Below are 48,104 nucleotides of genomic sequence, written 5' to 3' on the forward strand. Positions count from 1 at the left end.
TCGACCACGTCGGCCTCGGCCCCGACTTCGTCCGCGAAGTCATCCACGACACCACCCCACCCTGCTGCGAGGACACCGCCCCCGACGGACTCGACATCACCGCCGCCATCCCCGGCCTGGCGGGACCCTCCGGTTTGCCTCTGGTGACAGAAACCCTGCTCAAACATGGATTCTCGGACGAAGAGATCGTCAAGATCCTCGGCGACAATGTCCTGCGGTTGTTCCGATCCGAACTGGGAAGGCCCGCATGAACCTCGATCTGATGCTCGACGACCTGGAGGAACTCGTCGTCTGCGAATCCTTCTCCGCCGACCACGAGGCGCTGGCCCGCAGTGCCGCCGTGGTCGCGGACCAGGGGTTCAGAAGGCTCGGCGCGCGCCCCGAGACGATCGTGATCGGCGGTGTCCCCCACCTGCGCTGGACCTTCGGCACGCCCAGGGTCCTGCTGGTCGGCCACCACGACACCGTCTGGCCGATCGGCACGCTGCGTGAGCACCCGTGGTCGCTCGACGACGGGATCGCCCGGGGTCCGGGTGTCTTCGACATGAAGGCCGGACTGGTGCAGACCTTCCACGCCCTGGCCTCCCTGCCCTCACCCGAGGGGGTGTGCGTGCTGGTGACCGGGGACGAGGAGGTCGGTTCGCAGACCTCGCGCGAACTGATCGAGGAGTCGGCGCGCGGGTGCGCCGCGGCCTTCGTCCTTGAGGCGAGCGCGGACGGCGGCGCGCTCAAGACCGCGCGTAAGGGCACCTCCGACTACCGGATCACCGTGCACGGCAGGGCCGCCCACGCGGGTCTCGAACCGGAGAAGGGGGTCAACGCCGGACTTGAGCTGGCTCATCAGATCCTGGCGCTCGGCACGATGGGCGATGGGCCGACGACGGTGACCCCGACCATGCTGTCCGGCGGGACCACGGTCAACACGGTGCCCGCGACCGCGGGGGTCTCCGTGGACGTACGGGTGCCGAGCATCGCCGAGCAGGAACGCGTCGACCGGCTGGTCCGTGAGCTGCTCCCCCGGGTTCCCGGGGCGCGGATCGAGGTGAGCGGGGGGCCGAACCGTCCTCCGCTTGAGGAGACGTCCTCGGCGCGGCTGTTCGAGCTGGCCTGCGCGATCGCCGCGGATCTCGGCATGGAGCCGCTGCGCGGGGCCGCGGTCGGCGGCGCCTCGGACGGCAACTTCACCGCCGGGGTCGGCTGCCCGACGCTCGACGGGCTCGGCGCGGTCGGCGGCGGCGCGCACGCGCCGCACGAGCACGTGATCGTCGGGGAGATGCCCGCGCGGACGAGACTGCTGGCCGGGCTGATCACCTCCGTGCTGAAGAACGAGACCGCCTGACGGACCGGCCGCCCCCGAGCCCCTAGCCGCCGCGCCGGGCCGTCCCCCACGGCCCTCCGCGCGGATCAACACTCCGCAATGGAAGGGGTTCGGAACTTTGCCCCTCCTTGGCCATGAATAGCCAGGAAATGGCAATTAGTCCGCCTAGGAAGATCGTCGGACCTCGGGGGAAGCTGGCGTGGTCACCAAGGGCTCCTGGTCGGTGCGGACCCGGTTGACGCTGATCGCCGTCACCGTGGCCGCCCTGTCCGGACTCGCCCTCGCCCTGGTCGCCACCTTCTCCCTGTACGGCCTGGCCGGCAGTTTCCGAGCCCAGGAGATCACCAACGCCGCCCTGGAGACCATCAATCTGACCGTCCGGGAGCAGCTGCCCGCCGGGCTGCCCCAGGGGGCTCTGGACGGCGTCCAGGTGCTCGATCCGTCGGGCCAGGTCCTGTCCTCGACGCCCAACCTGCGCGGAAAGCCGCGGATGGCGGACTTCGTCCCCCCGCCGGGAGAGGTCAGCGCGGACAGGCAGGTGTGCGACAGCCCCGAATTTCCCGGCAGGTGCATGGTCGTCGTGGCCTTCCGGGTCCACCAGGCGGGCGGCGACTGGATCATTTACGCCGCCGACGACGTCGTTCCCTGGTACGTCCATCCCGGCCTGTTCGCCGGCATCGTCGGGGTCAGCGTGACGCTGGTGCTGCTGGCCGGGGTCGGCGCCTACCAGACGGTCAACAGGGCGCTGGCGCCGGTGGACTCGATCAGAGGCGAGCTGGCGGAGATCACCGCGACCGACCTCGGCCGCCGGGTGCCCGTCCCGTCCGACTCGGGGGAGATCAAACAGCTGGCCATCACGATCAACCAGACGCTCGACCGGCTTGAGGCCGCGGCCGAACAGCAGCGCAGGTTCGCCTCGGACGCCTCGCACGACCTGCGCAGCCCGTTGACCGCGATGCGGGCGCAGGTGGAGGAGGCGCTGCACTACCCGGAGGACACCGACTGGAAGGCGAAGGCCGGGGAGATGCTCGCCAGCCTGGACCGGCTCCAGGCCATCGTCTCCGACCTGCTGATGCTGGCCAGGCTCGACTCCGGCGCGCCCATGGCCCGCCAGTCGATCGACCTGGGCGAGCTGTGCCGGGAGGAGATGGCCCACCGCAGGCGCGGCGTCGAGATGACCTGCCACGCGGAGTCCGGCGTCGTGGTGCAGGGCAGCCGCCTGCGGCTGGTGCGGCTGCTGACGAACCTGCTGGACAACGCGGAACGGCACGCGGCCTCGCAGGTCACGGTGACCGTGGCCGCCCGGGGGGACACGGCCGTGCTGGAGGTCCTCGACGACGGCGCGGGGATCGCCCGCGACCAGTGGGAGGTGGTCTTCCGCCGCTTCGCCCGGCTCGACGCCTCACGCAACAGGGACGCCGGGGGCACCGGGCTGGGGCTGCCCATCGCCAGGGAGGTCGCCGAGGCGCACGGCGGGACCCTGGTGATCGAGGAGAGCGAGCGGGGCGCCCGTTTCGTCCTACGCCTTCCCCTCAGCCGTTAACGGGCCCGGCGGGGCACCAGGACCAGGAGCATGGCCAGGGCGATCAGGCCTCCGCCGACCAGGACGGTCCAGGTGAGGCGTTCGCCGTACAGGGTGATGGCCAGGGCGGTGACCCAGAGGGGCTGGGCGGACAGGATCACCGCGGCGGGCGCGGCGGGCACGTGGACCTGGCCGAAAGAGCGCGCCAGGAACCCCAGGGCACAGGCCACGACCGACAGGTGGGCCATGGCGGCCCAATCGGCGGCGGTCCGGGGCAGGGTGAGGCCGTCGGGTACGGCCAGCACCCCGGTCATGAGCGCGATGACGCCGAGCTGGATCACCGCGAGGGCGTAGGCGTCGCGCCCGGCGCCCTCGAAGTCGCCGAGCACGAGGGTGTGTCCCGCGTACAGCACGGCCGACAGCAGCGTGACGGCCAGGGCGAGCAGCGGTACCGACCCGCCCTCCGTCCCCCTGAGCAGGGTGAAGATCGTCATCGCGGCGGTGGCCAGCGCGACCGCGACCCAGGTACGGAAGGGGACCTCCGCGCCGAGCAGGATCAGCCCGAGGACCGGGGTGATCACCACGTAGGAGCCGACGGTGAATCCGGAGACCGACGAGGGCAGGTCGTGCAGCGCGATGGCCTGCGCCGTCTGGCCCACGCCGAACATCAGACCGAGCAGGACGCCGGTCAGCCAGGTCCTCTCCGACAGGCCGCGCAGACAGCGTGGCCGCAGGGCGAGCAGGGCGATCGCGGCGACGGCGTAACGCTCGGTGAGCAGGTCCGCGACGGGTACGCGGGCCATGAGGTCCTTCATCAGCGGGAAGGCCGACCCCCAGGCGGCGCTGACGAACAACAGAAGCACGGCTCCCATGAGGGGGCGGGGAGCGGAGACCGCTGCCATGCCAGCAGCATTCCATTACGCCCAGCTACCGGAGGGACGCGTAGTCCGTGGTGGAGTGGCCCGAATACCACGTTGAGTGAATGACCTCACCCCGCAGTAAGGGTCCTGTCACCCTCGACCCCCGGCCGCCCCTCGGCCGCCTCTCGGCGCGGAGAACGTTGAACGCGGCCCGTCCGGTCACGGGGGTACCGAGCCGGAGGGCCGCCGGAGTCGCCGGGGGTTTCCCGGAACGCGAATCCACTGGACACGGGCACGGGCCGTCCCGGCGCTCCACACGGGTCCGGGGTCGTTGGACGGCGCGGTCACGGGGGACAGGCCGTGGCCCGTCGTGGCCCAGCAGAGCCACCCCCAACTAACTATCAGGAAACTTTCTTAAAAGAAAGCATTGACGGACCTGGTGGGAGCGCATAGTTTCCAAAATCAACAACCCGTGGGGGGTCTCGGGGTTGGGGTAACTGCTGTGTTTCCTCATTCGGAGGTAGCTCTCCCATGTCCTCACGCTTACGCGCGGGCCTCGCGGCGGCCGGTGCGTCGTTCGCCCTGATCGCCTGCGCGCTCGCAGGCACGGCCACCGCCGCGGCCGACGACACGTCGTGCCGCCCCGACGGTCTCTACACCACCCCGGGCCTCGACGTGCCCTACTGCCAGGTCTACGACGAGTCGGGCCGGGAGAAGATGGGCGCGGACCACCCGCGCCGCATCATCGGCTACTTCACGAGCTGGCGGACCGGCAAGAACGGCCAGCCGTCCTACCTGGCCAAGAACATCCCCTGGGACAAGGTCACCCACATCAACTACGCGTTCGCGCACGTGGGCGCGGACAACAAGATCTCGGTCGGCGGTGACGGGGCCGACAACCCCTCCATCGGCATGGAGTGGCCGGGGATCGACACCATGGACCCGGCGCTGCCCTACAAGGGGCACTTCAACCTGCTGAACAAGTACAAGAAGGCCAACCCGAACGTCAAAACGCTGATCAGCGTCGGCGGCTGGGCGGAGACCGGCGGATACATCGACGACACGGGCGAGCGCAAGCCGTCGGGTGGCTTCTACACGATGACCACCAACGCCGACGGCTCGGCCAACACGGCCGGGATCAACGCCTTCGCCGACTCCTCGGTCGCCTTCATCAGGAAGTACGGCTTCAACGGCGTCGACATCGACTACGAGTACCCGACGTCGATGAAGGACGCGGGCAACCCGCTCGACTGGCAGGTCGGCAACGCCCGCCGCGCCTCGCTGATGAAGAACTACGCGGTGCTGATGAAGACGCTGCGTGACAAGCTCAACGCGGCCTCGGCCGCCGACGGCAAGTACTACCTGCTCTCGGTCGCCGCGCCCTCCTCCGGCTACCTACTGCGCGGCATGGAGACCTTCCAGGTCACCCAGTACCTGGACTACGTCAACATCATGTCCTACGACCTGCACGGCGCCTGGAACGAGTTCGTCGGCCCGAACGCGGCCCTCTACGACGACGGCAAGGACGCCGAGCTGGCCAAGTGGAACGTCTACAACACCGAGGCGTACGGCGGCATCGGCTACCTCAACACCGACTGGGCCTACCACTACTTCCGCGGTGCGATGCAGGCGGGCCGGATCAACATCGGCGTGCCGTACTACACCCGGGGATGGCGCAACGTCACCGGTGGCACCAACGGCCTGTGGGGCATCTCCAAGAGCACCAGCGGCTGCCCGACCGGCCTGACCACCTGTGGTGACGGCGCGCGCGGCATCGACAACCTCTGGCACGACCTGGAGAACAACAGCGAGGTCGGCGGCGGCGGCAACCCGCTCTGGCACGCCAAGAACCTGCTGGACGGCCGCGCCGGATCGTACGGCCCCGCCTACGGTCTCGACCCCAACAAGGCCGACGACAAGCTGACCGGCACCTACACCCGCAACTACAACCCGACCCTGGTCGCGCCCTGGCTGTGGAACGACAGCAAGAAGGTCTTCCTGTCCATGGAGGACGACCAGTCCATCGGCGTCAAGGCCAACTACGTCAAGGACAAGGGCATCGGCGGCCTGATGATCTGGGAGCTGGCCGGCGACTACGCCTGGGACTCCGCCAAGAGCGAGTGGTTCATGGGCAACACGCTCACCAACCAGGTCTACGACACCTTCAAGACCGCCACGCCGTACGGCGCGACCCGGGCGAAGGTCAGCATCCCCAACGAGAAGCTCGACGTGAGCGTGGACATCAGCGGGTTCCCCTCCGGCGACAGCAACTACCCGATCACCGGCAAGCTGAAGGTCACCAACAACTCCAAGACCACGATTCCCGGCGGCGCCGAGTTCCAGTGGGACTACGCCAGCTCCGCTCCGAAGACGGCCAAGGACCAGTCCGGCTACGGCCTGACCGTGATCAGCAGCGAGCACGGCGGCGGCAACAACATCGGCGGCCTGAAGGGCGACTTCAACCGGATCTCCTTCAAGCTGAAGGCCAACGAGTCGCTGGCGCCCGGCGCGTCGCTGAGCATGGACTACGTCTACTACCTGCCCGCCCCGGCCCCGGCCAACTTCACCGTGAGCTTCGGCGGCAAGACCTACGGCCTGACCGGTGATTACGCCCGCGGCGGTGTGGTGGTCAACCCGACGCCGACGCCGACCGGCACCGGCGGCCCCGGCGGCGACTGCTCCGCTCCCCCGTGGTCGGCCGGTGAGGTCTACAACGGCGGCGCCAAGGTCTCGCACAAGGGTCACCTGTGGCAGGCCAAGTGGTGGACCCAGAACAACGAGCCCGGCACCAACTCCGTCTGGACCGACCTCGGCGTCTGCGCGACCCCCACTCCGACCGTCACGCCCACGGTGACCCCGACCGTCACCCCGACGGTCACGCCCACGGTGACGCCGACCGTGACCCCGACGGTCACCCCGACCGTGACGCCGACGGTGACCCCGACCGTCACGCCCACCGTGACGCCCACTGTCACCCCGACCGTCACCCCGACCGGGAACTACCCGGCCTGGAAGGCGGGGACGTCCTACAGCTCCGGCACCCGGGTCACCTTCTCGGGCGTCAGCTACGAGTGCCGCCAGGCGCACACCTCCGCCGTGGGATGGGAGCCCACGAACGTGCCCGCGCTCTGGCAGCGCCTGAACTAGCCACCTCTCCCATCGGCGCCCGGCGATCCATTCCTGCCACGGATCGCCGGGCGCCCCCGTCTTTTCCGCCGCCTGCGGCTGTTCCGTGGCCGATTCCCGCCCCCGCCCACCAAGATGGGAGCATTACCGGAACACGACGAACCCACAGGAAGGCCACGATCGGTGAGGCGGCTACTGACTGTCCTGCTGCTCACGGGCACCGTGCTCCTGAGCGTGGTCACCCCGGCGCGGGCCCACAACATATTGGTCGGCAGCGACCCCGAGGACGGCGCCTCGCTGGCCACAGCCCCCGGGCGGATCACCCTGACCTTCGACCAGCCGGTACGGCAGGGCTTCGCGCAGATCAGCGTGACCGGCCCCGGCGAGACCCGCTGGGAGGAGGGCAAGACCGCCGTCTCCGGCGCGAAGGTGAGCGTCGGGGTCAGGCCGCTCGGCCCCGCCGGGCAGTACGTGGTGGGCTACCGCATCCTGTCCTCCGACGGCCACCCGGTCTCGGACAAGGTGACCTTCACCCTGACCGCGGCCGGCACCGGCTCCCCCGCGCAGGCCGCCCCAGGCGCCCCTGAGGCCTCCGGCGCCCCGGCCCAGGAGCTCGACCTGAGCGCCCAGGCCGCCGAGGCCGCGCAGAACGGCGGCGCCGGGATGGCCGTGCTGTGGATCGTGGCCGCCCTCGTCCTGCTCGGCGGTGCGACCGTCGTCGCGATGCGCCGCAGCGGAGGACGGGAGGAGACCCGGTGACCGTGACGCTGGAGCGCCCCTCGGAGACCGGATCGGTCAGGAGGCTGGTGGCCGGTGGCCTCGTCTCCGGCGCGCTGCTGGCCGTACTGGCGGCGACGACGCTGACCGCGGAGAAGGCCGTGCCGGGCATCGCCGTGCCCGGCCCGGTCGTCGAGTACGGCCTGCCCGTGCTGCGGGTGCTGCTCGACCTGGCGGCGGTGGCGGTCGTCGGGCTCAGCGTGCTGCCGAGGATCCTCGGTTTCGACGACCCCGAGCGCACCGAGCCGGTGATGCGCAGGGCCAGACCGGCCGCCGTGACGTTCGCCTGGGCGTGGGCGGTGCTGGCGCTGGTCGTCATCGTCTTCCAGACGGCCCAGCTCAACCCGGGGGCCGTCCCCACCCCGGAGATGGTCGCCGCGTACGTCGGCGATTTCGGCGCGGGCCAGGGGATGCTCTTCAGCGCCGCCTGCGCCCTCGCCTACGCGGGCATCGGGCTGCTGGCCGTACGGTTCGGGGAGAAGGTTCCCGCCGAGCTGCGGATCGTGATCGCCTTCTTCGGGCTACTGCCGATCCCCGTCACCGGGCACGCGGTGAACTCGATATGGCACGACCCGATCATGATCTCGATGGAGCTGCACGTGATGGGCTCCGCCGCGTGGACCGGCGGGCTGCTGGTCATCATGCTGCTGGTCGCGCGGGACCGTGAGCTGCTGGCCGGGGTCCTGCCCAAGTTCTCCAGGCTGGCGACGCTGGCCCTGGTGCTGGTGAGCGTCTCCGGGCTGGTCAACGGCCTGGGCTCGATGGCCCTGACCCAGGGGGTCGAGTTGCCCGGGGCACTGCTCGACGGGCCCTACGGGCTGCTGGTGATCGTCAAGGCCGTGTGCGTGGGGCTGCTGATCCCGTTCGCCGCCCACATCAGGTTCCGCCTGCTGCCGCGCATCGCCGCGCGGCAGGGGACGGCCGTCGTCGCGTGGGCGGCGGCGGAACTCACCGTGATGGGCCTGGCCTACGGGTTCGCGGTCGCCCTGACCACGGCCTCCATGTCCTGAGCCCGGAGCCTGAAGCGGGTCAGCGCCCACTCGGCGCCCAGCCAGAGCACCGCCAGCAGGACCCCGCCCGCCGCCAGGACCATCGGTGAGACCAGCGGCGGGGTGAGGTAGGCGGCGCTCTGCAGGCGCAGCGCCTGGCTCACCACGACGGTGACCGCGAGCGATCCGGCCAGCGCCCGCAGCACCGGGTTCCTGATCAGGAACGCCAGGTCGACCATGAGCGCCCCGGCGATCAGGAAGACGGGCACCGCGGAGCGCGGGAAGCCCGTCACGGCGAGCAGCGGCCAGATGACGGCGCGGTAGGCGACGTAGGAGGCGGCGACGGCGGTCGCGGTGAGGACGCGTCCCGTCATCGCGCGGGCGACGATCAGGACGATCATGGCCGCGGCCACCCCGTAGATCGGGTAGAGCTCGTCCGGCACCGGGAGCGAGAACTTGACCACCATGTCCCGGTCCACGCCGCGGCCCATCTGGTCGGCGGCGAACTGCAGCAGGATGGGTTCGGCCTCGGGCCGGCCCCGGTCCCAGGCGGCGATGCCGAACACGCCGTACTCCTGGTGCTGGGCCGGGAACCAGACGTTCTCCAGCAGGAAGACGCCCAGGGCGCCCAGGACCAGTGTGCGGGTGCGCCCGGGGGGCGCCCCCATGAACCATCCCCTGGTCACACCGGAGACCATCAGCAGCGTGCCGATGTAGAGCATCATGTGCGACGGGCTCCACGAGGTGATGTCGAGCCCGTTGATGCGGTGGTTGATCAGGTCCAGCGGGACGGCGATGAGGAAGACCGCGGTTCCCCAGCCGATGAGCCGCTGCGCGGTCCTGTCCACGCCGTAACCGGTGTAGAGGTGGATGATCGTGAGCGTGAGCGCGATGGCGGTGCCGACGCTGTTGAGCAGGTGCGGCGGCGCCAGGTCGTCACGGAGCCACTTGAAGTGCCAGGAGACGTCCCAGGAGGCACCGAGGACCTTGAAGGAGAAGGCGACCAGCCAGCCGAAATAGAGCACCCGAAACAGGTCCTCCGGGGTCTGCCTGCCCGCTTTTCCCCTGGTCCAGTAGGGCAGGGCCCACTGGATGGCCTGTGTGGCGCTTCGTTTTGGACTCACGACGAACTTCACGCGCGAAATGATGCCCGTCCTTTACCTTGGTCCGCAATCAGGAACATCCCTGAGAGATCGGCAGGGGTTAGTCCCATACGAAGATGCTTGCACCCTTCAGCGACTTTTGTCGCCACTTGTCCCCTATGTTCTCACTGTCGGACCGTCTCAGGTCGCTCTCAGGCTGTCCTCAGTAAGCTCGCCGCATGAAGCTCGCGGGCAAGCCTGTCGCCGGAATCACGCTGGTCACCGTACTGGTGGCCGCCGTGATCACCTGGATCCTGTGGCCGTCGGCCCAGGAGACACACCCCCGGGAACAGAGCGTCACGGTGCTCGACGGTCCCCGTGACGACCAACAGGTCACGCTGGACGCCACGTTCTTCCCGCCCGCCGGAGGCGGCAGGGCCCCCGCGGTGCTGCTGGCCCACGGTTTCGGCGGCAGCAAGGAGAGCGTGCGCGAGGCGGCCGTACGGCTGGCCGGGGAGGGCTACGCCGTACTGACCTGGTCCGCCCGCGGCTTCGGCCGCTCGACGGGGCAGATCGCGCTCAACTCCCCCGACTACGAGGTCAAGGACGTGCGGCAGCTCGTCGACTGGCTGGCCAGGCGGCCCGAGGTCAGTCTCGACGCGGCCGGAGACCCGAAGGTCGGCGTCGCGGGAGGCTCCTACGGCGGCGCCATCGCGCTGATGGCCGCCGCCTACGACGACCGGATCGACGCGATCGTCCCCCAGATCACCTGGCACGACCTGGCCGACGCGCTGTTCCCCGAGGCGGGTGGACGGGGCCCGCTGAACGGGGTGTTCAAGCGGATGTGGGCCGGACTGTTCTTCAGCAGGGGCGGCACCTCCCCCGCTCCCGGCCCGCTGCGGGGCGCCGCCCCCGTCGGCGAGGCGCCTCCGGCGAGCGCGCAGGAGGTCAGGTGCGGCCGGTTCCTGCCCGAGTTGTGCGACGTCTACCAGCGGATCGCCGAGACGGGCCGGGCGACGCCGGAGGCGATCGAGACCCTGCGCAGGTCGAGTCCCGTCTCCGTGCCCGGCAGGATCAAGATCCCCACGCTGTTGCTTCAGGGGACGCGTGACTCGCTCTTCCCCCTGGGCCAGGCCGACGCCAACGCCAGGGCCGTGGCCGCGACCGGCGCCCCGGTGGCCGTCGCCTGGTTCGACGGCGGCCACGACGGCGGCGACGGCGAGGCCGACTGGATCCACGAGCGGACCACCGCCTGGTTCGCCCGCCATCTGAAGGGGGATGCCGGACGGGCCACCGTCCCGTTCACCGTCACCCGCGACGGCGGGCGCGACCCGGGTACCCGCCGCCCCGTCCAGCTGCACGCCACCGCCCCCGCCTACCCCGGCCTGTACGGCGCCGCGACGACCCAGGTCGCGCTGACCGGGCCCGCCCAGCCGGTCGCCAACCCGCCGGGCGGCTCCCCCTCCTCGATCTCCTCCGTCCCCGGGTTCGGCGGCCTCGGCGGCTCGCCCGGGGTGAGCCTGTCCACCGATATGGCGGGCCAGAGCGCCCACTTCGACTCCGCCCCACTCGCCGCCCCGCTCCAGGTCACCGGCAGCTCGACGGTCCGGGTACGGGTGCGGGCCGAGGGCACCGGAGGCAAGGTCTCCGAGGAGGGCGTGACGCTGTTCGCCAAGCTCTACGACGCCGGCCCCGGTGGCCAGGCTCCGATCCTGCCCGACGGCCTGGTGGCCCCGGTGCGGGTCGCCCTCTCCCCGGACGGTACGGGCGAGGCCACCGTCACGCTGCCCGCCGTCGACCATCGCTTCGACGCCGGGCATCGGCTGCGGGTCGCCTTCACCACGACCGACCTCGGCTACAGCACCCCGGCCGCCCCGGCCGTCTACCAGGTGGAGCTGGCCGCGCCCACGCTGACCGTCCCGGTGGACGCCGCGCTGCGGACCCCGCAGAACGGCCCGACCTGGTGGACGTGGGCGCTGCCCGCCGCCGCCGTCGTGGCCGCCGCGGTCCTGCTGCTCACCGGGCGCAGGCGCCGCCGTACGGACCACGACCCGGCCCTGGCCGACGTCCCGCTGCGGATCGACGGCCTGACCAAGGCCTACCGCAACGGCGAACGGGCGGTCGACGACCTGTCCTTCACCGTGGAACGCGGCCAGGTGCTCGGCCTGCTCGGTCCCAACGGGGCGGGAAAGACAACGACCATGCGGATGATGATGGGCCTGATCCACCCCGACGCGGGCGAGATCAGGATCTTCGGCCACCGGATCTCCCCCGGCGCCGCCGTGCTGTCGCGGCTGGGGTCGTTCGTCGAGGGGCCCGGCTTCCTGCCGCACCTGACGGGACGGGCCAACCTGGAGCTCTACTGGAAGGCGACCGGCCGCCCGGAACACGACGCGCACTTCGCCGAGGCCCTGGAGATCGCCGGGCTCGGCGCCGCGCTGGACCGGGCGGTCCGGACCTACTCCCAGGGCATGCGCCAGCGCCTGGCCATCGCCCAGGCCATGCTCGGTCTGCCCGACCTGCTGGTGCTCGACGAACCGGCCAACGGCCTCGACCCGCCGCAGATCAGGGAGATGCGCGAGGTGCTGATCGCCTACGCGGCGCGGGGCCGTACGGTCATCGTCTCCAGCCACCTGCTGGCCGAGGTCGAGCAGACCTGCAGTCACGTGGTGGTCATGCGCCGGGGACGCCTGGTCACCGCGGGCCCGGTGCGCGACCTGCTGGGCGAGCACGCCTCTGGCGGCTCGAGCGGCGGCTCGGGCAGCCGCCTTGAGGACGTGTTCCTTGACCTGATCGGGGAGAAGGCATGAGCGAGATCCTGACGCGGACCGGTTCGCCGGTCGAGGAGGTCCCCGAGGGCCCCGGGCGGGGCGACGGCCAGGCGGCCGGTTACCTGCCCGGCCGTACGCTGCCGCTGTCGGTCGAGTTCGCCAGGCAGCTCAGGAGGCGCCGCACACTGGTGATGTTCGGCCTGCTGCTGGCGTTGCCGTGGATCCTGGTGGCCGCCTTCCAGCTCGGCGCCGGGTCCGGCCAGCCCTCCGGGGTGCCGCGCCTGTCCGACCTGGCGACCGAGGGCGGCCTGAACTTCGCGGCGTTCGCGCTGTCGGTCTCGGCGAGCTTCCTGCTGGCGGTGGCGGTCGCGCTGTTCTGCGGCGACACGGTGGCCAGTGAGGCGAGCTGGTCCTCGCTGCGTTACCTGCTGGCCGCCCCGGTCCCCCGCGACCGGCTGCTGCGGCAGAAGCTGGTGGTCGCCCTGACCTACTCGGCGGCGGCGGTCGTCTGCCTGCCGACGATGGCGTTGCTCGCCGGGACCCTGGTGTTCGGCTGGCACGACGTGCGGGTGCCGGGCACCGGTGAGACGGTCGCCGCCCTGGACGTGCTGCCCCGCTTCGGCGTCGTGGTCGGCTACGTGCTGATCAGCCAGTTCGTGGTCGCCGCGCTCGCCTTCCTGCTCTCGGTCGGCACGGACTCACCCCTGGGCGCCGTCGGCGGCGCGGTCGGCCTGGTGATCGTCAGCGGCATCCTGCAGGCGGTCGACGCCCTCGGCTCGCTGCGGGAGTTCCTGCCGACGTTCTGGAGCACGGCGTGGCTGGACGCCCTCGCGCCGCAACCCGACTACGGCGGCATGGTCAAGGGCGTGGCCGTCTCGGTCACCTACTCGGTGGTCCTGGTCGCCCTCGCCTTCCGCCGGTTCCGGCGCAAGGACGTGGTTTCGTGATCCTCGGCCGCCTTTACCAGTGGGGCGGCCGGTCCTCCAGAAGCCTGTCGTCGTCGCTGGGCTCACGCCAGGTGCCCCAGCCGATGTCGGTGTCGTCCCCTGTCTGGTCAGGCAGGATCGGCGGGCCGTCGTCGGAGAGATCGACGGGACGCAGATCGTCGGGATGCAGGTCGTCGGGCTCAAGCGAAGTCACGGGTCCATGCTAGCCAGCGTCGCGCCGACTCCTCCGCGCCACGAGCTGACGGATGGGGAAACTCCTGCCCGCTTCGCGGCCCCAGGGACAGCCGGCCGCCCGGACGGGTACGATTCGGATGGTCAGGTGTCAAGCTACCCCCCGTGAGGCGGCCATGGCAGCGCCATCAGGATGGCGGCGAGACGGCAATCTCCCGAACGAGCTCACCAGTTTCGTCGGGCGCACCAGACTCCTGACCATCCTGCGGCAACGGTTGCGCGAGCATCGCCTCGTCACCGTGACCGGCATCGGCGGGGTCGGCAAGTCGCGTACGGCGCTGCGCATCGCGCACCAGATGCGCGACCAGTTCAAGGACGGCGTCTGGTTCGCCGACATCGCCAGGCAGCGTGACCCGGGGATGCTCAGGCACACGATCAACTCGGCCCTGGGCATCGCCGACCAGTCGTCGCGCTCCGCCGAGGAGGCGCTGGTCGAGTGGCTGAACGACCGCGAGGTCCTGCTGGTCATCGACGCCTGCGAGCATGTCGACTCGGCCTGCGCCGAGCTCTTCGAGGAGCTGCTGACCCGCGCGAGCGGCCTGACCATCCTGGCGACCAGCCGCCACTCGCTCAACGCCAGGGGCGAGCACACGGTCACCGTCCCGCCGCTGACGGTGCCGGGCAGCGTGCCGGGCGAGAACGTCTTCACCAACGAGGCCCTGCTGCTGTTCGCCGCGCGGGCGAGCGCGGTGGTGCCCGGCTTCGAGCTCGACGAGCGCAATGTCGGCTCCGTCAGCGAGCTGTGCCGCCGCCTCGACGGCATCCCGCTGGCCATCGAGCTGGCGGCGGTGCGGCTGCGGGCGCTGTCCGTCGAGCAGATGCTCGACCTGCTGGCCGACCGGTTCAGCCTGCTGGCGGGCGCCAGCCGTACGGCGCTGCCCAGGCACCAGACGCTGCGGGCGGCGATCGGCTGGAGCCACGAGCTGTGCGAGCCCGCCGAACGACTGTTATGGGCGCGGCTTTCGGTGTTCGCGGGCGACTTCGAGCTGGACGCCGTCCACTACGTCTGCGCCGGGGACAACCTTCCCCACGAGACGATCGTGGACCTCATCAGCAGCCTGGTCGAGAAGTCGATCCTGCTGAGCGACGGCACCCCGTCCGGGCACCGCTACCGGCTGATCGACACGCTGCGCGACTACGGCGAGGAGTGGCTCAAGCACCTCGACGAGAGGGAGCGCATCAGGGAACGGCATCGTGACTACTACCTGCAGCTGGCCTACCGGAGCGAGGAGGCCTGGTCGGGTCCCCGCCAGGTCTACTGGTACGTCCGGATGCGTCACGAGCACGACAACATCAGGGTCGCCCTCGACTACTGCCTGAACACCCCGGGTCAGGTGCTCTCCGGGCTGAAGCTGCTGTCGTCGCTGTGGTTCATGTGGGTGGCCTGCGGGCTGGCGCGCGAGGGCAGGCTCTACCTTGAGAAGACCCTGGAGCTCTCGCCCGAGCCGAGTCCCGAGCGTTGTAAGGCGCTGTGGGTGCTCTCCTACATCCACAGTGCCCAGGGCGACATCACCGGCGCCATCGCGGCGGCCGAGCAGTGCAGCGCGGACGCGGTGCGCGTCGGCGACTCCGGCGCGGTGATCCTGGCCACCAAGATGCTCGGCACGGCCGCCTTCCTCCAGAACGACCTGCACAAGGCCAGCGCGCTGCTCGGCGTCGCCATCGAGTTCCACAAGAGCGGCCGGGAGCTGAACCCCGGTCTGCTGCCCTCGATCGTCGAGCTGTCGATGGTGCTGCTCATGCAGGGCGACCCCGGCGAGGCCGAGACGCTGCTGCGTGACTGCATCACCGTGTGCACCCAGCGCGGTGAGCTGTGGCTGCGTTCCTACGCCATCTACGCGCTGGCCAGCGTCCATCAGGCGATGGGCCAGACCACCGAGGCCATGACGAACGCGCGTGAGTCGCTGCGTCTCAAGCGTTACTTCCACGACGTCCTGGGCATCGGCCTGGCGATCGAGGTGGTCGCCAGACAGGCGCTCGAGGCCGGTCAGCCGGAGCTGGCCTCGCGTCTGATGGGCGGTGGCCAGGCGAACTGGCGCACATTCGGGATGCCCCAGCTCGGTTCGCCCTTCTTCAACGCCGAGCACGACCGCTGCGTCAAGGAGTGCAAGAGCCTGCTGGGCGAGCAGGCGCACGAGAAGGCCTTCGCCGCAGGCAAGAAGCTGGGCCTGGAGGAGCTGATCGAGCTCGCACTCGGAGAGCAGGAGAGCGACACCCGGCTCCCCCAGGACTGATCCGCTCGGCTCACTCCTCGGCGATCCGCTGTCGCCAGGCCAGCGTGTAGCGGGAGCTGGTCAGTGAGTAGTCGACGCTTCCGCTGATCCAGAACTCCAGGCCGCGCACGTACGCGTGCACCGCCTCCGAGCCGAGCGCCTCCAGCGTGGGGCGCCGCTCGATCATGTCGGTGATGGCCTTGTTGCGCATCATGCCGATCCGCTCCATCGCGGCCTGCCGGGAGACCCCTCCGTGTACGGCCAGCACGTTCACCAGGTTGTTCCTGGCGTTGCCGCCCTCGCTCTCCTTGGCGTAGGAGATGAGGTCGTTGTCCCACACGACGACGTCGTTGGCGCTCTCGGTGATCGCGCGCACGGCGGGGTGCCGCCACTCGGCGGGGGTCAGGCGATGGCCCGCGGCGATGTCGATCAGGGCGAAGACCGTGAGCATGGCACCGGTCCTGCGCCGCATGAACAGGTAGTCCTCGATGGAGGGGACCACCTCGTCCTCGCGGTTTGCCGCCTCCCAGACCTGCGCGAAGAGGTAGTCCTTCGTGACGGAGCACCAGCGGTCGAGCTGGTCGCCGTCGGCGTGCGCGGAGATCCTGTTCTTGATCTCCAGCAGCATCCTGGCGAACCTGTCGTCGACCTCGTATCCGCCGTCCAGTCCTTCGAGGACGGCGTAGAACTGGGGCAGCGCGCGGGCTATCTCGGCGGCTCTGCGGTCGGACTCGCAGAAGGCGTCGTCGAAGGCGAACAGCCACACGCACCAGTCGGTCACCAGCCGGAGCAGGTCGTGCTCCGCGTAGGGGTAGGTCCGGCCACCCAGCCAGCCGTACCTCGCCTGTCTGTAGCGCTCGACCGTTTCGGCGTCCTTGAGCATTCCCGAGGCGATGAGCCAATCCAGGGTCTCCCGGTCGACTCTCTCGACGTGGGGACTCACCTCACTCGGGAAGGGGCAGGGCAGCGGGGGGATGTGCAGACGCCGATCGGACTGAGGTGTAGTAGTAGTTCCCACCTGTCAAGGATCCCCGAACGCCACATGATTTCAATATGTCGCCATATAGGAGACATCACTAATCAGGGTAACGTTCGAACCATTTCAGATACTGCTCGTGGCCGAACATCCGGGCGGTCTCCCGCGCGGACGGGGTTCCCTGGTCCGGATCGGCTCCCGCGTCCAGAAGCGCCCTGACCACCTTGGGCTCCTTCTTGAAGACCGCTCCGGACAGCGGGGTCTGACCCCGGTCGTTCGCCCGGCCGGGATCGGCGCCGAGGGCGGTCAGCGCCCTGACGGTCTCGGCGTGGCCGTGGTAGGCGGCGAGCATCACCAGGGTGTCGCCCCTGTCGTTGGTCAGGTTGGCCGGCACCCCGGCCTCGACGTACGCGCGGAGTCTGTCGGTCTCACCAGCCCTGGCCAGGTCGAACAGGCGGGTGGCGAACTCCTCCAGCTCAGGGTCGGACTGCATGGGAACCATTCTGCCCCGGTAGGGTTCCCAGTGATCGCCGGGGTGCGTGGAATTCACCGGACGGCCCAGGGGTTCATGCTGTGGAGAGACGACCGACGAAAGGCTGGGAGACGGTGTTCGACCCGACGGATCTCTACCGGCTCAGCGGAGAGATCCCTGAACTGACCGATCCGGTGCTTCTCTACCACTTCGACGGGTTCGTAGACGCGGGCGGCGCCGGACGACTCGCCCTCGGTCACCTGCTGGGCGAGCTTGAGCACCGCGTCGTGGCCACGTTCGACGTGGACCGCCTGCTCGACTACCGGTCCCGGCGCCCGATCATGACCTTCGACACCGACCGCTGGGTGTCCGTGGAGAGCCACGAGCTCGCCCTGCATCTGGTCCACGACACGACGGGAACCCCGTTCCTGCTGCTCACCGGCCCCGAGCCGGATCGCGAGTGGGAGCTGTTCACCGAGGCCGTCGGCACGCTCGTCACCAGGCTCGGCATCGGCAGGCTGGTGACCCTGCACGGCATCCCGATGGCCGTGCCGCACACCCGCCCGCTCGGGATCACCGGCCACGCCAGCCGTCCCGAGCTGGTCTCCGGCCACAACAGCGCCTTCGGCAGGGTCCAGGTCCCCGGGAGCGCGGCCGCGCTGGTGGAGTTCCGGCTCGGCGCCCGGGGGCACGACACCCTGGGTTACGCCGTGCACGTCCCGCACTACCTCGCCCAGGCGGAGTACCCCGCGGCGGCCCTGACGGCGCTGGAGGCCGTCACCAGGAGCACCGGCCTGGTGTTCCCGCTGGACGGCCTGCGTGAGGCGGCGGCCAGGACCGACAGCGAGATCGCCGAGCAGATCAGCGCCTCCGAGGAGCTCTCGACGGCCATCACCGGCCTGGAGCAGCAGTACGACGCCTTCGCGGCGGGCGCGCAGCGCGAGAACCTGATGGCCGAGTCCTCCGAGATGCCGACCGGCGACGAGCTCGCCGCCCAGTTCGAGGCCTTCCTCGCCGAGCGTGACGAGCAGCGCGGTGACTGACCAGGCCCGGCGGGTGGCCGGCGATGGGTGAGACGGTGCCCGCCCTACGCGTCGGTCTCGCCGGGTACGGCGTCGCCGGGGCTCTCTTCCACGCCCCGCTGATCACCGCGACCCCCGGCCTGAGCCTGTCCGCCGTGGTGACGCGCTCTCCGGAACGGGCCGCCGAGGTCGCCAGGAGGTACGGCGCGCGGGCGGTCGGCGACGCCGAGGAGCTGTGGGGCGTCTCCGACCTGGTGGTGATCGCCTCCCCCAACCGCACCCACGTCCCGCTGGCCGAGGCGGCGCTGCGCGCGGGGGTGCCGGTCGTGGTCGACAAGCCTCTGGCGGCGACCGCGGCGCAGGCCCGGGGGCTGGCGGAGCTGGCGCGCGAGCGCGGTCTGATGCTGACCGTGTTCCAGAACCGTCGCTGGGACGGCGACTTCCTGACGATCCGGCGGCTGCTGTCGTCCGGGGAACTCGGCACGGTGAACCGCCTGGAGTCCCGGTTCGAGCGGTGGCGGCCCGTACCGAAGGGCGGCTGGCGTGAGTCGGGTGGCGCCGAGGAGGTGGGTGGCCTGCTGTACGACCTCGGCAGCCACCTGGTGGACCAGGCGCTGAGCCTGCTTGGCCCGGTGACGCACGTCTACGCCGAGTCCGACGCCCGGCGGCCCGGGGTCGCCGCCGACGACGACACCTTCGTCGCGCTGACGCACGTCTCGGGCGCCCGCTCCCATCTGTGGATGAGCGCGCTCTCGCCCATGCCCGGCCCGCGTTTCCTGGTCGCGGGCTCACGGGCCGGATATTCGAAGCACGGCCTCGACGTGCAGGAGGAACGGTTGCGTGCCGGGCTCTCCCCGAGCGTCCCCGGCTTCGGCGACGAGCCGCCGCAGCGGTGGGGCACGCTGGGGGCCGGTGAGGACCTTCATCCGGTCCGCACCGAACCCGGCGCCTACCTCGACTTCTACCGTGGTGTCGTGGCGAGCCTGCGCGAGGGGGCGCCCGCGCCGGTCGACCCCGAGGAGGCGGTCGAGACCCTCACCGTCCTTGAGGCCGCCCGCCGTTCCGCCACCGAGGGCCTGGTCGTCACGCTCTGACCCGCGGGTCGCGGGCGACCCCCGCCCGGGGCGGTCAGTAGGGGCGGCCGCCGGTCTCCGGCCAGAAGAGCGCGGAGCGGGCGCGGTCGATGTCCGCCTGACGGACGTGGAGGTCCAGCAACCGGTCGACCAGGTCGTCGGGGTGCCCCAGAGCCCTGTTCATCCGGCGGATCGTGTCGAGTTCCGTGGTGCGGACGGTGCCGTCCGCGGCGCACGCGCGGATCGCGTCACGAATGATGCAGCGGCTGGCGGCGACGATGATGTCGAAGCGGCTCACGACGTCCTCCACCCGCTCGTCGGCGGCGTAGTCGCGTAGCTCGGCGAGGTACTCCGCGGGGGTGCCCACGACGGCCGCGTACCCCAGGACCCAGTCGCGCTCCTGTTCGGCCAGCTCGCCGTCGCCGTTGACGCAGATCAGCAGCGCCTTGTAGTAGGTGATCATCTCGTCGGCGGAGGGGACGGCGTCGAAGCCGTACTCCTGTTTGAAGTACCACTCCTGGCCGCGTGAGTGCCAGTCCGGATCGGTGTTCGCGCTCATGCCGTCGGGAACCTCCCAGCGAGGCGGGTGCCGGGTGACCGGCCCATCGCTCAACGTAATCGCTGGGATGGAGGGCACAAGGGTGTGTTCGGCTATCCGGGATGTCTCATCGGGCTTCCCGCCGCGAAGGCACCGGCCTCCTGGCCGACGGCGGGAGACCCTTCGGCGAAGGGCCGTCGCGCGCCGCCGTCCGTCACGACCGGCCCGCCTGCCCTCAGTCCCGCAGGCGCGCGCGCAGGGCTCCGGTGTCGTCCTCGTTCCATCCCTGGGCGCCCAGCCAGGTCAGCGGGCCGCCGAACCGGTTGTCGAGCACGTCGAGGAACTGCTGGATGTACTCCGCGCGCGGCCGGTGGTCGGAGTTCGGGCGGGAGTCGAGGTCGGCACGGTAGGTGGGGCTGGAGCGCAGCCGCGCCAGGATGTGGTCGATGCGGTCGCCGGTGGCGACGTAGTCGGCGACGATCGCCTCCCGGGTCACCCCGGCGACCTCAAGGGCGAGGGCGCTGAGCACACCGGTGCGGTCCTTGCCCGCCGCGCAGTGCACGATGGCGGCGCCGTCGTCGTGGGCCAGGGCCCGCAGCGCGGCCACGACCGAGTCGGGGCGCTCGCGGAGGTAGCCGTAGTAGTAGCCGGTCACCCGCAGCTCGGCGAGGGTGTCCTCGTCCATCTCCTGCCAGGGAAGCACCCGGTCCGCGTTGATCCTGTCGGCGTCGACGTCGGTGTTCACGCCGCCCTCGGCGAAGAGGGTGAGATGGTGGATGCTCACCTCGGGGAAGCGGGTGAGCGGTCCAGGGCCCTCCAGGGTCACCTCGGCCATCGAACGCAGGTCGACGACGTGGCGGAGCCCGAGTTCGCCGACAAGCAGGCCGAGGTCGCGTTCCGTCAGCGCCTGCAGGTTGTCCGACCGGTACACCCGGCCGAAGCGTGTGGTCCCGCCGTCCTTCGTCGCGAGCCCGCCGAGGTCGCGCACGTTGACGGCACCTTCAAGATGAATCCATCGCGTCAGTTCGTTCATCACTGCTGAGCTTATACGTCAAGGTATGACCAAGCAGTGAACGTCCGGGGCAGATTGCCGCAAATGACACCCCCCATTGGGTGATGCCCTTTTCCGGGATACCGCCGCGCCGAATACCACCCTCAGGAGGTCGCCCGCCTCAGGCACTCCTGCGCCCTGCGGAGGAGTTCGAGCACCCGGCCCACGCCCCCCTGGTTGCCGAGGCTGCGGTAGATGTCCTGGGCCTGTTCGAGCAGGGGCAGAGCCGCCTCGCAGTCGTTCGCCTCCAGGTGTGCCTCGCCGAGGTAGCGCAGGCTCCTGGCCATCCACCAGCGGTCGCCCAGTTCCTCGAACTGCCGTACGGCCCGCGTCAGCGCCTGCTGCGCCTCCCCGGTACGGCCCAGCCTGCCGTGGGCGCGTCCCGCGGAAAGCTCGGCCCTGGCCACGCCCCAGGAGTCGCCGAGCGCGGTCAGCATCTCGGCGGCCCGCCGTACGTAGATCAGCTCGCGCAGTCCGTTGGCCGGGTTGCCCACCTCGCCGGCCGCGCGCAGGCACCTGGCCTCCTCCCACAGCTCTCCGCGCAGCCGGAACATCTCCGCGGCCCGGTCCAGGCTGAATCCGGCCCGGGTGAAGTTCTCCTCCGCGGCCTTGGCGTCTCCCTGGCTCTCCAGCGCCCGCGCGGTCGCGCCGAGCACCTCGCCGTAGACACGCAGGGTCTGCGCCTCCGAGTAGCGGTTACGGTCGTGCTGGAAGACCGCCAGGGCGTCCTCAAGCAGCTCTCCGGCCTCCTCCGGCCTGCGCTGGGCGAGCCTGAGCTCGGCCAGGTTGCGCTGGCTCCTGGCCGTCCACCAGCGGTCGTCCTCCGCCTTGAACGCGGCGATCGCCTCGTTCAGGTAGCCCTGGGCCCGGTCGAGGTTGCCGTCGTTGAACAGGGTCATGCCGACCGAGCGCATCGCCCGCGCCGCCCACCACGACTCTCCCAGCTCGGTGAAGATCTCCAGTGCCCTCTCGGCGTCCTGCCCGGCGCTGTCGCGGCCGCCCTGCCCTCCGGCGACCGCGGCCCGGTCCAGCAGCGCGATGCCCAGGGCTCTCCGGTCGTCCAGCCGGGTCGCGGCCTCGCAGACGATCTCGGCGACCGCCCGCCAGTCGGACCAGTAGGCCCGCAGCGAGTGGCACAGCGAGCAGAAGGCACGGCCCAGGCTCCAGGCCAGTTCCCACATCTCCAGGCTCTTCGCCTGGTGGATCATGGCGACCAGGGTGCGGCGCTCGGCGTTGAGCCAGTCGGCCGCCGAGACCTGGGTCAGCTCACCCGAGACGGCCAGGTCCGTCCGCCTGCCGCTGCGGCCCCAGTCCTGCGGCCACCGGGCCACCGCGGCCCCCTCGGCCCGGCGGCGGTAACCGGACAGCACCCGTTCGATGGCCGCCCTTCTCTGCACGTCGTCGTCGCGGGCGAAGGTCACCTCGCGGGCGAAGATCCGGACCAGGTCGTGCAGGCGGTAGCGCATCGCGCCGGAGAAGTCGACGCCGGCGGAGTCGGCGAGCTGGGCGTCGATGAGCGCCTCAAGCTGGTCGGCCCCCTCAAGCTCCGAGGCCGCCAGCAGCTCTCCGGGCACCCAGCCGGGCACGTCGGGGGCGGTGAGCAGGCTGAGCATGCGCAGCAGGCGGCGCTGGATGCCGGTGCAGTCGTCGTAACTGAGCTGGAGCGAGGCCCGCACGCTCCGGTCCTGCCCGCCGCGCAGTTCGAGCTGGTCCAGGCGGCGCCGTTCGTCCCTGAGGCGGTCGGCCAGCCGGCGCAGGGTCCAGTTCTCCCGGGTGGCCAGGCGCCCGCCGCAGATGCTGATGGCCAGCGGGAGGTGGTCGCACATCCGTACGATCTCGTCGGCCGCCTCCAGGTCGGCGGCGACCCGCTCGCCTCCGGCGAGTCTGGCCAGCAGTTCGACGCCCTGCGCCGAGCTGAACACCGACAGCTGTTTGTCGTAGGCGTTGAGCAGGAACAGCGGGTTCCTGGAGGTGACCATGACCACGCATCCGGGGTCGGCCGGGATCAGGTCCCTGACCTGGCTCGCCTCCTGGGCGTTGTCCAGGCCGATCAGGATGCGCTTGCCCTTGGTCCAGGTCAGCCAGAGCCTGCGCAGCTCGGTCAGGCCCCCGGGGTCGGTGGTCAGCCGCACGCCCAGCGCGCGCAGGAAGCCGATCAGCACCTCCTCCGGGCGGACCGGCGCCTCGATCGTGCCGCGCAGGTCGGCGTGGAGCCTCCCGTCGGGGAAGCGGTCGGCGATCTCCTGGCCGAACCTGGCGATGAGCGCGGACTTGCCCACGCCGCCTCTGCCGTACACCGAGATGACCAGCGGCGCGAGGGGCTCGGTGCGGGAGCGGTCGCGGTGGCGTTCGGTGAACACCTGGCGCAGCTCGGCCAGTGACTCCACGCGCCCGGTGAAGTGCGCCGGCCTCGGCGGCCACTGGTCGGGCGGACGCCAGAACGCCCCGTCGTCCGCGGCGGTCTCCTCCCGGCGCGGCCTTGAGGTCGCCCAGGCGATCGCCCCGGCCAGCATGCCGGAGACCATGACGATCGCGGTCTTCCACCACGGTGAGAGGGACACCACGTCCGGCAGCGCCGTCAGGACGCTGGCGCCGGTGGCGGCGATCGCCAGCGCCGCCGGGGCCGCCAGCGGTATCCGTCGCCTCGGCGAGGCGGTGTCACGACGAGCAGGCACCTTCGGCGGACCGGGCATTCACACCCTCCGGAGAGAAGCACACCACGGCGCGGCCCCCCGACTCAGCCGACGCGTCGTCTCTGCCTCGATTCAACCAGACACCCGGCGGACGGGGGCGCCCGTCGAGGCACTGATCATCCGATAGAGCGATATCTCGGAAAATTGATGATTTATCGCTGTACAGCAGGACACAGTGGCCTCCTCGCGAGAGCCCTCTCGCGAGGAGGCCGTGGAGTGTCAGGTCACAGGCCGACCACGTGACAGGTCGCCCTGGCGGTCTTTGACGGGTCGCTCTCCGAGGTCGCGGTCAGCGTGACCTTGGCCAGGCGCGAGCCGCCCGAGGCCCGCTGGGCGTTGACGGCCACGAGGGCCCGCTCGCCGAAGCCCGCGGTCGCGAGCTGGTTGGGCAGCGTGGCCGTCCAGCCCCTGCCCTCGACGCTCGCCGACAGACGGTAGACGTCCTCACCGAGGTAGGCGCTCACGTCCTCGGGGTGGCCCCCCTGGGCGGGAGCCTTCCTGCCGGTGTTGAACAGCGGGAAGCGGCAGGTGGACAGTCCCCGGTCCGTGGGCAGCCCGGCCGCGGGCAGCAGCCGTACCCCGCGCTTCTGGGGACCGGCGCCGTCCAGGGAGCGGATCGCCACCGTGTAGGACAGGATGCCCTTGCGGTCGCGCTCCACGTCGAGGACGTAGAAGTGGAGCCGGTTGGCCTGGTCCACGTACTCGAACTCGGAGCCCGAGTCGCTGCCCGCGTGGAACAGGGCGTCCGACAGCTGACGGTAGTCGCCGATCGTGATGGGTACGGCGGTGCCGTCCGGCAGGACGTAGTCGGTCATCCCGATGTCCTGCGGGTTGGCGTCCACGACCCACTCGAAGGGCGCGCTGTCCACGTTCTTGGTCTTGGCCAGCAGCACACCCGAGTCGGGGGTGAAGGAGTCGGCGCCCATCCGGTCGACGACCTCGACGGTGTAGTTGTCGTAGCCGCCTCCGTCGCAGAACGGGTCCTTCGTGACGTCGCAGGCGGGGCTCCGGTCACCGGTGCCGAAGGCGATGTTGACACCCGAAAGGTCACGCGGCCCGGGCTGTACGGCCCGCGCGGTCACCCTGGCCACGACGAGACCCGACTGGGCCAGGGCGTCGCGGGACAGGCGCAGCACGTTCCGCTCGTCGACCATCTCCAGCTTGATCTTGTTGCGGAGCATGTGCTGGGCGCCCATGGAGCCACCCGAGGTCGGCGGGATCAGCCAGCGGCTGTGCGGTCCGCCGGGGCCGTTGAAGCTGCCCCGGCTGAGCATCTCCCAGACACCGGTGTAGGCGCGGCGCGGCGGCACCCCGAACGGGTTGTTGTAGTTGTCGCCGATGCCGAGGATGTGGCTGAACTCGTGGGCGTAGACGCCCTGCCCCGAGCTCTCCGCCTGGGTCGAGGAGCCGCCTCCGGCGTTGGGCCAGATGGAGGAGGCCGACGCCCAGGAGGTCCAGTCCACGTAGCGGGTCCTCGCCCAGTTGGGCAGCGCGGCGTCGGGCGGGCCGAAGTCGTCGGTCACCGCCTCCTTGGTCGGGAACTTGATCGACCCGAACTCCTGCCAGGTGGCCGACTCGTCCTGACCGGCGCTCAGGTAGAAGACGAAGTCGAAGCCCGCGGGGACCTCCTGCCCCTCGGCCGAGGTCCAGGCGGCCCGCCCGTCGGTCCTGATGTTCTTGTTGCAGGTCGCCCCCGCCGGGCAGCCGGTGCCGCTCTGGAACTCCATGCCGTACTCGTACGACTTACCGGGCATCTCGTACGGGCCGAAGGCGGTCAGGTCGACGCCGTAGCGCCCACCGGAGTCCTCCATCCAGTATTCGTGGATGGTGTGTCCCCGGTTGAGCTGGTTCGGGGTGTTGAGGAAGTCCTTGTAGAACTGGGCGACCTTGTCACGAGGGATGTCGTGGGCCTCGGCGCTGGGGTTCCTGAAGACGGTCGAGCCCTTGGGCTGGGTGACCACGAACGGCTGGTTGGAGTAGTCGAGCAGGACGAGCGCGCCACGGAAGGTCCGCTTCGAGCCCTTGACCGAGGGGTCGGCCCACTTGGTCCCCGGCGGCTTGCGGTAGTCGGCCCACGTCATGTGGTCCGGGTTCTTCCAGTTCTGCGGGTCGATGGGCGGCGGTCCGGCGGGCCTGCCGCGCAGCGCGGCGGCACCGTCGGGTTCGTCCTGCTGCCACGGCTGGGTCTGGGGCCACTGGTCGAGGCGCCATGGGTGCTCGGGGTCGGCCGACGGATCGGCGGAGGCGGGGGCCGCGGCGAGTCCGATCGGGAGCAGCACGACGGCCGCGATCAACGCTTTCAGTAACCTGGGGGGACGAGTCACGACAAATGACGCTATAGATCGCTTTCGCGCCGATCAATCGACTTCTGTAGGAAGGTCGTCTGTCAGGTGTAGGAAGATAATCTCCCACGCTTCGTCGGCGCGGCCGTTTGAGATCATCAGGTCGCTAGACTTAATCTCTCTTAAAGGGACAAACACCCAGGAGTGCCTATGCCCACGCCCGCCGGCCATGTCGCCGGTGCGCGTGCGCTTCCGGCGGTCGCCATCCACACCGCGCCGCTCGTCCTGCCGCTCTGCCGACCCCCCGTGGAGGACGGCGCCGTCGTGGTCAGGGGAAACCGCGTGCTGCGGGCCGGGCCGCGCGGAGAGATCGAGAGCGCCTTCCCCGGCGTCGTCCCCACCCGCTGGCCGGGCATGATCGTCCCCGGTCTGGTCGACGCCCATCTCCGGCTCGACCGCGCCTACGGCCCCGCCTTCGCCCACGGCGTCACCGCCGTCGCCGGTGTCGCGAACGACCTGGACTCCGCCTCCGCCTTCGGCGCGACCGGCATGGGCGGCATCACCTACCTGGAGACGCACTGCCCGGACGAGGGCACCTGGGAGCGTGAGGGGCGCGACCGGCTGATCACCGCCATCCGCGAGGTCGACCACCCGGGGACCGTCGGCATCGCCGCCCACTCCCCCGACCCGGTCGTCATGGAGGACCTGGCCATCCTGTCGCGGACGTTCGGCCTGCGCCTGCACATCGAACTCGGCCGCCATCCGCTGATCTTCCTCGACGAGGTGGGGGCGCTGGGGCCCGGCTGCCATGTCGCGATCTCCATGCCGCTCGACGAGGCCGACCGCAAACTCCTGAGGGTCAGGGGTACGGCGGTGGCCATCTCCTCCCCCTTCGCCGCCGAGGGACTGCTCGGCGGCGACGAGGCGATCGCCTTCGGCACCAGGACCGGCGGCGACCCGCTGACCCCGGCCAGGACGCTGCTGCGCGAGGCCCCCATGTCCCGCCGGGAGGAGCTGGCCCGGATCCTCGTCGAGGCGGCGACCACGGGCGGGGCCAGGGCGCTCGGCATGGCCAACGGCCCGCACCGCATCGGCTGCCTCGACCAGGGGAGCCGCGCCGACTTCTCGGTCTTCGCGGTCGAGGCGAGCGCCCGTACGGCCTACACCGCCCTGCTCGGCCAGGGAGCGGGCCGCTGTGTGGCCGCCTTCGTCGGCGGCCGCCCTCGCTGGCGTCTCACCGAGGGTACGGAAGGCGCGGAGACCACGAGACGTCTGGCCTGATCCCGGGTTCGGGGCGTGCGCCCGCGTAGGGTTCCCCGTGTCAGGTTCCTCTTCCCCTACCGGGAGCGATCAACGTGCACCAGAACGGGCAGCGCTTCGACGACATGCTGGCTGAGGGCATCCGGTCCCTCTCCCTGCTGGAAGGCCTGGGAGACCCGGCGGAGAACACGCTTCAGGGCAGCGGCCAGGCGGCGGACGGCCAGGTGAGCGTCCTGGTCGGGCCGGACGGGCGGCTGGCCGCGCTGAATCTCAACCCGCGGGTCATGCGGATGGCGTCCGAGGACCTCGCGCGGGAGATCCTCACCGCGGTGAACGCGGCCCTCGACGACCTCCGCGCGAGCATTCCCGGCCTGGACCCCGCGGCGATCCCGGACCCCGGCAGGCTCGCGGAGAGCCTTGAGGGCGTCCACGCCGATGTGACGCGCCGCCTGGACGAGTTCGCCTCGGGGATCGAGTTCACCGTACGGCGCCTGGAGGAGCGATGACCGCGGACCACGGGGTGGACGTCTCGCACGCGGACCTCCGGAGCACGGGCACGGGGCTCTCCGGAACCGGCACGAGCCAGTTGGAGGAGGTCCGGGCCCTGCGGGCCTACCTTGAGGGAGAGGGCGACCCCTGGGGGGAGGACATGATGGGCAGCATGGTCGGCGCGGCCTATCACGCGGTGACCCGGCACGCGCTGGAGGTCTACGAGTCACTGGCGGAGCGTCACGTGACGACGGGTGACGGCGCCGAGTTCATGGCCGCGAGCTACCGGTCGGCGGAGCAGCGGAGCGCGGAGGAGGTCGACCGGATCACGCGGGCCGTCTGAACGCCTCGTGAACGCCGCGGCCGCCAGGCCGGGAGGGCGTCAACGACGCAGGTCGGCGGGGGGAAGTATCACTCCGGCAGGCCCCGAGGGATTGATCGCGACACCGACGTCCACCGGCAGCGACGCGACCAGGTCGCCGCCGCGGATCGGCTGCCAGCCCGTCGCGCCCTCCGGGAACTCACCGGGCAGGTGGGTGTGGGCCGTGTAGGCGAACACCGCCCGGCCCTCCCCCGTGTCGAACACCGGAATGCCTCCGTCGGGACCGGCGGCCACGATCACCTCGGCCTCCCGGAGCAGGGGGACGATCCTCTCCCCCGTCTCGTAGCCGGTCGCGCCGAGCTGGACGGCCGCGTCCAGGGGGTCGGACGGCTCGGGATAGCCGAGCGCCACCGGCGAGGGCCGGTAGTTCGGATTGCGGCGGAACTCCCCGGTGATCTCGCCGCGCTCGTCGGCCCGCCACGCGCCGACGACACCGTACGGTGGCACCTCGCCGCCGGGGTCGAAGAAGGGGTCGACCGCGTACAGCCACGTCCCGGGACTGCGCCGCGCCTGGGCCCTCAGCTCGTCGGTGAGCGGCGGGGGCGGCGGGACATCGTTCACTCAAATCCTCCTGATCATGCCTGAGAGTAGCCGGGATAGGGATCGAAGTGCGGATTGGGGATGAAGTTCTCCGGCGTCTTCGGCACCCCCTCCGGCCAGGCGCCGGAGACGTAGCGCCGGTGCACGCCGCCGGGAAAGGCGATCTCCTGCTCATGGTGCAGACGGGCGCTGCCCGTGGAGAAGGTGCGGTTGGCGTCGATCCCGCCGGGGGCGTCCACCTCGTAGGTGTAGCGGCGGGGCAGGACGTTGTCGATGTCCCGGCGCGTGCTGGTCCCCACGAAGGCGGAGTCGGCTCCTCTGTGCACGTAGCCGTCCAGGTCGGTCATGGACGGGTCCCGGGGGTGGAACCCCTGCTCGAACACCTCCTCCGGTGACCTGTTGTCGGCCCGGTAGAGCGGCTCGCGATCCCTGCGCCATATCGGATAGGGGGTGATCTTCTTGACGTCGACGCTCTTGTCGGCGGCGGCCTCCAGGTAGTTGTCCGGACCACGCGGAGGCGTGGGCGGGCGCTGCGGGTGCTTCGGCGGCAGAGGCGGCATGGCCCCTGCCCGCCCGGCGGGTTTCCGCAGGAGCGTGGAGGCCCGTTTGAAGAGGCGGAGCGCGCTCCGTTCAAGCAGTTCGACCACTTTACGAATGATCTGCCGTGCAACTTGGCGGGCGCCGCCCACGAGGGCGGGGACGGCCGTCAGGGAGACTCCGGCCGTGGGCCCTGAGGCCGCGGCGAGCCGGTACAGGTTCTGCGCGAGCCGTACGGCGACGGCGATCAGCGACACCTTCGTGGCGAGCACGGCCATGGCCGAGATCTGCTGGGCGGAGCCGATGAGCATGGCGGCGGCGATCGCGTCACCGGACCGGTCCGAGGTGTCCCGCCAGTCCTGGTCGAACGCCTCGATGTCGTCGCCGTCGTTGCGGAACGTGGTCCGGGCGACGTGCGCGTCGGCGGCCGACGAGTTACGGCTCGTCGTCGTCGCGAACGTGATCCACCGCTGTCCGGACGCGTAGAGCCTGTCCTCGTCGGCCACCGGCCAGGACCCGACAAGGTTGAGGACGGCGGCGAGTTCGGGCGGCGGTTGCAGTGCCACGGTGACCTACGAAACCGGCGACCGGCACACGTCGCTGACATGCCGCATGAGACCGGCCTCCTCGCCGAACGCCTTTTCTTGACCCCACCGATCCGGCGACGGGGTTTCCGGGCCGCGGGGCGGACGACTTCCTTGATCATATCCGGTGACGGCACCGGGCCACGGCCTCAGGCCGGACGGCTCTCCACCAGGCTCAGCAGCTCTCTGAGCTGCTCCTGCTGCTCAGGGGTGAGGACCGAGAACAACTCCTCCGCCGCCTGCCTGCGCGCCTCGCGGACCTGCTCGTGACGGGTTCTGCCCTCCGGCGTGAGCGTCAGGAGAGTCGATCTGCGGTTGGCCGGATCGACCTCGCGGCGCACCAGGCCCATCTCCTCGAGCGCGTCCACGACCGGGGTCACCGAGCGCGGCACGATCTTGAGTGTGTCGGCGAGCTGAACCATCCTGAGCGGCGGCTCGGCCTCGGCGATCACCCACAGCGCCCGCACCTGTCCCGGCGTCAGGCCCAGCGGGCCGAACCGCGCGCCGTACCCCCGGCGCAGCCGACGGCCGACTCCTCGCAGCAGCTCGGCCAGTTCCGTCTCCACCCCATGAACTTATCTCATTGTCCCCGATGGTGAATATGAGCTAACCTCTGTTTGAGCTAACATCAGAAAGAGGTTGCATGGCAGAACGAACCGGAACCCCCCTCGCCACCGAAGAATCCGACATGGCCGACGAACCCCGCGCGCCGCTGCGGCGCATCGTCACCCTGTTCCGCCCCTACCGGGGCCGCCTGGCCGTGGTCGGCGCCCTCATCGGCCTGTCCTCGGTCGTCTCGCTCGCCTCGCCGTTCATGCTGCGCGAGGTGCTCGACGACGCCATCCCCAACCACAGGACCGGCCTGCTGGCGCTGCTGGTGATCGGCATGATCACGGTCGCCGTCGTCACCAGCGTCCTCGACGTCGTGCAGACCCTGATGTCGAACACCGTCGGCCAGCGCGTCATGCACGACCTGCGCACCGGCGTCTACGCGCACCTGCAGCGCATGTCCCTGGCCTTCTTCACCAGGACCCGCACCGGCGAGGTGCAGTCGCGCATCGCCAACGACATCGGCGGCATGCAGTCGGTGGTCACCTCGACCACCGCCTCGATCGTCTCCAACCTGACCACCGTGATCGCGACGATCATCGCCATGGTCGCGCTCGACTGGCGGCTGACCCTCGTCTCGCTCCTGCTGATGCCGGTCTTCGTGTGGATCAGCCGCAAGGTCGGCCGGGAGCGCAGGAAGATCTCCTCGGAGCGGCAGCGCAAACTGGCCGCCCTCTCCTCGATGGTCCAGGAGTCGCTGTCGGTCAGCGGCATCCTGCTCGGCCGCACGATGGGCCAGTCCCCCGAGCTGACCGGCCGGTTCGCCACCGCCTCCGACGAACTGGCCACCCTGGGGGTCCGGTCCAGCATGGCCGGGCGCTGGCGGCAGTCGACCATCCAGATCGTCCTGTCGGCGATGCCCGCGGTGATCTACCTGGCGGCCGGGCTGGCCTCGACGGTCTCCATCGGCACGGTCGTCGCCTTCACCACCCTGCAGATGAGCCTGTTCCGGCCTGCCGTGTCACTGTTGCGGCTCGGCGTTGACGTGCAGAGCTCCCTGGCGCTGTTCGGCCGTGTCTTCGAGTATCTCGACCTGCCCGTGGACATCACCCCCGGGAGCGGGACGCTGAAGGACGTGCGCGGCGAGGTGCGCTTCGAGCACGTGGACTTCTCCTACGCCGCCCCCGACTCCGGCACCGGGACTGCGACCGGGGCCGCTCCGACGTTGTCGGACGTGGACCTCACCGTGCCCGCGGGCACGACCCTGGCCGTGGTCGGCGAGACCGGCTCGGGCAAGACGACGCTGAGCTACCTGCTGCCCCGGCTGTACGACGTGACCGGCGGCCGGGTGACCGTGGACGGCGTTGACGTGCGGGAACTGAGCTTCGAGACTCTGGCCGAGGTCGTCGGAGTGGTCTCCCAGGAGACCTATCTCTTCCACTCCTCGATCGCCGACAACCTCCGCTTCGCCAAGCCGTCGGCGACCGACGAGGAACTGGCCGAGGCGGCGCGCGCCGCCCGCATCCACGACCACATCATGTCGCTGCCCGACGGCTACGAGACGGTGGTCGGCGAGCGCGGTTACCGCTTCTCCGGAGGCGAGAAGCAGCGCCTGGCCATCGCCCGCACGCTGCTGCGCGACCCGCCCGTGCTGATCCTCGACGAGGCGACCAGCGCCCTGGACACCCGCACCGAGCGCGCCGTCCAGGAGGCCCTGGACACCCTGTCGCGGGGCCGTACGACGATCACCATCGCCCACCGCCTGTCGACCGTCCGCGACGCGGACCAGATCGTGGTTCTCGACCACGGACGCGTCGCCGAGCGGGGCACCCACGAGGAACTGCTGGCCGCCGGCGGCCGCTACGCCGCCCTCGTACGGCGTGACGCCGCCCTGACGCCCGCCTGATCGGTCTGTCGGCCCGATCGGAAAACGCTCTCCGAGCCCGTTTATCCCGGTCATCGCGGGTAGCCCTGTCTCCTGCGCAATTCATGATCGGCGAGGAGGGCGGACATGACCGTCGAGAGCCTGTGGACCTACCGTGCCGGTGTCTTCGAGGACGAGAGCCTGAGTGTGATCGGCTTCGACGTCGAGGCCGCCGACGGGGTGATCGGCACGGTCGACGAGGAGAGCAATGTGGCCGGTGACAGCTTCGTGGTCGTGGACGTCGGCTTCTGGAGCTTCGGCGAGAGGGTCCTGCTGCCCGCCGCCGCCGTCACCCGGATCGACCCGCACACCCGCAGCGTCCACCTCGCCCTCACCAAGGAGGAGATCGAGGGGGCGCCGGAGTTCGACGAGAACACCTACCGGGCGCCCGCGTACCGCACCCGTCTCGACGACCACTACGGCCGCCTGCCCGTCGCCTGAACCGCCACGAGAGGGCCGTCCCAGGCGGGACGGCCCGTCTTCGTCCTAGGCGGGGAAGTCGAACTCGCCGTCCTTGACGCCGCCGATGAACGCCTCCCCCTCACCCTGGCCCGCAGACAGGGCGCTCTCCCGGGGGCCGCCGTAGGACAGGCGGCGGTACCACTCGTTGTTCAGGCCGAGCGCCAGCATGTCGTCAGGCAGGGACAGGAGCATGGTCAGCGACCCGCCCCGCTTGACCTCGGAGTCATGCGCGTGCATGGCCGCCAGCTTGCGTTCGGCCCACGGCCCGACGTCGAGACGGGTGGTGATCTCCTCGTCGGGGACTCCCGGCAACGTCTGGCCCGGCTCGGGGGGCGCGCCGAACACCGCCTGCCACTGCGCGAGCACGACGGAGCGCGGGAGGGTCGCCAGGTAGAGGGCGCGGGGCCGCCACGGCGTACCCGCGTCCCGGTAGAGCTGGTCGTACCCCGCCGCCTCGACCGCGGCCACGGTCACCCGGTGCGCGTGGACGTGCTCGGGGTGACCGTAGGCGCCGTATCCGTCGTAGGTGATCACGATGTCGGGCCTGAACTCCCTGATGTGCTCGACGACCCGCCCCACGGCCTCGTCGAACGGCGCCTCCCGGAAACGCGGGGCGCCGGTCGACAGGCCCGCGTAGCCCAGCAGTCTCGGCTTTCCCGCGCCGAGGATCTCCAGGGAGCGTTCGAGCTCCTCGACCCTCTGGGGCGTGTCCGCCCCGGTGCACGTGACGACGGCGGTCGTGGCGCCTTCGTCGGCGTATCTCGCCAGGGTCCCCCCGGTCCAGATCGCCTCGTCGTCCGGATGAGCGTGCACGCACAACAACCTGAGCCCCACCGAGACCCCCCTCGTGAACGATCAGTGGCCGCCCATCGTAACGGGGAGCTTTCGGACCAGAGGGTTATAACGGATATTTCACTGCGGGGGTGCGTAGAAGGCGGTGGTACGGCTCTCGGCCGCCCGTGCCTCGGTCTCGTCGGTGCCCGCCGCGACGCTCGCCTCGCGCCACCCCTGGCTGCTGAGCTCGATGAACCGCCTGCCCTCCTCGGAGAGCGTCCACGCCACACCCTCCCCCGGGTCGACGGCCCGCCCGGACGACAGGTGCAGGGCCAGGCCGACGAACGCCAGGTCCCAGCCGACACCGACCGCCCCGGGGCCGAACTCGGCCCAGCGCTCGTCGTCGACGTGCGCGATGTGCTCCAGGGTGAAGCGCGTCCGGCCGTCGGGCTCGGCGTCGAGACCGACCTCGATCCAGCTCATCCCCCCGCCGAACTCCCAGGTCGCGGTGAAGCCATTGGGCGGGTCGCACGTCTCGATCACGCCGCCCGCGTTGCCTTCGAGCTGGTAGCGGCCCTTCAGCCGCAGGTCGCCCGAGACGGGCATGAACCACCGGGGGATGCGCTCGGGGTTGGTGCAGGCGTCCCAGACGTCCTCGACGGAGGCGTCGTAGGTCTGGCTGATGACGGTGACCCGGGCCTCGCCCTCGTCGAGCACCCGGGTGCCGACGCGACGCCGTACGGCGTTGATCTGGTGGGTCGTCTCGATCATGAACTGCTCCTGTCGTCGGGAGCCGGGGACTCCGGCTCCGCCGGGTTCGCGGGAGGTGCCTGTCCGGCCAGGCGCCGCTCGCGCCTGCCCCGGGCCAGTTCGGTGGCCAGGGCGTCCAGGCGTGGAGCCCAGAAGGCGCGGAAACGGCCGAGCCAGGCGTCCAGGTCCCGCAGGGGTTCGTGCCGCACGGTGTAGAAGCGGCGGGTCCCCTCGGGACGCACGTCCGCGAAGCCGCTGTCCCGCAGCACCCTGAGGTGCTGGGAGACGGCGGGCTGTGAGATCTCGAATTCCCGCTGGATGACCGCGCACACCGCGCCCGAGGTCATCTCGCCGTCGGCGAGCAGCTCCAGGATCCTGCGGCGCACCGGGTCACCCAGCACATCGAACGCGTGCACGAGAAAAAAGTATCGGCAGTCGCTTATATAAGTCAACCTCGATATATAGGGTCCGCCGGCCTGACGAGCCGGACGATCGCGGGCAGCGGGAACAGCAGCAGATAGAGGTTGGGGATCCACCAGGCGAGGGAGAAGTCCCCGCGCAGCGTCCAGAAGGCGACGGCCATGAGCCCCGAGGCCGAGGTCAGGACCAGGGAGACGAGCATCAGCCGTTCCGCCTCGGACGCCCCCCGGCGCAGCAGGTGGAGGCTGAGCAGGCCGGTCACGCTCGCGAGCAGGTCGATCCAGAGGAACGACCAGTTCCAGGAGACCATCAGCGGCTCGGTGTAGTCGGCGAAGGCCCAGGCCGCCGGGATGAGCCCCAGACCCGTGACCGAGAAGTAGACCAGGAAGCCCACGTCGGTGAGCAGCATCAGCCTCTTGGTCACGGCGAAACCCTTACCGGCCACTGTCGATCACCTCGTCGATCATCTCCATGAGGTGCCCGCGGACCCGCTCGTGCAGCCCCGCCTCAGGTACGGCCAAGCCGAGCAGCCGGGCCGCCCACCAGCCGTCGACGGCCAGGCGGACGAGGGTGGCGACGGCGGGATCGACCCCGTCCTCGACGAGCCTGCGCTGCCAGGCCGCGTAGCGCTCGCGCAGCGGCGCCAGGCCCGCCGGATCGACGAGCACCCCGGCGAGCAGGGCGGCGGTGACCCGGTCGGCGGGCAGGCCCGCGGCGGGCTCCGGGGTCTCCGGGATCGTCGCGGTGACGTAGGCGCGCAGGGCGTCGCCGGGGCGCCCTCCCGCGTCGGCCAGCGCCGCGTCGAAGGCGCCGACCAGGCGCTCGACCATCCCGGCCACCAGGGCCTGTTTGGTGGGGAAGTGGTAGAACAACCCGCCCTTGGAGACCCCGGCGCGGCGCGCGACGGCCTCCAGGGTCAGTGACTCGGCCCCCTCGGTGAGCAACACCTCGGCTGCGGCGTCGAGCAGCCGTTCCTTCGAACTCGGTCGTGGCATGCCTGAAACCATACCGGCCGACCGGTACAGTTTCAGGCATGCGACATTCGGGGTTTCGCCTCCCAAAACGGGTAGGGCGGGAGTATGAGTGAGATGCCTCCGGACCGTGAAGGTCTGAGCGACGAGCAGGCCAACGAGGTCGAGGAGTGGACCGACGACCTCGGCTTCGAGCACGAGATCACCCCGGACGACCCCGAGCACCGGGACACCCTCGACGAGCGGCTCTGGCGTGAGGCGCCCGACCGTCAGCACGTCCCGCGCCCCGAGGACCGCCTCGTGGCGCCGAACGAGGGAATCGGTCCCGACGAGACCTCGGAGGAGTACGCCACGGACGTCGGCCCCGACAGCGGCGACCTGTCAGCCGAGGAACGCGCGATCCACATCGAGCCGGACTGACCCGGCCCAGGCCCCGGGAGAAGAGCCCGGACTCAGGAGAGGGCTTCGACCAGTTCGGGGAAGCCGTTGACCACGTGGTCGGCCAGGGCCGCCTCGGGACGCAGCGCGTGCAGGTGGCCCCACGGGCCCCGGCGGATCAGCGCCGTGCGCATGCCCGCCGTACGGGCGGGCAGGACGTCGTTGTCGAGCCGGTCGCCCACGTAGAGGATCTCGTCCGGCTCACACCCGCAGACCTCCCCCACCCTGGCGAAGAACGCCGGCTCCGGCTTGGCCACCCCCCAGCCGTCTGAGGTGTGGATGGAGTCGACGGGAAGACCCATCGCGACCAGCGCGTCGTAGGCCTGCGGCGGCTGGTTGCCCGCGACGACCAGCTCGTAGCCGAGGTCGCGCAGCGCGGCCAGGCCGGGCCGTACGTCCGGGTAGAGGTCGTCGGCGTCGAAGTTGACCCGCAGCCCGTCCGGGTCGTCCCGCCGCCAGGCCTCCTGCTCCGCCTCGACGTCGAAGCCGGGTCTCAGGAGCTGGAAGGCGTCCTCGAAGGACCTGCCGAGCGCGGCCATCCCGCCCAGCACGCCGAGCATGGTGAAGCGGGTGACACCCAGCCGGTCGGCCCAGCGCGACCAGATCCGCGTCTCGTCGATGAGGGTCTCCCCCACGTCGAACACCAGCGCCTTGACCACGGCACTCCCCCTTCGATCGGCCCCGATCCTACTTTCCCTTCCGGGAACGGGCCCCGGCGCCCCGCACGCCGTACGCCCGCCCCGGATCAGGACTCGCCGATCAACGGTGGCAGGGGTACTGCATCAGCAGGCTGCCTTCCTTCTCCAGTCCGTTGTAGAAGTCCAGGGACCCGCACTTGGCGGTCTTCTTGTTCCTGAGGAAGAAGGCGGGCTGCCCCTCGTAGTAGGGCGGCATCCCGGCCGTGACGGACTCGGTCAGCCAGCTCTGCACCGGTGCCGTGGGCACACAGGTGTACAGCTCCAGGGGCAGGCCGTCCGCCTGCTCGTTCCCGCTGACGTCGAGGCACTTCTTGGTCTTGGAGTTCTTGTACATGACGTAGGGGACCGGGCCGTCGGGGCGCTTCACGGTCTCCCAGAGCTGCTCCTTGGGCCGGTCGGGCTTGCAGTCGTTCTGCACGATCCTGGTCCCGTCGGCGGAGGCGCCGTTGTGCACGGTCATGCACTTGGAGCTGTAGGTGCTGAGCAGACGGCCCTGGCTCTTGACCCAGAAACGGAAGTCGGGGCCGTAGCCGCCGGCCAGCGCCGAAACCTCGCCGTCCGGCGCGGCGATCGAGGCCTCGGACGCGACGGCGGGGGCCGGGGCAGGGGTGAACTTGAGCCCGGTCCCGGTGGCGAGACCGTTGCCGCAGCGGTTCTTGATCTCCCAGTCGGTCAGCGGGCGGCTGCGCAGCACCCAGCGGTTGTCGTTGTTCGGGTCCGGAGCGTAGATGACCTGGTTCCTGGCCGTCTCGGCGAAGCCGCGGCCGTCGTCGTAGTCGGCCTTGATGTTCACGGTCAGCTTGCGCACGGCGTCCCTGCTCTCGATCCAGCCGACGGACCAGCCGGGAATGCGCACACTGACGGCCCAGCCTCGGCTCTGGGACCAGCTCCAGGTCCAGCCGAGCTTGGCGCCGACCTGCCCTTCAAGGTCACCGAACTTGCGCTTGGCGCCGATGTCGAGGCCGAAGGAGAAGGAGGTCGAGGTGCTGCTGGAGGCGTTGACGGTCGAACTCCCGCCGCTGGAGTTGCAGGCGAGGGCCACCTGTCCCACGACCTTGGGGGCGGCGAACGTCTCCGTGCCGGAGACCACCTCGACCCTGCAGTCGGGCACCCAGTACATGTAGTCGCCCTCCATCGCGGGTCTCGCGTTGGCGCAGTCCTCGGCGATCCGCTCCGGTGAGCGGGCCGCCGAGGCGGGCGCGGCCGGGACCACGACGTCGGCGCTCACGACCGCCGGCACGGCAAGCAGGATCGATAAGACCGCGCGCACAATCGGTTTCACAATGCTCCCCAGAAAAACGGCCGGACAATCCGGCCTTTCGGGGAGCAATGTAGAGCGCAAAGCGAGTACGACTCATGAAGCGATCATGAATGCACCACGAAACAAAGAAGATCAATCAGCTGCTCACAGCTTCTCCATCGCCTTGCGGATGCGCTTGTCGGAGATCGAGTACGGCGTGCCGAGAGTCTGGGCGAAGTAGCTGACCCTCAGCTCCTGGATCATCCACCGGATCTGCCGGACGTCGTCACCGGTACGGCGGGCGGGGGGAAGCTTCTCCACCAGCTCGTGGTACTCGTCCTCGATGTCGTGGACCCGGTGCATGCGCTCCTCGTCGCGGAAACGGTCGTCCGGCAGCTTCTCCAGGCGGCGCTGGGCCCCCTTGAGGTAACGCAGCAGGTCGGGCAGGCGCCGGTAGCCGGTCTCGGTGACGAAACCGTCGTGGACGAGGTCGTCCACCTGGTCCCGGATGTCCTCCACGGCCGGGGTCGAGGCGCCCTCTGGCAGCAGGGTGACGACCGTGTGCCAGACGGCGAGGATGTCCCTGACCCGGTCGACCACCTCTGCCGTGGTGTCGAACAGTTCGGCGCGGACCTTGTCGTGCAGGGCGGTGAAGGCCGGGCCGTCCCAGACGGGACCGCCGGACCTCGTCATCAGCTCGTCGACGGCGCAGGCGACGCAGTCGTCGAACAGCGCGACGGCGCCCGCGTGCGGGCTGCGGCTGAGCGCGAGCTTCGCCTGGTTGTCCAGGCGGCCGAGCACCCACTTGACCGGGGACGGGGTGTTGAGCAACAGCAGCTTGCGGGTGCCCTCCCACATGGCCCTGCGCTGCTCGACCTCGGTCTCGAACATCCGCACGGCCACGGTCGCGCCCTCGTCGGCCAGCGCGGGGTAGGCCTTCATCCTGCGCTGCTCGAACGTCTTGGGCAGCTCCCCCACGCTCCAGGCGGTCAGGCCCGAACGTTCCAGGCCGTCGGCCGCCTTCGAGAGGGTCTGACGGAGTTTGGGGGCGAGCCGCCGTTTCAGCTCGGCCAGGTCCTTGCTCTCGGCCAGCTTGTGCTTGCGGCCGTCGATCACCCGGAAGGTGATCTTCAGGTGCTCCGGGACCAGGTCGGGCTGCCATGCCTCCCCGGGCACCTGGATCCCGGTCAGGTTGAGCAGTTCCCTCTCCAGCACCGCCAGCAGCGGCTCCTGGGTCGGCCGGGCCCGCTGGAGCACCTGCTTGGCGTAGTTGGGGGCGGGCACGAAGTTGCGGCGGATGTGCTTCGGCAGGCTGCGGATCAGCGCGGTGAGCAGTTCCTCGCGCAGGCCGGGGATCTGCCAGTCGAAGCCCTCGACGTTGACCTGGTTGAGCAGCGAGAGCGGGATGTGCGCGGTGACGCCGTCGGCGTCGGTCCCGGGCTCGAACTGGTAGGTCAGCGGGAAGCGCAGGCCGCCCTGGCGCCACACGTCGGGATAGTCGCGCTGGCTGACCTCGCCCGCCGCCTCGCTGATCAGCATCGACTTCTCGAAGCTCAGCAGGTCGGGCTGGTCACCCCTGGTCTTCTTCCACCAGACGTCGAAGTGGCGCCCGGAGACGACGTCGGCGGGGACGCGCTGGTCGTAGAAGTCGAACAGCGTCTCGTCGTCCACGAGGATGTCGCGGCGACGGGCCCGCTCCTCAAGCTCCTCGACCTCCTCGAGGAGCTTGCGGTTCTCCTTGAAGAAGGCGTGGTGGGTCTCCCAGTCGCCCTCGACCAGGGCGTGCCTGATGAACAGCTCCCGGCTCAGCTCCGGGTCGATGCGGCCGTAGTTGATCTTGCGCTGCACCACGATCGGCACGCCGTACAGGGTGACCTTCTCGTAGGCCATCACCGCGCCCTGGTTCTTCTCCCAGTGCGGCTCGGAGTAGGTGCGCTTGATCAGGTGCGGGGCGAGCGGCTCGACCCACTCCGGCTCGATCTTGGCGTTGACCCTGGCCCAGAGCCTGGAGGTCTCGACCAGTTCGGCGGACATCACCCACAGCGGCTGCTTCTTGGCCAGCGCCGAACCGGGGAAGATCGCGAAGCGGGCGTTGCGCGCGCCGACGTACTCGGTGATGGGCCTGCGGGGACCGTCGTTGGTGGTCTTCCTGTCGATGTCCTTGACGCCGACGTGGGACAGCAGGCCGGACAGCAGCGAGACGTGGATCTTCTGCTCGTCGCCGGGGACGTCGTTCTGCGTGACGCCGAGCGACCTCGACATCTGGCGGAGCTGGCTGTAGACGTCCTGCCACTCGCGTACGCGCAGGTAGTTCAGGAAGTCGCTCTTGCACAACCGCCGGAAGGCGCTCGACGACAGCTCCCGCTGCTGTTCCTGCAGGTGGTTCCACAGGTTCAGGTAGGAGATGAAGTCCGACTCCTTGTCGGCGAAGCGGCGGTGCTTCTCGTCTGCCGCCTGCTGCTTGTCCGCGGGCCGTTCCCTGGGGTCCTGGATGGACAGCGCGGCGGCGATGACCATGACCTCGCGGACACAGCCGTTGCGGTCCGCCTCGATCACCATGCGCGCCAGGCGGGGGTCGACCGGCAGACCGGCGAGCTTGCGGCCCAGGGGGGTCATCTGCCTGGCCTGGTCGAAGGCGCCGAGTTCGAGCAGCAGGTCGTAGCCGTCCTTGACCTGGCGCTGGTCCGGCGGCTCGACGAACGGGAAGGCCGCGATGTCGCCCAGGCCGATGGAGGTCATCTGCAGGATGACGGAGGCGAGGTTGGTGCGCAGGATCTCCGGGTCGGTGAACTCCGGCCTGGTGAGGAAGTCGTCCTCCTCGTAGAGCCGGATGCACACGCCCTCCGAGACACGGCCGCAACGTCCCTTGCGCTGGTTGGCCGAGGCCTGGGAGATCGCCTCGATCGGCAGGCGCTGCACCTTGGTGCGGTGACTGTAGCGGGAGATGCGGGCGAAGCCGGGATCGACGACGTACTTGATGCCCGGCACGGTCAGCGAGGTCTCGGCCACGTTGGTCGCCAGCACGATCCGGCGCCCGGAGTGCCGCTGGAACACCCGGTGCTGCTCTGCCGCCGACAACCTGGCGTACAGCGGCAGCACCTCGGCGTCCTTGCGTTTGGACAGCGCGTCGGCGGTGTCGCGGATCTCACGCTCACCGCTCAGGAAGACCAGGATGTCTCCGGGCCCCTCGGCGCACAGCTCGTCCACGGCGTTGCCGATGGCCTGGATCTGGTCGTCGTCCTCGCCGAGGGGACGGTAGCGGACCTCGACGGGGTAGGTGCGCCCGGAGACCTCGATGATGGGCGCGCCGCCGAAGTGCTTGGAGAAGCGCTCGGGGTCGATGGTCGCGGAGGTGATGACGACCTTGAGGTCGGGGCGCCTGGGCAGCAGCTGCTTGAGGTAGCCCAGGATGAAGTCGATGTTGAGGCTGCGCTCGTGGGCCTCGTCGATGATCAGCGTGTCGTACTGGGCGAGGTCGCGGTCGGTCTGCAGCTCGGCCAGCAGGATGCCGTCGGTCATCACCTTGACGAGGGTGTCCTCGCCGACCTGGTCGGTGAAGCGCACCTTGTAGCCGACGGCCTCGCCGAGCTGCGTCTCCAGCTCCTCCGCGACGCGCTCGGCCACGGTCCTGGCGGCGATCCTGCGGGGCTGGGTGTGCCCGATGAGGCCCCTGACGCCCCGGCCGAGCTCAAGGCAGATCTTCGGCAGCTGGGTCGTCTTGCCGGAACCCGTCTCACCGGCCACGATCACGACCTGGTTGTCGCGGATCGCCGCCAGGATGTCGTCTCTGCGCTGGCTGACCGGAAGCGCCTCGGGGTAGGTGACCACGGGCACCGCGGCGCGGCGGTCGGCGACCCGGCGTTCCGCCCGCTCGATGTCGGAGGTGATCTCCGCGGCGATCTTCTGCTGCGCCGCGCGGTTCCTGACCCGGCGCGCGCCGTCGAGCCTGCGCCGTAGCCGTCGCTGGTCACGCAGCGTGAGCTCGGGCAGGCGTGCCTGGAGTTCGGCGAGTGGAGATGTCAACGGAGGCGTTCCCATACTGCGACCAGAATACGTTCGGCTCGTGGGTCACGGGCCAACGGCCCATCGTGCCCCAGGCCGCCTCCCGCCGCACTCCAATATCGCGCCCGCTCCCGCCGCGGTACGGCCTCAGCCCCGTCCGGCCGGACCGCGCCGCCGCAGCAGCGCCAGCGCCCCGGCGCCCGCGAGCACCACGGCCGCGCCCGTCTCCCAGCCCGGGGTGAACCCGGGCTCGCGGTGCCGGGGGGCCGTCTGCCAGCCCTCGACCGCCCGTGCCGCCCCCCTGGCCAGGGCCAGGCCGCCCACGGCGCGGGGGGCGTACCCGTCGACGACGTAGAACTCGCCGTAGAGGGTTCCGCCGTCACCCCGGCAGTCCACCTCGACGGTGTGCGGGCCGCTCTGGGCGCCGTAGTCGACCTGGGCCCAGCCCACGGCGACGCCCGAGTCGTCCTCCTCCAGTTCGGGCTCGTTCTGGAAGGCGTCCGAGTGGGCGTAGGCGGGCCCTTGACAGTCGTACGCCGTGATCCTGAGGTCCGCCCCCGGTCCGGATCGGTAGGGCGACAGCCGCACCTCCTCGCCGCCCTCCCCGTCCGCGACGGCCGTCCCCGCCGCTCCGGCGACAGCGAGAGCGGCCATCCCGGCGACCACCGCCCAGCGAGCCAGCACGCCAGTCGACTGCAACACGTCTCCCCCAGCAGATGCGATCTTGCCAACTCTCGCTACCTACCCAGGTCAGAGGGCGTGTCCGTCAAAGGAAGATCCAAATCTTCGCGGCCTTTCCGGCATATGACACAAGGGCCTTACGGCAAAGCCGCGGCCATGGCGGCCCCCACGATGCCCGCCTCGTTCTGCAGGGTCGCGGGAACGACGCGGGTTTTCAGCTTGACCAGCGGCAGGAACTTGTCGGCCTTCTTGCTGACCCCGCCTCCGATCACGATGAGCGAGGGCGAGAACAGCGCCTCGACGTGACGCAGGTACTCCTCGACCCGTCCCGCCCACTTGCTCCAGCTCAGCTCGTCCTCCTCCCTGGCGTGGTCGGAGGCCCGCTTCTCCGCCTCCTTGCCCTTGATCTCCAGGTGCCCGAGCTCGGTGTTCGGCACCAGGTGGCCGTCGACGAACAACGCGCTGCCGATGCCGGTGCCGAAGGTCAGCATCAGCACCACGCCGCCCTCTCCCCTGGCGGCGCCGACCGCCACCTCGGCCACGCCCGCGGCGTCGGCGTCGTTGAGCACCACCGTCGGCAGGCCCGTCATCCCGGCGAACAGCGCCCGCGCGTCCGTGCCGATCCACTCGTGGTCCACGTTCGCGGCGGTGCGCGCGACGCCGTCGATCACGACCCCGGGAAAGGTGACCCCCACCTGCCCGGTCCAGCCGAAGTGCGCGACGATCTCCGCGACCACCTCGGCGACCGCCTTCGGCTTGGACGGGACCGGGGTCGGGATCCGCAGCCGCTCCTGGGTCAGCTCGCCCCTGGCGACGTCCACCGGGGCACCCTTGATGCCCGATCCACCGATGTCGATTCCCAGCGTCTCCATGACGACCTCCTCCTGTCCCGGGCTCCTGCCCCGGGCACGTCCCTGATACTCGCTTGCAGCGGGCGGTCAACCGGTCTGAAAGCGACCCGGCGCAGACTACGGGCACCACCCCAGGAAAGGATCACCCCGATGACGATCGTCAGGACCGTCGCCGGTCTCGCCGCCGCCGCCCTCACCGCCACCGCCCTTCTCGCCGCCCCCGCCGCCGCGAACGCCGCACCCCTCTCCCAGAAGGCCTCCTCCCAGTGGGGCCCCTACGACTCCGCCGGGCACCGGGCGCGGGCCGCGGGCGCCCTGACGGTCTCCGGTGAGGACCACGCGGACATCCCGGCCGCGGCCACGGCCCGTGTCTCCGGCAAGGTCCACGACCTGACCAGGGACTCCTCCTGCGGCTGGGTGCTCTTCCGCGTCACCTACCGGACCTCGGGCGGGAACCTGCCCTTCAAGCAGCACGGTGTCCGCAACTGCTCCTACGGCACGCCCAAGTCCTTCACGTTCACCGGCAGGAACGTCTACGAGATCGAGGCCAAGGTCTGCTCCGAGGCCAAGGCCGCCAAGCCCTCGCTCAACTGCGTCTACGGCGGCACCTGGAAGGTCGTCTACCTGTCGAAGTGAGCGGCTCTCAGCGCTCGGTCACCTGTCCCCCGGCGACGTGCAGGTGCCGGGTGGTGTGCACGGCGCCGAGCATCCGGCGGTCGTGGGTGACCAGCAGGAGCGTGCCGGGGTAGGAGGCGAGCGCGGACTCCAGCTGTTCGATCGCCGCCAGGTCGAGGTGGTTGGTCGGCTCGTCGAGGACGAGCAGGTTCACCCCTCTGGCCTGCAGCAACGCCAGCGCGGCCCTGGTGCGTTCCCCCGGTGACAGGGTCGCGCCCGTGCGCAGCACGTGGGCCGCGCGCAGGCCGAACTTGGCCAGCAGCGTGCGCACGTCCGCCGGGGTCATCCCGTCGGCCGCGGCCGCGAAGGCCTCCGCCAGGGGCTCCTCCCCCAGGAACAGGCCACGCGCCTGGTCGATCTCGCCGACGACCACGCCGGGGCCGAGCGAGGCGTCGCCCTCCTCCAGCGGGATCCGCCCGAGGAGGGCGGCCAGCAGCGTGGACTTGCCCGAGCCGTTGGCCCCGGTGATCGCCACCCGCTCGGCCCAGCCGACCTGCAGGTCGACCGGCCCGAGGGTGAAGGAGCCACGCCGGACCACCGCGCCCCGCAGGGTCGCCACGACCGCTCCGGCGCGGGGCGCGACCGCGATCTGCATCCGCAGTTCCCACTCCTTGCGCGGCTCCTCGACCTCGTCGAGCCGCTCGATCATCCGCTCCGTCTGCCTGGCCTTGGCCGCCTGCTTCTCGGTCGCCTCGGTACGGAAGTTCCGGCCGACCTTGTCGTTGTCCGGGGCCTTGCGCCGCGCGTTCTTGACGCCCTTCTCCATCCAGGCGCGCTGCATCCCGGCCCGTTGCCTGAGCGCGGTGAGCGTGTTCGCGTACTCCTCGTACTCGTCACGGGCGTGCTGCCTGTCGAGTTCGCGTTCGGCGAGGTAGACCTCGTAGCCGCCGCCGTAGGAGCGGATCCGCCGCTGGGGCAGGTCGATCTCGACGACCCGGTTCACGGTCCTGGCCAGGAACTCGCGGTCGTGGCTGACCAGGACCGTGCCCGAGCGCAGCCCGGTCACGAAGCGCTCGAGCCGTTCGAGGCCGTCCAGGTCGAGGTCGTTGGTCGGCTCGTCCAGCAGGAAGACGTCGTAGCGGCTGAGCAGTAGCGAGGCCATCCCCGCCCTGGCCGCCTGGCCGCCGGACAGCGCCGTCATCGGCCGGTCGAGCCCGGCTTCGAGACCGACCTCGGCGACGATCTCCTCCGCGCGTTCCTCCAGGTCGGCCCCGCCGAGGGTGAGCCACCGCTCCAGGCTCACGGCGTAGTCGTCGTCGGCTCCCGGGCGTCCCTCGACCAGTCCCTGGGTCGCCGTGTCCAGCGCGCGCTGCGCCTGGGCGACCCCGGTGCGTCTGGCCAGGAAGTCCGCGATCGTCTCTCCCTGCCTGCGCTCGCGCTCCTGCGGAAGGTAGCCGACCACGGCGGTGGGCGGGCTGAGCCGTACCGATCCGTGCTCGGGGGGCAGCGCCCCGGCCAGAATCCGCATCAACGTGGACTTGCCCGCGCCGTTCACCCCCACCAGACCGATCACGTCGCCGGGGGCGACGACCAGGTCGAGGCCGGAGAACAGCTCACGGTCGCCGTGCCCGGCGGCGAGATCCTTGGTGACGATGGTGGCGCTCATGAGGGAAACGCTATCCGTGATCTCACCTCGATCCGCACCCTCCAGCCCCCAAAACCCCCAAATAAGCATATTCCGGACAAAACGGACAAGATTTACTTCGAGGTCGAAGAAAGGAGAGACTTACCGATACGGGCTTGACCTGCGGGTTTACCGGCAAACGTTACTTGAAGGCAACTTTCTTCGGGCTTTTTTGAGATTTGTAGCAACTTTTGCACCCAGCTGCCTGTCTTATAGAGGTGGAAGCGATCGCCTCTGATCGTTTTCGGTAACGGGGAAAAGGAAAAAATCTTCATGAAACGAATCACCGTCGGTCTCCTGTCCGCGGCCCTGGGCGGCTCCCTCCTGCTGAGCGCAAGCCCGGCCTCCGCCCAGCGCGCGTCCCTCAGCGTGCACATCGACAGCGTGAACCCCAACCCCGTCGTGGTCACCGAGGACCGCGACACGAACGTCACGGTCGAGGTCCGCACGACGGAGGCGATCCGCGTCGAGCTCCGTCTCAGGCCGGCCGTCAACACCCTCGCCGCCCAGGAGGCGCCCGAGGCCAAGCTCTTCCACGACGGCGACCTGTGGCGCTTCAGCACGCGCTTCGACAGCGACGACTTCGAGGGCCGCTGGCTCGCCATCGCCGACGCCTACGACAGGGACGGCAAGAAGCTCACCGACCAGGTCAACTTCTCCGTCAAGCACGAGCAGGCCGCGAAGACCGAGACGCGCGTCGGCAGCTTCCGCGTCAGCCCCACCTCGGTCCGCAAGGGTCGCTCGGTCTACTTCACCGGCCGTCTTGAGGTTCGCAACCACCGCTACTGGGCGGGCGCGCGCGGCGAAGAGGTCGGCATCTACTTCCGCTCGCGTGGCTCCAGCGCCTGGAAGTGGGTCGCCTCGGCCGACACCGGCTGGCGTGGCCAGTTCCGCACCAAGGCCCGCGCCTCCCGTGACGGCGAGTACCGCGCCGTCTTCGAGGGCACCGACAGGCTTGAGGACAGCTCCAGCCGTTCGGTCCGGGTCCGCGTCTGGGGCGGCGGCTGGCACCGCTGAGTCCCTGAGGCTCACTGAGGCCCTCGCGTAGAGCACGGCCTTCGGCAAGGAGCGCGGCGCCCGCCCCCTCGGGCGGGCCCGCGTGGCGCGGAAGCCCGGGTTTCCCCGGGCTTCCGCCCCTTTTTCACGCGCCGGTACGACCGGCCCCCTGAGACCCCCGCGGCCCCGCCACGACGGCGCCGCCGCGACGGCACCGCGACGACACCGTGGTAGCGCTCCCACATCTCCCCAGGTACGGCGGACGCAAGTCCGGTAATGCTTGCTGCTGAAAATATTGCCTATGGCTACACATTGGGCATTACGCTCAGGCTAGAGATCTTCACGACTGTCCAGGCGGAGGGTGAACGTGGCCGACGAAGAGTGGACGCACCGCGGGATCGACGTCAACACTCCAAGCGTCGCCAGGTTGTACGACTACTACCTCGGCGGGAAGGACAACTTCCCCGCCGACCGCCTCGCCGCCGAGGAGATCCTCGCCTCCGTCCCCCAGGTCCGCACCGCAGCCAGGGAGAACCGCGCCTTCCTCGGCAGGGCCGTCAGGTTCCTCGCCCACGAGGGCGTCGAGCAGTTCCTCGACATCGGCACCGGGCTGCCGACGCAGGGCAACGTCCACGAGGTCGCACAGGAGATCATCCCGGAGGCCCGTGTCGCCTACGTCGACCACGACCCGATCGTCCTGGCACACGCCAGGGCCCTCCTGCGAGGGGCGAAGGGGGAGGTCACGGTCGTCTCCGGCGACCTGCGGCGGCCCGAGGAGATCCTCGGCTCCGCCGAGATCCACGACCATCTCGACTTCTCCAAGCCCGTGGCCCTGCTTCTGGTGGCCATCATGCACTTCATCACCGAGGCCGACGACCCCCGGCGCGTCATCGCCACGCTCAGGGACGCCCTGCCCTCGGGAAGCTACCTGGTCCTCTCCCACGGGACCCACGACCTTCGCCGGGAGGCCGCGAGGAAGGGCACAGAGGTCTACCGGCGGGCCAGCTCACCGCTCACCCTGCGGTCCAGGACGGACATCCGGCAGCTGTTCGACGGGTTCGACCTGGTCAGGCCAGGACTCGTCTGGCTGCCCGAATGGCGTCCCGACGACTTCCCGCTCTACGACGACCCGTCGGAGGCACTGATCGTGTGCGGCGTGGGCCGCAAGCCCTGACGCCGATCCCGCGCCTCAGGCCGGGGAGCCCGCGACCGTGACCTGGGGCCCGAAGACGAAGTCGGGGTCGATCTGCGCCGCGAGATCCTCCCCCGTGGCCCGGTTCGCCCAGGCCCGCGCGTTACGCAGATGGAACTCCA

General features: G+C 70.4%; 43 protein-coding genes and 1 pseudogene. 20 read left to right on the top strand and 24 right to left on the bottom strand.

The genetic code is table 11. The annotated features are described in order from the left end of the window. The 3 genes from ACFYY8_RS41185 to ACFYY8_RS41195 all read left to right on the top strand — a co-directional run. On the top strand, positions 1-251 hold a 251-nt coding region (locus ACFYY8_RS41185), incomplete at its 5' end, for a membrane dipeptidase (protein ID WP_390050530.1). Then, positions 248-1,339 carry a M20 family metallopeptidase gene (locus ACFYY8_RS41190; RefSeq protein WP_390050531.1) on the top strand — a complete coding sequence of 364 codons (1,092 nt, stop codon included), beginning with the start codon at positions 248-250 and terminating at the stop codon, positions 1,337-1,339. The genes ACFYY8_RS41185 and ACFYY8_RS41190, both read left to right, overlap by 4 nt. Before the next feature lie 178 nt (positions 1,340-1,517). Then, positions 1,518-2,861: a sensor histidine kinase gene (locus ACFYY8_RS41195; protein WP_390050532.1), complete on the top strand. Its 1,344-nt coding sequence runs from the start codon at positions 1,518-1,520 to the stop codon at positions 2,859-2,861. Here the strand turns inward: ACFYY8_RS41195 and ACFYY8_RS41200 are convergent. Continuing rightward, on the bottom strand, positions 2,858-3,742 hold the full coding sequence (locus tag ACFYY8_RS41200) for a DMT family transporter (RefSeq protein ID WP_390050533.1): 885 nt from the start codon (positions 3,740-3,742) through the stop codon (positions 2,858-2,860). The two genes, ACFYY8_RS41195 and ACFYY8_RS41200, sit on opposite strands and share 4 nt — an antisense overlap. A 489-nt stretch (positions 3,743-4,231) precedes the next feature. On the opposite strand from ACFYY8_RS41200, the gene ACFYY8_RS41205 reads away from it, so the two are divergent. From ACFYY8_RS41205 to ACFYY8_RS41215, 3 genes are all read left to right on the top strand, one after another. Further along, positions 4,232-6,847: a chitinase C-terminal domain-containing protein gene (locus ACFYY8_RS41205; RefSeq protein WP_390050534.1), complete on the top strand. Its 2,616-nt coding sequence runs from the start codon at positions 4,232-4,234 to the stop codon at positions 6,845-6,847. A 162-nt stretch (positions 6,848-7,009) separates the two neighbouring features. Next, positions 7,010-7,585 (top strand): copper resistance CopC family protein, encoded by a 576-nt coding sequence (locus tag ACFYY8_RS41210; protein ID WP_352016434.1) that lies wholly within the window; start codon positions 7,010-7,012, stop codon positions 7,583-7,585. Continuing rightward, complete coding sequence (locus tag ACFYY8_RS41215) at positions 7,582-8,613, top strand: copper resistance D family protein (protein ID WP_390050535.1); 1,032 nt, start codon at positions 7,582-7,584, stop codon at positions 8,611-8,613. The genes ACFYY8_RS41210 and ACFYY8_RS41215 overlap by 4 nt, the downstream gene beginning before the upstream one ends. On the opposite strand, the gene ACFYY8_RS41220 is transcribed toward ACFYY8_RS41215, so the two are convergent. After that, positions 8,571-9,728, bottom strand: coding sequence for a hypothetical protein (locus tag ACFYY8_RS41220; RefSeq protein WP_390050536.1), 1,158 nt, complete (start codon positions 9,726-9,728; stop codon positions 8,571-8,573). The two genes, ACFYY8_RS41215 and ACFYY8_RS41220, sit on opposite strands and share 43 nt — an antisense overlap. Positions 9,729-9,913: 185 nt before the next feature. Between ACFYY8_RS41220 and ACFYY8_RS41225 the strand changes: the two genes are divergently transcribed. Beyond that, positions 9,914-12,484 carry a CocE/NonD family hydrolase gene (locus tag ACFYY8_RS41225; protein ID WP_390050537.1) on the top strand — a complete coding sequence of 857 codons (2,571 nt, stop codon included), beginning with the start codon at positions 9,914-9,916 and terminating at the stop codon, positions 12,482-12,484. Next, a complete protein-coding gene (locus ACFYY8_RS41230; protein WP_390050538.1) occupies positions 12,481-13,392 on the top strand; it encodes an ABC transporter permease in 912 nt (303 codons plus the stop codon). Before ACFYY8_RS41225 ends, ACFYY8_RS41230 begins: the two co-directional genes overlap by 4 nt. Before the next feature lie 13 nt (positions 13,393-13,405). Here ACFYY8_RS41230 and ACFYY8_RS41235 read toward each other — a convergent pair whose 3' ends face one another. Continuing rightward, the gene (locus tag ACFYY8_RS41235; protein WP_352016439.1) at positions 13,406-13,585 is read right to left on the bottom strand and encodes a hypothetical protein; all 180 of its coding nucleotides are present in this window, start codon (positions 13,583-13,585) and stop codon (positions 13,406-13,408) included. Between the two features lie 154 nt (positions 13,586-13,739). On the opposite strand from ACFYY8_RS41235, the gene ACFYY8_RS41240 reads away from it, so the two are divergent. Next, positions 13,740-15,857: an ATP-binding protein gene (locus ACFYY8_RS41240; protein ID WP_390050539.1), complete on the top strand. Its 2,118-nt coding sequence runs from the start codon at positions 13,740-13,742 to the stop codon at positions 15,855-15,857. Between the two features lie 10 nt (positions 15,858-15,867). On the opposite strand, the gene ACFYY8_RS41245 is transcribed toward ACFYY8_RS41240, so the two are convergent. After that, on the bottom strand, positions 15,868-16,779 hold the full coding sequence (locus ACFYY8_RS41245; protein ID WP_390050540.1) for a 4-epi-cubebol synthase: 912 nt from the start codon (positions 16,777-16,779) through the stop codon (positions 15,868-15,870). A gap of 133 nt (positions 16,780-16,912) precedes the next feature. Continuing rightward, entirely contained in the window at positions 16,913-17,314 is a 402-nt protein-coding gene (locus tag ACFYY8_RS41250) for an ankyrin repeat domain-containing protein (RefSeq protein ID WP_390050541.1), read from the bottom strand. 104 nt (positions 17,315-17,418) lie between these two features. On the opposite strand from ACFYY8_RS41250, the gene ACFYY8_RS41255 reads away from it, so the two are divergent. Both ACFYY8_RS41255 and ACFYY8_RS41260 read left to right on the top strand, forming a co-directional pair. After that, positions 17,419-18,327, top strand: a complete 909-nt coding sequence (locus ACFYY8_RS41255) for a PAC2 family protein (RefSeq protein WP_352016476.1) — start codon at positions 17,419-17,421, stop codon at positions 18,325-18,327. A gap of 23 nt (positions 18,328-18,350) precedes the next feature. Then, the gene (locus ACFYY8_RS41260; protein ID WP_390050542.1) at positions 18,351-19,400 is read left to right on the top strand and encodes a Gfo/Idh/MocA family oxidoreductase; all 1,050 of its coding nucleotides are present in this window, start codon (positions 18,351-18,353) and stop codon (positions 19,398-19,400) included. Between the two features lie 34 nt (positions 19,401-19,434). Here ACFYY8_RS41260 and ACFYY8_RS41265 read toward each other — a convergent pair whose 3' ends face one another. From ACFYY8_RS41265 to ACFYY8_RS41280, 4 genes are all read right to left on the bottom strand, one after another. Next, positions 19,435-19,938 (bottom strand): hypothetical protein, encoded by a 504-nt coding sequence (locus tag ACFYY8_RS41265; protein ID WP_390050543.1) that lies wholly within the window; start codon positions 19,936-19,938, stop codon positions 19,435-19,437. A 214-nt stretch (positions 19,939-20,152) separates the two neighbouring features. Next, on the bottom strand, positions 20,153-20,950 hold the full coding sequence (locus tag ACFYY8_RS41270; RefSeq protein WP_390050544.1) for a tyrosine-protein phosphatase: 798 nt from the start codon (positions 20,948-20,950) through the stop codon (positions 20,153-20,155). 122 nt (positions 20,951-21,072) lie between these two features. Then, complete coding sequence (locus ACFYY8_RS41275; protein ID WP_390050545.1) at positions 21,073-23,661, bottom strand: tetratricopeptide repeat protein; 2,589 nt, start codon at positions 23,659-23,661, stop codon at positions 21,073-21,075. A gap of 224 nt (positions 23,662-23,885) precedes the next feature. Further along, on the bottom strand, positions 23,886-25,985 hold the full coding sequence (locus ACFYY8_RS41280; protein ID WP_390050546.1) for a M6 family metalloprotease domain-containing protein: 2,100 nt from the start codon (positions 25,983-25,985) through the stop codon (positions 23,886-23,888). Positions 25,986-26,153: 168 nt separating this feature from the next. Here ACFYY8_RS41280 and ACFYY8_RS41285 point away from each other — a divergent pair, with 168 nt between their 5' ends. The 3 genes from ACFYY8_RS41285 (at position 26,154) to ACFYY8_RS41295 (ending at position 28,035) form a co-directional block, all read left to right on the top strand. Beyond that, complete coding sequence (locus tag ACFYY8_RS41285) at positions 26,154-27,224, top strand: hypothetical protein (RefSeq protein ID WP_390050547.1); 1,071 nt, start codon at positions 26,154-26,156, stop codon at positions 27,222-27,224. A 74-nt stretch (positions 27,225-27,298) separates the two neighbouring features. Then, on the top strand, positions 27,299-27,709 hold the full coding sequence (locus tag ACFYY8_RS41290; protein ID WP_390050548.1) for a YbaB/EbfC family nucleoid-associated protein: 411 nt from the start codon (positions 27,299-27,301) through the stop codon (positions 27,707-27,709). Continuing rightward, positions 27,706-28,035, top strand: coding sequence for a hypothetical protein (locus tag ACFYY8_RS41295; RefSeq protein ID WP_390050549.1), 330 nt, complete (start codon positions 27,706-27,708; stop codon positions 28,033-28,035). Before ACFYY8_RS41290 ends, ACFYY8_RS41295 begins: the two co-directional genes overlap by 4 nt. Before the next feature lie 39 nt (positions 28,036-28,074). On the opposite strand, the gene ACFYY8_RS41300 is transcribed toward ACFYY8_RS41295, so the two are convergent. The 3 genes from ACFYY8_RS41300 to ACFYY8_RS41310 all read right to left on the bottom strand — a co-directional run bounded on the left by ACFYY8_RS41300 (position 28,075) and on the right by ACFYY8_RS41310 (position 30,301). Beyond that, positions 28,075-28,635 (bottom strand): type VII secretion system-associated protein, encoded by a 561-nt coding sequence (locus ACFYY8_RS41300; protein ID WP_390050550.1) that lies wholly within the window; start codon positions 28,633-28,635, stop codon positions 28,075-28,077. 14 nt (positions 28,636-28,649) lie between these two features. Further along, positions 28,650-29,717 carry a hypothetical protein gene (locus ACFYY8_RS41305; RefSeq protein WP_390050551.1) on the bottom strand — a complete coding sequence of 356 codons (1,068 nt, stop codon included), beginning with the start codon at positions 29,715-29,717 and terminating at the stop codon, positions 28,650-28,652. Positions 29,718-29,884: 167 nt separating this feature from the next. Continuing rightward, complete coding sequence (locus ACFYY8_RS41310) at positions 29,885-30,301, bottom strand: MarR family winged helix-turn-helix transcriptional regulator (RefSeq protein WP_390050552.1); 417 nt, start codon at positions 30,299-30,301, stop codon at positions 29,885-29,887. A gap of 77 nt (positions 30,302-30,378) precedes the next feature. Between ACFYY8_RS41310 and ACFYY8_RS41315 the strand changes: the two genes are divergently transcribed. Next, on the top strand, positions 30,379-32,190 hold the full coding sequence (locus tag ACFYY8_RS41315; protein WP_390050553.1) for an ABC transporter ATP-binding protein: 1,812 nt from the start codon (positions 30,379-30,381) through the stop codon (positions 32,188-32,190). Between the two features lie 105 nt (positions 32,191-32,295). Beyond that, positions 32,296-32,649, top strand: a complete 354-nt coding sequence (locus ACFYY8_RS41320; RefSeq protein ID WP_390050554.1) for a PRC-barrel domain containing protein — start codon at positions 32,296-32,298, stop codon at positions 32,647-32,649. Between the two features lie 45 nt (positions 32,650-32,694). Here ACFYY8_RS41320 and ACFYY8_RS41325 read toward each other — a convergent pair whose 3' ends face one another. From ACFYY8_RS41325 to ACFYY8_RS41345, 5 genes are all read right to left on the bottom strand, one after another. Continuing rightward, positions 32,695-33,483, bottom strand: coding sequence for a PIG-L family deacetylase (locus ACFYY8_RS41325; protein WP_390050555.1), 789 nt, complete (start codon positions 33,481-33,483; stop codon positions 32,695-32,697). A gap of 99 nt (positions 33,484-33,582) precedes the next feature. Beyond that, positions 33,583-34,215 carry an SRPBCC family protein gene (locus ACFYY8_RS41330; protein WP_390050556.1) on the bottom strand — a complete coding sequence of 211 codons (633 nt, stop codon included), beginning with the start codon at positions 34,213-34,215 and terminating at the stop codon, positions 33,583-33,585. Then, entirely contained in the window at positions 34,212-34,610 is a 399-nt protein-coding gene (locus tag ACFYY8_RS41335) for an ArsR/SmtB family transcription factor (RefSeq protein WP_390050557.1), read from the bottom strand. The genes ACFYY8_RS41330 and ACFYY8_RS41335 overlap by 4 nt, the downstream gene beginning before the upstream one ends. 32 nt (positions 34,611-34,642) lie before the next feature. Then, a complete protein-coding gene (locus tag ACFYY8_RS41340; protein ID WP_390050558.1) occupies positions 34,643-35,038 on the bottom strand; it encodes a DUF5360 family protein in 396 nt (131 codons plus the stop codon). 10 nt (positions 35,039-35,048) lie between these two features. Then, positions 35,049-35,609 carry a TetR/AcrR family transcriptional regulator gene (locus tag ACFYY8_RS41345; RefSeq protein ID WP_390050559.1) on the bottom strand — a complete coding sequence of 187 codons (561 nt, stop codon included), beginning with the start codon at positions 35,607-35,609 and terminating at the stop codon, positions 35,049-35,051. Positions 35,610-35,693: 84 nt separating this feature from the next. On the opposite strand from ACFYY8_RS41345, the gene ACFYY8_RS41350 reads away from it, so the two are divergent. Continuing rightward, on the top strand, positions 35,694-36,005 hold the full coding sequence (locus tag ACFYY8_RS41350) for a DUF5709 domain-containing protein (RefSeq protein ID WP_390050560.1): 312 nt from the start codon (positions 35,694-35,696) through the stop codon (positions 36,003-36,005). Between the two features lie 32 nt (positions 36,006-36,037). Here ACFYY8_RS41350 and ACFYY8_RS41355 read toward each other — a convergent pair whose 3' ends face one another. The 5 genes from ACFYY8_RS41355 to ppgK all read right to left on the bottom strand — a co-directional run bounded on the left by ACFYY8_RS41355 (position 36,038) and on the right by ppgK (position 43,516). Beyond that, positions 36,038-36,682 (bottom strand): HAD family hydrolase, encoded by a 645-nt coding sequence (locus ACFYY8_RS41355; protein ID WP_390050561.1) that lies wholly within the window; start codon positions 36,680-36,682, stop codon positions 36,038-36,040. A 100-nt stretch (positions 36,683-36,782) separates the two neighbouring features. Next, positions 36,783-37,961: an RICIN domain-containing protein gene (locus ACFYY8_RS41360; protein ID WP_390050562.1), complete on the bottom strand. Its 1,179-nt coding sequence runs from the start codon at positions 37,959-37,961 to the stop codon at positions 36,783-36,785. A gap of 165 nt (positions 37,962-38,126) precedes the next feature. Then, positions 38,127-41,999, bottom strand: coding sequence for an ATP-dependent RNA helicase HrpA (gene hrpA / locus ACFYY8_RS41365; protein ID WP_390050563.1), 3,873 nt, complete (start codon positions 41,997-41,999; stop codon positions 38,127-38,129). 111 nt (positions 42,000-42,110) lie between these two features. Beyond that, entirely contained in the window at positions 42,111-42,665 is a 555-nt protein-coding gene (locus ACFYY8_RS41370; RefSeq protein WP_390050564.1) for a hypothetical protein, read from the bottom strand. Positions 42,666-42,781: 116 nt separating this feature from the next. Beyond that, the gene (gene ppgK, locus ACFYY8_RS41375; RefSeq protein ID WP_390050565.1) at positions 42,782-43,516 is read right to left on the bottom strand and encodes a polyphosphate--glucose phosphotransferase; all 735 of its coding nucleotides are present in this window, start codon (positions 43,514-43,516) and stop codon (positions 42,782-42,784) included. Between the two features lie 129 nt (positions 43,517-43,645). On the opposite strand from ppgK, the gene ACFYY8_RS41380 reads away from it, so the two are divergent. Then, on the top strand, positions 43,646-44,131 hold the full coding sequence (locus ACFYY8_RS41380) for a hypothetical protein (protein ID WP_390050566.1): 486 nt from the start codon (positions 43,646-43,648) through the stop codon (positions 44,129-44,131). Between the two features lie 7 nt (positions 44,132-44,138). Here ACFYY8_RS41380 and ACFYY8_RS41385 read toward each other — a convergent pair whose 3' ends face one another. Then, complete coding sequence (locus ACFYY8_RS41385; protein WP_390050567.1) at positions 44,139-45,776, bottom strand: ABC-F family ATP-binding cassette domain-containing protein; 1,638 nt, start codon at positions 45,774-45,776, stop codon at positions 44,139-44,141. Positions 45,777-46,067: 291 nt separating this feature from the next. Between ACFYY8_RS41385 and ACFYY8_RS41390 the strand changes: the two genes are divergently transcribed. Together ACFYY8_RS41390 and ACFYY8_RS41395 are read left to right on the top strand one after the other, a co-directional pair. Next, on the top strand, positions 46,068-46,811 hold the full coding sequence (locus tag ACFYY8_RS41390; RefSeq protein WP_390050568.1) for a hypothetical protein: 744 nt from the start codon (positions 46,068-46,070) through the stop codon (positions 46,809-46,811). 346 nt (positions 46,812-47,157) lie between these two features. Beyond that, on the top strand, positions 47,158-47,964 hold the full coding sequence (locus ACFYY8_RS41395) for an SAM-dependent methyltransferase (protein ID WP_390050569.1): 807 nt from the start codon (positions 47,158-47,160) through the stop codon (positions 47,962-47,964). Positions 47,965-47,979: 15 nt separating this feature from the next. Here the strand turns inward: ACFYY8_RS41395 and ACFYY8_RS41400 are convergent. After that, positions 47,980-48,104: pseudogene (locus ACFYY8_RS41400) on the bottom strand (ATP-binding protein); the annotation flags it as partial.

Origin of the sequence: Streptosporangium sp. NPDC001559 (assembly GCF_042893955.1) — a bacterium.
Taxonomy (GTDB): Bacteria; Actinomycetota; Actinomycetes; order Streptosporangiales; family Streptosporangiaceae; genus Streptosporangium.

Excerpts from the sequence above, each read along its gene's own strand:
- ACFYY8_RS41330 (WP_390050556.1), bottom strand. The coding sequence starts at position 34,215 with ATGATCGAGACGACCCACCAGATCAACGCCGTACGGCGTCGCGTCGGC.
- ACFYY8_RS41385 (WP_390050567.1), bottom strand. The coding sequence starts at position 45,776 with ATGAGCGCCACCATCGTCACCAAGGATCTCGCCGCCGGGCACGGCGAC.
- hrpA (WP_390050563.1), bottom strand. The coding sequence starts at position 41,999 with ATGGGAACGCCTCCGTTGACATCTCCACTCGCCGAACTCCAGGCACGC.
- ACFYY8_RS41205 (WP_390050534.1), top strand. The coding sequence starts at position 4,232 with ATGTCCTCACGCTTACGCGCGGGCCTCGCGGCGGCCGGTGCGTCGTTC.
- ACFYY8_RS41295 (WP_390050549.1), top strand. The coding sequence starts at position 27,706 with ATGACCGCGGACCACGGGGTGGACGTCTCGCACGCGGACCTCCGGAGC.
- ACFYY8_RS41315 (WP_390050553.1), top strand. The coding sequence starts at position 30,379 with ATGGCAGAACGAACCGGAACCCCCCTCGCCACCGAAGAATCCGACATG.
- ACFYY8_RS41345 (WP_390050559.1), bottom strand. The coding sequence starts at position 35,609 with ATGCCACGACCGAGTTCGAAGGAACGGCTGCTCGACGCCGCAGCCGAG.
- ACFYY8_RS41320 (WP_390050554.1), top strand. The coding sequence starts at position 32,296 with ATGACCGTCGAGAGCCTGTGGACCTACCGTGCCGGTGTCTTCGAGGAC.
- ACFYY8_RS41190 (WP_390050531.1), top strand. The coding sequence starts at position 248 with ATGAACCTCGATCTGATGCTCGACGACCTGGAGGAACTCGTCGTCTGC.
- ACFYY8_RS41390 (WP_390050568.1), top strand. The coding sequence starts at position 46,068 with ATGAAACGAATCACCGTCGGTCTCCTGTCCGCGGCCCTGGGCGGCTCC.
- ACFYY8_RS41250 (WP_390050541.1), bottom strand. The coding sequence starts at position 17,314 with ATGGTTCCCATGCAGTCCGACCCTGAGCTGGAGGAGTTCGCCACCCGC.
- ppgK (WP_390050565.1), bottom strand. The coding sequence starts at position 43,516 with ATGGAGACGCTGGGAATCGACATCGGTGGATCGGGCATCAAGGGTGCC.
- ACFYY8_RS41275 (WP_390050545.1), bottom strand. The coding sequence starts at position 23,661 with ATGCCCGGTCCGCCGAAGGTGCCTGCTCGTCGTGACACCGCCTCGCCG.
- ACFYY8_RS41265 (WP_390050543.1), bottom strand. The coding sequence starts at position 19,938 with ATGAGCGCGAACACCGATCCGGACTGGCACTCACGCGGCCAGGAGTGG.
- ACFYY8_RS41200 (WP_390050533.1), bottom strand. The coding sequence starts at position 3,742 with ATGGCAGCGGTCTCCGCTCCCCGCCCCCTCATGGGAGCCGTGCTTCTG.
- ACFYY8_RS41270 (WP_390050544.1), bottom strand. The coding sequence starts at position 20,950 with ATGAACGAACTGACGCGATGGATTCATCTTGAAGGTGCCGTCAACGTG.
- ACFYY8_RS41230 (WP_390050538.1), top strand. The coding sequence starts at position 12,481 with ATGAGCGAGATCCTGACGCGGACCGGTTCGCCGGTCGAGGAGGTCCCC.
- ACFYY8_RS41260 (WP_390050542.1), top strand. The coding sequence starts at position 18,351 with ATGGGTGAGACGGTGCCCGCCCTACGCGTCGGTCTCGCCGGGTACGGC.
- ACFYY8_RS41225 (WP_390050537.1), top strand. The coding sequence starts at position 9,914 with ATGAAGCTCGCGGGCAAGCCTGTCGCCGGAATCACGCTGGTCACCGTA.
- ACFYY8_RS41380 (WP_390050566.1), top strand. The coding sequence starts at position 43,646 with ATGACGATCGTCAGGACCGTCGCCGGTCTCGCCGCCGCCGCCCTCACC.
- ACFYY8_RS41350 (WP_390050560.1), top strand. The coding sequence starts at position 35,694 with ATGAGTGAGATGCCTCCGGACCGTGAAGGTCTGAGCGACGAGCAGGCC.
- ACFYY8_RS41285 (WP_390050547.1), top strand. The coding sequence starts at position 26,154 with ATGCCCACGCCCGCCGGCCATGTCGCCGGTGCGCGTGCGCTTCCGGCG.
- ACFYY8_RS41240 (WP_390050539.1), top strand. The coding sequence starts at position 13,740 with ATGGCAGCGCCATCAGGATGGCGGCGAGACGGCAATCTCCCGAACGAG.